Origin of the sequence: Bradyrhizobium sp. SZCCHNR3119, assembly GCF_032487775.1 — a bacterium.
In the GTDB taxonomy this organism is placed as follows: Bacteria; Pseudomonadota; Alphaproteobacteria; order Rhizobiales; family Xanthobacteraceae; genus Bradyrhizobium.
On the sequence record NZ_JAUEUV010000001.1, the window covers coordinates 5,869,250 to 5,926,920 of the forward strand.

The window sequence follows — 57,671 nt, forward strand, 5'->3', positions numbered from 1 at the left end:
GCGCGATCAGCAGGTGAAGGTGCAGGGGTATCGGATCGAGCTGTCCGAGATCGAGCAGGCGCTGCTCGAACGTCCCGGGGTGCGGGCCGCTGTGGTCGTGATGGTCGGGGAGCGGTTCGGCGCAAAGCGCCTCGTCGCTTATGTTGTTTCACCGCCGGAATTCGACGTTGAGGCACTGCGGGATCAGCTGGCGGATCGCATTCCCGACTACATGATCCCCAGCGTTTTCGTCCGCATGGACAGGCTCCCGCTTTCGTCGAACGGAAAGGTCGACCGCATGGCGCTTCCTCAAGTCCTTCCATCACCGTCCGCCGGCAAGGGGACCGAGGCTCCGAGCGACGAGATTGAACGCTTCATCTCCGGTGTATGGGCCGAAGTGCTCGTCATCGAGAGCCCCGGCCTTCATGATAATTTCTTCGAGATTGGCGGCCAGTCGATCTCGCTGATGCGGATCCGAAGAATTCTCCAGACCAAGTTCGAGCGCGATGTTCCGGCCGCGATCTTCTTCGAGCGGCCGACGATCGCGACGCTCGCACAGTTCTTCCGCAACGCCGACGCCGGCGGCAATCTCGACCGGAGCCAGTTCCGCGGTGAAAACCGCAGGAGACGACTCGCGCGGCGGGGATCTGACCAGTTGCCGACCCAGTCGGTCGCCGACGAGCATGAGGACAGCTGGCAGGTCCTGACGCGGATCTATCAGACGCTCCACTCCTGGCGGGCTCACGTCGAACGCGACCCGATTGTCCCGTCGCTGCAGTCGGAGGTCGCGCGCGGGGAGTTCAAGAGCCGGCGGCCGGGAATTCGTTCGGGGGGCGTCCTGTCCTCGGTCGCGCTGTCCGGCGGAGGTCCGGATGATGCGGTGCTGCGGCGCCGCAGCAGCGCGCGCGACTTCGAGGATGCGCCGGTCGATGCCGCCGCGCTCGCGGACCTCTTGTGTCATCTTCGCAGCAGGGGCACGGCGGACAAGGTCAAATATCGGTACGCCTCCGCGGGCGGGCTGTATCCCGTACAGCTCTATGTCGCCGTTCACCGGTTGACCGAGGCCAGAGGCGTCGAGGGGATCGCAAACGGAAGCTACTACTACAACCCCGATCGCCATGCCCTGGAGCTGATCAGTCCGGATGAACCGTCGGCATCAGAGTTGCACCTTCCGATTAATCGCCCGGTGTTCAAGCGAGCGTCGTTTTCGCTGTTCCTGATCTGCGACCAGGATGCGATCGCTCCGGTTTATGGCGGTGAGAGCCTCCGGTTTGCGTTCCTTGAAGCAGGGATGATGTGCCAGCTGCTCGACGATGCCGCGCCTGACTGCGGCATCGGCCTAGCTCATCTGGGAGGAGTCGATTTCGCCCCCTATCGACCGCAGTTCCAGCTCGGCCCGCAGCACGTCCTTCTCCATGCCTATCTTGGAGGAGCGCACAAGAAGGTGTTTGTCGAGGCTTAGATATTTGGGTCGATTGACGGGATCGGCCGGGGAAAATGGGAGAAGAGGATGGTGGACGCCCACGAACACAGCATCGCCGTGATCGGCATGGCTGGAAGATTTCCCGGCGCGCCCGATCTCACGACCTATTGGTCGAACCTGACGCAGGGGATCGAGTCGATCAGGCAGGTGTCGGAGAAGGATCTCAAGGAAGCCGGCCTGAGTGCGGACAGGGTCGCCGATCCCAACTACGTCAGGGCATTCCCCGCGATCGAGGGAGCAACGCTGTTCGATGCCCGCTACTTCAACATCAGTGCGAAGGAGGTCGAATATATCGATCCCCAGCACCGGATCTTCCTCGAATGCGCCGTGCATGCCCTGGAGGATGCCGGGTGCGATCCGAAGCGCTACGACGGCAATATCGGCGTGTTCGGCGGCGTCAATCCGAACGCCTATCAGTTTCTCGCGCTTCGCAACCGGCTGCTGTCGGGAGCCCATGGATCCGTCGAGGACATCTTCGAGTCGCTCGAGACCGATCTGATGTTCTTCCTCGGGGGCGACAAGGACTATTTGTCGACCCGCGTCTCATACAAGCTCGATTTGCGGGGACCGAGTCTGAGTGTGCAGACCGCATGCTCCACCTCGCTCGTCGCCGTCCATCTGGCCTGTCAGAGCCTGCTCTCGGGAGAGTGCGAGGCGGCGCTCGCAGGCGGCGTTTCGGCCACGCCGGGCAGCTTCATGAAGCTCGGCTATATGGTGTCTCCTGGCATGACGTCGGCGGACGGGCATTGCCGGCCGTTTGACCATCGTGCCAACGGCACCGTGTTTGGCGACGGCGTCGGCATCGTCGTGTTGAAGCGGCTGGATCGTGCACTGGCCGATGGCGACAATATCAGGGCCATCATCCGTGGATCGGCCATCAACAATGATGGCTCGTCGAAGGTGGGATTTGCGGCGCCGAGTCTGGAAGGTCAGGCGTCGGTCGTCGTGGAGGCGCATGCGGTCGCGGGCGTGCCCGCGTCGGCGATCAGCTATGTCGAGGCTCATGGCACCGGGACGTCGCTCGGAGACCCGATCGAAGTCGCTTCGCTCACCCGTGCGTTCCGCAATTCGAGCGCGAACACCGGCTTCTGCGGTCTCGGCTCGGTCAAGTCCAACCTGGGACATCTCAACACGGCAGCCGGCGTTGCCGGGCTCATCAAGGTCATCCTGGCGCTCGAGAACGAATGCTTGCCCCCGAGCATCAACTACGAGGCGCCGAACCCGCAGATCGATTTCGAGCAGACGCCGTTTTTCGTGGTCAACTCGCTGCGAGACTGGCCGCGCTCCGAGAAGCCGCGGCTGGCCGGGGTCAACGCCTTCGGGATCGGCGGCACCAATGCGCATCTCGTCGTCGAGGAGGCGCCGCTCCGGCGGCCGATCTCGTCCCGCAAGACCTGGCACGTGCTGCCCATATCGGCAAAGAGCGAGCAGGCGCTGACGCGTCTTGCGGATCGCCTGCAGGACCACATGTCGGCAGAGCCGGAGGTCGAGATTGCCGACGTCGCGCACACGCTCGCCACGGGACGTCCGCTGCACAGGATCCGAAGGGCCATCGTGTGCCAGGACCGCGTCTCGGCCGTCGACGCCTTGCGTTCGTCATCGGCACGCGCGGTGGCCTCCAGCGACAACTGCCCGGCGTACTTCATGTTTCCGGGGCAGGGCACGCAGCGGCTGGACATGGGGCGGGCGCTCTATCTTGAGGAGCCGGCCTACCGCTCGGCGTTCGACGACTGCGCCAACGGTCTGAAGCGGCACATCGAGACGGATCTGCGCGAAATCGTATTTCTGCGCAATGGGGCCAGTGATGACGCCGTTGCAAGGTTGACGTCGACCGAGTTCGCACAGCCGGCCATTTTCTCGGTCAGCTATGCGATGGCGGCGCTGTGGCGCTCGCGCGGGGTCGAGCCGGCCGGCATGATCGGGCACAGCGTCGGGGAGTTTGCCGCGGCCTGCATCGCCGGGGTGTTGACGCTTGAGGATGCGCTGAAGGCCGTCGCGCTGCGCGGGCGCCTGATGCAGCAGCAGCCCGCTGGAAAGATGCTCGTCGTGCCGATGGCGTTCGACGAGGTCCTGCCGCTGTTGGGAGACGATGTTTCGGTCGCCGCGATCAATGCGCCGGGGGCCGTTGTCGTGTCGGGGCCTGCAGCTGCGATCGCCGAGCTCGAGGCCAAGCTGCGTGAGCGGGCCGTCATGTGCTCGGCGCTCCACACCTCGCATGCGTTCCATTCGGCCATGATGAGCGGAGCGGTGAAGCCGCTCGTCGAGGTCATGAGCGGGATCACGCTCCGTGCGCCGAGGATTCCCTACGTGTCCAATGTCAGCGGAACGTGGATCACGGCGGAGCAGGCGACCAATCCCGCATATTGGGGAGAGCAACTGCGAGCGCCCGTGCGGTTTTCTGAAGGCGTGCGGACGATCCTGGACAACAAACCGGGCGCGCTGATCGAGGTCGGACCCGGCCGTGCGCTCTGGAGCCTGGCGCGCCAGAACCTGCGCGAGTCCGACGGTGCCGCGATCCTGAGCTCGATGCCGAGTCCGGATGATCTCGCCGGAGAGGTGAGATCTCTCAACCAGGCGCTCGGCGAGGCCTGGATGTCGGGATGCGCGATCCACTGGGACGCGCAATATCGCGATGAACGACGGGTCAAGGTGTCGTTGCCGAACTACCCATTCGAAGGTGAGGAGATCCTGCACAGGATCACTCTGGGGTCTGACCGGCCAGCGCGTGCGGACGTCCGGCGGCCGGCCGAACCGCGATCCCAGGCGCCTGATTTCATCCTGGCCCCGTATTGGCGATCCACGAGCGCGGCAGGGCGTTCGGCAGCCGACGTTCAGCTCGACGGCCAGAACTGGCTGGTGCTGGCCGGCGCCAACGGGCTGAGCGGCGCGGTGGTCGACCATCTGAACCGGCGCGGAGCAAACGTCGTGGTCGTCAGGCGCGGCCGCGACTTCGGTGTTTCTGGCAACGAGGTATCCCTGTCGGGCGTCACCCCGGACCAATTCGCGAAGCTGTTCGGCGAACTCGAAGGGCGGTCGTTCGCGCCAGAACGTGTTGTCTATCTCTGGTCCCTCGATGCGCCGCGTATCGACCTCGACAATATCGACCCGGTCCTCGACACGGATTTCTTCGGCTTGATGTATCTGGTTCAGTGGATCGACCGGACCCAGTCGGGACGACGGACGCGTATCGCGATCGCCGCAACGCGAAGCGTCGACGTGGTCGGTGGTGAGATCGTCGATCCCACTGCGGCGATCCTGCGTGGGCCTTGGCTGGTTGCTCCGATCGAGCACAAATACATCTCCTGTCTCTACTTCGACCTTCCGGAGAGCTGCAGGTTGCCGGGAGACCAGGACGAGGATCTCGTTGGCAGGTTGGTCGGAGATGTCGCGGCCGACGACACGCCGACGCTGCTTGCCTACCGACAGGATCGGACGTGGACCACCGCGTTCGAAAAGATCGCGCTGAAGGCGCCGGACCAGGTCAAGCCCATCATTCGCCCAGGCGGCGCATATCTGATCACGGGAGGGCTGGGCGACCTCGGCCTCGCGGTGGCGTCTGCGCTCGCGGAGATGGGGGCCGGCAGCCTCGTCCTGACCGGCCGCACGAGATTGCCGCCGCGCGCGGAGTGGGACAACTGTCTGGCAAGTCCTGACGGCGACTCGCGGGTGGAGCAGATCCTGGCCCGCATCCGTCAGATCGAGGCGAAGGGGGCAGTCGTCATCGTCGGGACGGCGGATGTCGCCGATCGCAATGCCATGCGCGCCGTCGTTGACGACGCGCGCAGGGCGTGCGGCCAGATCAATGGCGTGTTCCACGCGGCCGGCCTGCCTGGCCGCGACATCATCGTCTCGCGAACGAGGGAGGACGCGCTCACCGTGCTGTTGCCCAAGATCGCAGGGACGCTGATCCTTGACGAGCTGCTCCGCGACGAGCCGCTGGATTTCGTCGTGCTGTTCTCGTCGCTCAGTGCCGTGGCCGGCGGAGTCGGCATGGTCGACTATGTGGCCGGCAATGCGTTCCTGGACGCATTCGCCGTCAGCCGCCGTGCCGCGAAGCGCCCGCCGAAGATCGTGTCGATCGACTGGGACATCTGGAGCGAGATCGGGATCGCGGCCCGCCTGGCGCAGGACTTCAAGGGCTCGGGCAGTCTTCGTTTGCGCGACGGCCTCGCGACCGACGAGGCGATCGACGCCTTGATGCGGATCCTGCAAAGCGGCCTGTCCCAGGTCGTTGTGTCGAAAAATCTCAGCAGGAAGCTCGGTCATTTGTCGGCTGAGGGAGCAATGAGCGGGCCCGCGGAAGAGCCGGCCCGCGATGCCCCTGATGGCGGTCGGAAGGAGACAGGGCAGCGCCGCGTGCGGCCGGACATCAGCGCCAGATTCATGGAGCCGAGCAACGAGATCGAGCAAGTGATCGCTGAATTCTGGGCGACCGCCTTGAACCTCGACCGCGTCGGCACCGAGGACGATTTCTTCGAACTCGGCGGCGACTCGCTGCTGGCGATGCAGATGATCCCGAAGCTCATCAGCCGATTCCAGATCGAGCTGATGCCCCGAGACCTGTTCGAGGGCGGTACGGTCGCAGGCATCGCACGGGTCATCGAGAACAAGCTGATCGACGAGATCGACGCCCTCGAGGACGCATAGTCGGCGCCGGCTTCGACCGGCCTGACAAACTGTTTGACCGACGAGCTGTTGTTCTTGGAGAGTGGTCATGGAGACGATGGATCCTGCGACGCGCCGCAAGCGATTGTCGGCGCGCCAGCAGATGCTTCTCGAAGAGCGTATCAAGGGAGCGAGAGGCGCGGCTGCGCCGATCCCGGTGAGGCGCGCCGCTGCTGGCTCTCCCGTGTCCTACGCTCAGGAGTCCCTCTGGTTCCTGGACCTGCTCGGATTTGCCGGCGCCGCCTACAACCTGCCGTTCGAGGTTCGGCTGGAAGGGGTGCTGGATACGGCCGTGCTCGAGCGGAGTCTGTTGGAGATTGTGCGGCGTCACGAGGTTCTGCGGAGCCGCCTGGACGTGAAGGACGACCAGCCGGTTCTGGTGGTTGATTCCCCCGGCGGCTTCCGGTTGGAACGGATCGACATCTCCGCCCTCCCGCCGGAGCTCAGGGAGGCGGAGATCATGCGCCTCGCCGATGAGGAGCTTGCGCGGCCGTTCGATCTCCGGCGCGGGCCGCTGTTTCGGGCAAAGTTGGTTCGCGTCGATGATGCCGACCATGTCGTGCTCGTGACCATGCATCATGTCGTCTGCGATGGCTGGTCGATTGCGCTTCTCATTGATGAGGTCAGCGCGCTGTACGAGGCCTATAGCCAGGGCCACGCATCGCCGCTGCCCGAGCTGCCGATCCAGTACGGTGATTACGCGATCTGGCAACGTGAGGCGGCGCAGGACCGCGTCCTGGACAAGCAGGTCGGCTATTGGAAGGAGAGGCTCGCGGGCGCACCTGTCGCACTGGATCTGCCGGTCGACCGTGTCCGGCCCAAGATGGCGAGCTTCAACGCCGGCACGATCAACGTCGCGTTATCGGCGGGCCTGTCGCGTCAGCTGTTCGAGCTCGCGCGGCGCGAAGGGGCGACGCTGTACATGCTGCTTCTCGCCGCCTATCAGGTCCTGCTGCAGCGCTATAGCGGGCAGGACGACATCGTCGTGGGTTCGCCAACGGCCGGGCGATCCCGCGCTGAATTCCAGGGAATGATCGGTCTGTTCGTCAATACAATCGTATTGAGGACGGATTTGTCGGGTGATCCGCCGTTTCTGGAGCTGCTGAAGCGCGTCAAGCAGGTGGCGATCGGGGCCTATGCGCATCAGGATGTGCCGTTCGAACGGCTGGTGAAGGAGCTGAACCCCGTCCGCGATCTCAACCGTTCCGCGATGTTTCAGACGGTGTTCTCACTGGAGAACCTGCCGCAGAGGCTGCTGACATTCGCCGGCATCAGGGCGCGGTGGATCCGCAGCAACATGCCGAGAGCCAAGCATGAGCTCGCTGTCTACTTTTACGAGCGCGGCGACCGGCTCGAGGGGCATGTCGAGTATGCCAAGGACCTGTTCGAAGCAACGACGATCGAGCGGCTCGTCGAGCATTTTCAGGTGCTGCTCGAGGCTGTGGTGGCGCGGCCCGAGGCACGTTTGTCGGATTTGCCCCTGCTTGGCGAGGACGAGCGCCATCGGCTGATCGTGGAATGGAACGCGACGACGTCAGCATATCCGGCCGACAAATGCTTGCATGAGTTGTTCCGGATCCAGGCGAGCCGGACGCCGGAGACGACGGCGGTCGTGTGTGGCGATGCATCGCTGAGCTATCGCGAGCTGGACCGTCGTTCGAACCAGCTGGCGCACCATCTGCGCCGGCTCGGGGTCGGGCCCGAAATGGTCGTTGGGCTCGGCCTCGAACGCAGCGTCGAGATGACCGTCGCGCTGCTCGGGATTCTCAAGGCGGGCGGGGCCTATCTGCCGCTTGATCTGAGTTATCCGGATGACCGGCTGGACGTCATGCTGGACGATGCAGCCGCCACAGTCGTGGCGACACGGTCGGCATTCGCGGCGCGGTTTGCGAGAGAAGGCCGTCGGGTGGTTGCTGTCGACGCCGACCTTGCGGATGCCGACGATCTGCTCGACCGCTCCCCGTGCAGCGGCGTGCAGCCGGGCAACATGGCCTATCTGCTCTATACGTCCGGATCGACCGGTCGACCGAAAGGAGTCGTCCTCGAGCATCGACATGTGACGAATTACGTGTCGGCGGTCGTGGAGGCCGCGGGGCTGGCAGAGACATCCAGCTACATGATGCTGCAGCCATTGACCGTCGATTCCTCGGTAACGGTGCTGTACCCATCGCTGCTGAGCGGCGGAACGCTGCATCTCGTCGGCTATGAGGAGACGCTGGACGCGCAATATCTGTCGAACTACGTCAGGAAGAGCCCGATCGATTGTCTCAAGATCGCGCCTCCGCATCTGCATTCGCTGCTGGACGCCGCAGGGAGCAGCGAGTTGCTGCCAAGGAAGGTTCTGATCGTCGGCGGCGACGTCAGTCGGTGGGAATGGGTCGAGAGACTCAGAGCCGCGGCGCCCGGCTGCCGGATCTTCAATCACTACGGGCCGACAGAGACGACGGTCGGGGTCACCGTCCAGAGTGTCGATGGCTGTATCCAGCGCGGCACCACCGAGTGCGTTCCGATTGGGCGGCCGCTCGCCAACACCCAGTCCTTCATTTTGGACGGGAATCTCGATCCGGCTCCGATCGGAGTGGTTGGCGACCTGTATATTGGTGGCGCCCAAGTGGCGCGCGGATATCTCGGTCGCGCGGACCTGACGGCCAGCAGCTTCATTCCAGATCCGTTTTCCGATTCCGGGCGCAGGCTGTATCGCACCGGCGATCGCGCCCGTTTTCTTTCAGACGGAAGCATCGAGTTCCTCGGGCGGGGTGACGATCAGGTCAAGATCCGAGGTTACCGCATCGAGCCTGAGGAGGTCACCGCGGCGCTGCTGACGCATCCCGCGGTTCGGCAGGCCGTCACGGTGGCGCGCGCCCTTGGCCACGAGAAGACCCTGATCGGCTACGTGGTGCTGCATGATGGAGGCCGCGCGGATGGCGCCGAGCTCCGCCGGCATCTCTCCGTTCGGCTGCCTCCGCACATGGTACCCTCGGCCATTGTGCAGCTCGAGCAATTGCCGCGAACGGCACACGGCAAGCTCGACCGCCGCGCATTGCCGATGCCGGACCTGCAACGCCTCACCGAATCCTATTCGGCGCCTCGCAACCCGGCCGAGGAAATGCTGGCGGCGATCTGGTGCGAGGTCTTGAGACGCGATCGGATCGGGATCGACGAGAACTTCTTCGAGCTCGGCGGGCATTCGCTGCTGGCAACGCGCGTGATGGCCCGGCTGCGGGATGCGCTGCAGGTCGAGTTGCCGCTGCGCGCATTGTTCGAAGCGCCGACGATCAGGGATCTGGCAGCACGGATCGAGGCGGAGCAGCTCGGCGGAGCGGTAGCCGTGTTGCCGCCGTTGCTCCGGCTCCCGGACCGCCCGGACCGGCCGGCGATGTCCTATGCGCAGGAGCGGCTGTGGTTCCTGGACCAGCTTGGTCTGGTGGGAGCAGCCTACAACATGCCGTTCGCGCTCAGACTCGAGGGTGAGCTCGATGTAGTCGCGTTGGAGCGGAGTCTGTCGGAGCTGGTGCGGCGCCACGAGGCGTTGCGGACGCATTTCGAGGCACTGGATGGGCAGGGCGTGCAGGTGATCGACGCTGCTGGCTCGTTTTGTCTTGCCAAGCGGGACCTGTCGGGGCTTGGCGTCGACGCACAGCAGGCCGAGGTTCGCCGCCTGGTGCAGGACGAAGTCTCGCATCGCTTCGCGCTGACGCGCAGGCCGTTGTTCCGGGCGACGCTGATCCGTCTCGGAGCCAGCGACCACGTGCTGCTGACGACGATGCATCACATCGTGTCGGATGGCTGGTCGATCGGCGTTCTGACGCGCGAGGTGGCGGCGTTGTATCAGGCATTCAGCCTCGGCGATCCATCGCCGCTGGCGGAGCTTCCGGTCCAGTATGCGGACTATGCGTTGTGGCAGCGGAGCTGGTTGCAGGGAGAGGTGTTGCAGCAGCAGATCGGCTATTGGAAGCGCCAGCTGCAGGGAGCGTCGCCCGCCTTGGACTTGCCGGCCGACCGGCCGCGGGCGGCGGTCGCCAGCTTCGCCGGTGGTGCGGTTGACTTCGCGCTCCCAGGCGAGCTGTCGGGAAAGCTCGCGGCGCTCGCGCGTCGCGAAGGCGTGACGCTGTATATGCTCTTGCTGGCCGCGTATCAGCTGTTGCTGAAGCGCTACAGCGGTCAGGATGACATTGTGGTCGGCACGCCGATCGCCGGCCGCCGGCGTCCCGAGCTGGAAGGGCTGATCGGATTCTTCGTTAACACGCTGGCAATGCGGACGGACCTGTCGGGGGATCCGATCTTCGTGCAGCTGTTGAAGCGCGTGAGGGATGTGGCGCTGGGCGCCTATGCGCATCAGGATCTGCCGTTTGAGAAGCTCGTCGAGGAGTTGCAGCCGGCGCGGGATCTTAGCCGTCAACCGGTGTTTCAGGTCTGCTTCAGCCTGCAGAACACGCCGCGTGAAGCCGTCGAGCTGCCTGCATTGACGCTTCGAATGCTCAGCGGTGAGCACCGGACTTCGTTGTTCGACCTGACGCTGTTCATGCGCGAGACCGACGCGGGGCTGATCGGGACGTTCGAATATGCATCGGATCTGTTCGACCGCACGACGATCGAGCGGCTGGCGGACCACTTCGCGCGACTGCTGGAAGGCATCGTGGCGACGCCGGACGCACGCCTATCGGCGCTGCCGTTGTTGAGCGAGGTAGAGCATCATCGGCTGGTTGTGGAATGGAATGCGACCGCGGCGAATGATCCTTCGGACAAGTGCCTGCATCAGCTGTTCGAAGCGCAGGCGGGGCGAACACCTGATGCGATTGCTCTCGTCGACGACGATCGACAGCTGAGCTATGCGGAGCTCGACCGCCGCGCGAACCGTCTGGCGCACCATCTGCGTCATCTCGGGGTGGGACCGGAGTTGGTGGTCGGGCTGTGTATCGGGCGCAGCCTCGAAATGATGATCGCGCTGCTGGGCATCCTCAAGGCGGGCGGCGCCTATCTCCCGCTGGATCCGTCCTATCCGGCCGACCGGCTGGCCTACATGCTGAACGATGCGAAAGCGCCGCTCGTGGTCACCATGGCGCATCTGGTGCCGCACTTGCCCGCCCACTCCGGCTCCATGTTGCGGATCGATGCGGATTGGGAGGATATCGCGCGTCAGCCCGCGACCCCGCCGGAGACCAGCGCCGTTCCTGCGAACCTTGCCTACGTCATTTACACCTCGGGCTCCACAGGTCGGCCAAAGGGGGTGTGCGGACTGCACGAAGGGATGGTGAACCGGATCGTGGCGCAGGAAGGCATCGCGGCGTTCGACGACGATGATGTCTGCTGCCAGAAGACCTCGATCGGCTTTGTGGACTCGATCTTCGAAAGCCTCGGACCGCTCTGCCGAGGTCTTCGCCTGGTCATCGCGCGCGACGCTGCAGGCCGGCGGCCGACGGAGCTCGTCGCGATGATGGCCGGACAAGGGGTGACGCGCGTCGTGATGGTGCCGTCCTTGGCGTTCGCGCTTGTGTCCGATGCGGCGACAAGAGCCCAACTATCGGGCTTGCGAAGCTGCACGCTGAGCGGGGAGGCCCTGAGCAGGGACCTGATGGTCCGCCTGACGGAGGCGTTGCCGGACTGCCGCTTCGTCAACATCTACGGCTCGTCCGAAGTCTCCGCCGATGCGTCGTCCTATGTCGTCGGGACGCCGATGCCTGCGGCCATTCCCATCGGCCGACCGATTCTGAACATGAAGGTCTTTGTCCTCGATCCCGATCTTCGTCCCGTCCCTATCGGCGTCGCCGGGGAATTATATGTAGGGGGCTTCGGTGTTGCGCGGGGCTATCTCGGCCGCCCTGATCTCACAGCGGAACGGTTCGTGCCGAATCCGTTCGGCGACGGCGAGCGATTGTACCAGACCGGCGATCGCGTGCGGTGGTGCGCCGATGGCAATCTGGAATTCCTCGGCCGGTCGGACCATCAGGTCAAGATCCGCGGCTTCCGGATCGAGCTCGGCGAGGTCGAGGCGGCGCTGCTCGCCGATGAATCCGTTGCGCAGGCTGCAGTGGTCGCGCACGAGGAGGAGGGCGACAAGCGCCTGGTCGCCTATGTTGTCGGAGCGGAGAATGGCGGGCAACTCGATGCCGACAAGCTTCGCAATCATCTGAAGCGGAGCCTGCCCGACTACATGGTCCCGTCGTCCTTCATGGCGATGGAGACCTTCCCGTTGACGCCGACCGGCAAGCTCGACCGCCGTGCCTTGCCGGCCCCGGGACCGCGCGCCTCGTCACGCCCCTATGTTGCGCCCCGTACGCCGGTCGAGGAGACGCTCGCGGCGATCTGGTGCGACATCCTAAAGCTGGATCGGATCGGAATCGACGACAACTTCTTCGAGCTTGGCGGGCATTCGCTGCTGGCGATGCGGATGATGGCGCGGCTGCGCGAAGCGCTCGCGATTGAGGTGCCGCTCCGCGCGCTGTTCGAAGCGCCCACTCTCGCTCGGCTGGCCGATTGGATCGATACGGTCCGTTGGGCCGCCCAGCCTCGGGCAGCCGATAGCGCGCAACGCTCGGAGGATCGTGACGAAGAGGTGGGGATCGTATGAGCACGGTCCAGGCTCTCCTGACGTCGCTGCGCAAGAACGGCGTGAGCATCTGGCTCGACAACGGGCAGCTCAAATACCGGGCGCCTGCCGGCGGCTTGTCGCAGGCCGAGCTGGCAGAACTCCGCGCGAACAAGGAAGGCGTGATCAGCTTCCTGACCTACGCACATCGCGCCGCGGCCAGCCGGCCAAAGCTGGCGGCCAGAGAGCCGTCGGATCGCGTGGCGATGTCGTATGCGCAGGAACGCTTGTGGTTCCTGGATCAGCTCGGGCTTGTGGGATCGGCCTACAACATGCCCTTCGCGCTCCGTCTGGATGGCGAACTTGACGCTGCCGCGCTGGAGCAGAGCCTGGCGGAGGTTGTGCGACGGCACGAGGCATTACGGACGCATATCGAGCTGGTGGACGGGCAGGGCGTGCAGGTGATCGATGCGGCCGCCTCGTTCCGTCTTGAGCTGCTGGATCTGTCGCACCTTGGCGTCAACACTCAGGAAGCTGAGATTCGACGTCTGGCAAAGGAGGAGGCCTCGTACCGCTTCGAGCTGACACGCGGCCCCGTGTTCAGGGCAAGGCTGATTCGGCTCGGAGCCAGGGATTACGTGGTGCTGGCGACGATGCATCACATCGTCTCGGATGGCTGGTCGATCGGCGTCCTCACGCGCGAGGTGGCGGCGATCTACGAGGCGTTCAGCCAGGGCAAATCATCGCCGCTGCCGGAGCTACCGGTCCAGTATGCCGACTACGCGCTCTGGCAGCGGGCCTGGCTGCAGGGCGACGCGCTGGAGCGTCAGCTTGCATATTGGAAGGAACGGCTGAAGGGAGCGCCAGCGGCGCTCGAGTTGCCGACAGACCGTCCGCGTCCGTCGGTGGCGAGCTTTGCCGGCGGCATGGTGCCGTTCACCCTGTCTCGCGAGCTGTCGGATGGACTGACGGCGCTGTCGCGTCGTTCGGGCGCGACGCTCTACATGGTACTGTTGGCCGCGTATCAGCTCCTGTTGTCGCGCTACAGTGGCCAGACCGACATCGTCGTGGGCTCGCCGATCGCCGGACGCATCGACCGCCAGCTGGAGGGGCTGATCGGGTTCTTCGTCAACACGCTCGCGATGCGCACCGACCTGTCGGATGATCCGAGCTTCATGGAGCTGCTGGCGCGGGTGAAGGAGATGGCGCTCGGCGCCTTTGCCCATCAGGACCTCCCGTTCGAGAGACTGGTGGAGGAGCTGCAGCCGGTCCGCGACCTGAGCCGGCAGCCGGTGTTCCAGGTGAGCTTCAGCCTGCAGAACGTGCCGCAGGAAGCGATCGAGCTCTCGGCGCTGACGTTTCGTCCGCTCGCAGGCGAGCAGCGGACGTCGGTGTTCGATCTGTCCTTGTTCGTCTGGGAGACCGACGGCCGCCTGCAGGGCCGTCTGGAATATGCGCTCGATCTGTTCGATCGTGGGACGGTCGAGCGGTTTGCGCACCATCTCGAGGTGCTGCTGGAAGGAATCGTCGCGGCGCCGGAGCGCCGGCTGTCATCATTGCCGGTGTTGAGCGCCGCTGATCGTCGCGTTCTGCTGGAGGATTGGGCGGGCCAGGCGACGTCCTATCCCGAGAACTGTCTGCACGAGCTGTTCATGGCGCAGGCCGCGCGTACGCCGGACGCGGTCGCGGTGGGGTTCGAGGGCGAGCAGCTGAGCTACCGCGAGCTGGACGCACGTTCGAACCAGCTGGCGCATCATCTGCGCTGCCTCGGCGTGGGCCCCGGGGTCGTGGTCGGACTTTGCGTCGAGCGCAGCCTGGAGCTGGTGGTGGCGCTGCTCGGAATCCTGAAGGCCGGCGGCGCCTATCTGCCGCTCGACCCGGGCTATCCATTGCAACGGCTGAGCTACATGCTGCACGACGCGGGCGCGCCGGTCATCGTGACCCAGCGGCATCTGGCCGGCGTGCTGCCCGCTCATGCAGCGCGCGTGGTGGAGCTCGATACGGAAGCAGCTGCTATCGCGGCCTGGCCGCAGCAGGCGCCGGTCGACACCAGCCGGCCAGCCAACCTCGCTTACGTCATCTACACCTCGGGCTCGACCGGACGGCCCAAGGGCGTCGCCGTCACCCATTCCAATATCGTTCGATTGGTCAAGAATGCGAACTATGTGAGCGTCGGGGTTGACGACGTATTCCTGCATCTGGCGCCGCTCGCCTTCGATGCCTCGACATTCGAAATCTGGATGCCGTTGTTAAACGGAGCGAGGCTCATCGTCTACCCGGCGGGATTTGTCGAGGTCGCGACGCTGAAGCGGGTGATCGCGGAATCCCGTGTCACGGTTCTCTGGCTGACGGCGGGACTGTTCCACACCGTCATCGAGCACGACATCGAGCTCGTCAGACCGCTGCGCTATCTGCTGGCGGGCGGAGACGTGCTCTCGCCGTCTCATGTCCAACGCGTCCTCGACGAGATGCCCGATTGCCAGCTCGTCAATGGCTACGGGCCCACGGAAGGCACCACCTTCAGCGCCTGTTTTGCGGTCGCGCCGCGGCCTGGACTGGCCGTCAACGTGCCGATCGGGCGGCCGATCTCGAATACCCAGCTGTACGTTCTGGATGACCAGGGTGAGCTCGTGCCCGCGGGCGTCGCCGGTGAGCTGTACATTGGCGGGGCAGGGCTCGCGCGCGGCTATTTCGGCCGCGCCGACCTGACGGCGGAGCGGTTCGTGCCGAGCCCGTTCGGCTGTGGCGAGCGGCTGTACCGCACGGGCGACCTGGCCCGGTGGCTTAAGGATGGCGTGCTCGAATATCTGGGGCGACGCGATCAACAGGTGAAGATCCGCGGCTTCCGCATCGAGCTTGGCGAGATCGAGGCGGCGCTGACCGAGCATGCCGGCGTTTCGCAGGCGGTCGTCGCCGCCCAGGCCGATAGCCGAGGCGGCAAGCGGCTGGTGGCCTATGTCGTGGGACATGCGGAGGTTGCCACGGAAGATCTGCGAGCCCATCTTGCGCGCCGTCTTCCCGACTACATGATGCCCTCGGCCTATGTCCAGCTCGCTACTCTGCCGTTGACGGCGAACGGCAAGCTGGATCGCGAGGCGCTGCCCGTACCGGAAACGGCAGCATTTCCGCATGACCGCTACGAAGCTCCGCGAGGCGAGACGGAGGAGCGGCTGGCGCAGATCTGGTGCGAGCTGCTGAAGGTCGCGCGTGTCGGCCGCCACGATGACTTCTTCGCGCTCGGCGGCCACTCGCTGCTGGCGATCACGCTGATCGAGCGGATGCGTCGAGCGGGCCTCGTTGCGGATATCCGGGCCGTGTTCAGTGCGTCTGACCTCGCCGGACTAGCGGCCGCCGCCAGCAGCGAGGTGCCATCTGTCGAGGTGCCCGCCAATCTAGTTCCCGAGGGCTGCACTGCGATCACGCCGGCGATGCTGCCGCTGGTGAAGCTGAGCCAGAGCGAGATCGACCTGATTGCCTCGGCTGTCGACGGCGGCATGGCCAACATTCAGGACATCTATCCTCTCGCGCCGCTGCAGGAGGGCGTCCTCTTCCATCACATGATGGATGCGGAGCATGATGCGTATCTGCTGTCGAGCGTGCTGGCGTTCGACACGCGGTCGCGGCTCGACGGCTTCGTCGCGGCATTGGACGCCGTCATCAGTCGGCACGACATTCTGCGAACGTCCGTGATGTGGGAGCAATTGCCGCAGCCGGTGCAGGTGGTGTGGCGGCGCGTGCGGCTTGCGGTCGAAGACGTGGTCCTCGATGAGCCGGGCGGCGATGCGGCTCTGCAGCTGCGGTCCCGCTTCGGACGCAGCCAACGACTCGATGTACGGCATGCGCCGCTCTTGCGGGGCTGTGTCGCCCACGACGGGCAGCATGGACGCTGGTTGCTGCTGCTGACCTATCATCATCTGGTCATGGATCATACGACCCTGGAGGTGCTCACGTATGAGGTTCATGCCCATCTGATGGGCCGGCAGGCGGAGCTGCCTGCGCCGGTGCCGTTCCGCAACTTCATCGGGCAGGCGCTGCACGGCGTCAGCACGGCGGAGCACGAGACGTTCTTCCGCGAGCTGTTGGCGGACGTGACCGAGCCATCAGCACCGTTCGGCCTCGTCAATGTGCAGGGAGACGGTACGGACATCGAGGACGCGCGTCATGCGCTTCCCGCCGCCCTGTCGGCACGACTGCGCGGCCACGCGCGTGAGCTCGGGGTGAGTGCTGCAAGCCTGTTTCACCTGGCGTGGGGGCTTGTGGTGTCGCGGACGTCGGGAGGGCGTGATGCGGTGTTTGGGACTGTGTTGTTCGGACGTTTGCACGGGATGTCCGGAGCGGATCGGACGGCGGGGATGTTCATCAACACGCTCCCGGTGCGGATTGCGATCGGAGAGAAGAGCGCAGCCGCGAGCGTTCGCGATGTCCATGCGCTGTTGGGGCGGCTCCTCCGTCACGAGCATGCTTCGCTCGCACTCGCGCAGCGCTGCTGCGGCATCAAAGGTTCCGGCCCACTGTTCACGTCACTGCTGAACTACCGCTACAGCGGCGGCGTGGCCAACGACCCGGCGTGGGACGGAATCGAGCTGTTGTGGGGAGAGGAACGCACGAACTATCCCGTGATGCTGTCGGTCGATGACGCCGGAGACGGCTTTGGCCTGACGGCGCAGACGATGAGGTCGATAGGAGCGGCCCCGCTGTGCAGGATGATGGAGACGGCGCTGACAGAGCTTGCGGATGCGTTGGCACAGCATCCGGAAAGGCCGATGAGACGGCTCGAGGTGCTGAGCGCCGCGGATCGTCGCCTTCTGCTGGAGGATTGGGCGGGCAAGGCTAAGGCCTATCCTGAGCGCTGTCTGCACGAGCTGTTCGCGGCGCAGGCTGCGCGTACGCCGGACGCCGTGGCGGTGGCGTTCGAGGGCGAGCAACTGAGCTACTGCGAGCTGGACGCACACGCGAACCAGCTGGCGCATCATCTGCGCGGGCTCGGCGTGGGGCCCGAGGTCGTCGTGGGGCTTTGCGTCGAGCGCAGCCTGGAGCTGGTGGTGGCGCTGCTGGGAATCCTGAAGGCCGGCGGAGCCTATCTGCCGCTCGACCCCGGCTACCCGGCGGATCGGCTGAGCTACATGCTGCATGACGCGGGCGCGCCGGTCATCGTGACGCAGCGGCACCTGGCCGGCGTGCTGCCCGCTCATGCAGGGCGGGTGGTGGAGCTCGATGCGGATGCGGCTGCTATCGCGGCTTGGCCGCAGCAGGCGCCGGTCGACACCAGCCGGCCGGCCAACCTCGCTTACGTCATCTACACCTCGGGCTCGACCGGACGGCCCAAGGGCGTGATGGTGGCGCATGCGGGGCTGATCAATTTCCTGACGGACATGGCCGTGCGTCCTGGCATCGACGCATCGGACGTCGTGGCGGCGGTGACGCCGATCTCGTTCGACATCGCAGGACTGGAGATCTACCTGCCGCTGCTCGCAGGGGCGCGCGTGGTGGTGCTGCCCCGCGAGCTCAGCGCCGACGGAGAACGCCTGCGCGAGCGGCTTGCCGTGATTGGGGCGACGATGCTGCAGGCGACCCCTGCGACGTGGCGCTTGTTGACCGACGCCGGCTGGCGACCGTCCGCTTCGCTGAAGGTGCTTTGTGGCGGCGAGGCATTGCCACCTGATCTGGCGTCGCGACTCGCGGACGGATCATCCGCGAGCTGGAATCTCTACGGTCCGACGGAGACGACGGTCTGGTCGAGCTTGAGCCGGATCACGACCGAGCGCCGGATCGGCATCGGGCATGCGATCGCGAACACGCAGCTTCATGTCCTCGATGGTCATGGCGAGCTGGTGCCCGTCGGTGTCGCGGGTGAGCTGTATATCGGTGGTGCAGGACTGGCACGGGGCTATTTCGGCCGCGCCGCCCTGACAGCAGAGCGGTTCGTGCCGAGCCCCTTCGGGGATGGCGAGCGGCTGTACCGGACGGGTGATCTCGTGCGCTGGCGAGCGGATGGCGAACTGGACTATCTCGGGCGGCTGGATCACCAGGTGAAGATCCGCGGCTTCCGGATTGAGCTTGGGGAGATCGAGGCGGCGCTCCTTGCGCACGCCGGCGTGTCGCAGGCGGTGGTGACGGCCCAGGAGAACGGTAGCGGTGGCACGCGGCTCGTGGCCTATGTGGTGGGAGAGGCGGCGGTGCGCGCAGAAGATCTGCGCGCGCAGCTGTCGCGGCGTCTTCCCGATTACATGGTCCCGTCGGCCTATGTGCAGCTGGCGGCTCTGCCGCAGACGCCGAACGGCAAGCTCGACCGCAAGGCGCTGCCTGCGCCGGGATCGGCAGCGTTTGGGCATCGCGCCTTCATTGCGCCGCTGGGCGAGGTCGAGGAGCGGCTGGCGCAGATCTGGTGCGAGCTGCTGAAGCTGGACCGTATTGGCCGGCATGACGACTTCTTTGCATTGGGTGGCCACTCGCTGCTGGCGATGCGGGCGCTTTCCCGGCTGCGCGACGAGTTCGTGATCGATCTCCCGCTACGGGCCATGTTCGATGCGCCGCGACTGAGCGATCTGGCGGGACGGATCGAGAGCGCGTTGCGCAGTGGCGCCGGAGTGGCGCTGCCGCCGCTGCAGGTTCAGCCGCGTCCGGAGCGGCTGGTGCTGTCCTACGCGCAGGAGCGATTGTGGTTCCTGGATCAGCTCGGGCTGGTGGGAGCGGCCTACAATCTGCCGTTTGCCGTGCGGCTCGAGGGGACCCTGGACACCATCGCGCTGGAGCGGAGCTTTGCCGAAGTGGTCCGGCGTCACGAGGCGATGCGGACGCACTTTGAGACGGAGCAAGGGCAGGCGGTGCAGATCATCGACGCCCCCTCGGTGTTCAGGCTCGGCCGAGACGATTTATCGGAACTCGAAGACGATGAGGTGCGCCGGCTCAGGATCGATCGTCTGCTCCGCGATGCGGCCGTGCAGCCGTTCGATCTGTCGCGGGGACCGCTGTTCCGGGCACGGTTGATCCGGCTGGGGCCGCAGGACCATGTGGTGCTGGTGACGATGCATCACATCGTGTCGGACGGCTGGTCGATCGGCGTGCTGGTCCGAGAGCTCGCAGCGCTGTACGAGGCCTATCGCACCAACGCTGCGCCGCCGCTGGCTGATCCCCAGGTGCAGTATGCGGACTATGCGCTGTGGCAGCGGGCCTGGCTGCAGGGCGAGGCGCTGGAGCGCCAGCTTGCCTATTGGAAGACGCGGCTGACGGGAGCGCCGGCAGCGCTGGAGCTGCCGACCAACCGTGCGCGTCCCGCGGTCGCGAGCTTTGCCGGCGGAATGGTGCCGTTCACGCTGTCGCGTGCGCTGTCGGACGGGCTCAAGGCGCTGTCGAGCCGTTCGGGCGCGACGCTCTACATGGTGCTGCTGGCCGCGCATCAGGTTCTGTTGTCGCGCTACAGCGGCCAGACCGACATCGTCGTGGGCTCGCCGATCGCCGGGCGCGTCGACCGCCAGCTGGAGGGACTGATTGGGTTCTTCGTCAACACGCTCGCGATGCGCACCGACCTGTCCGGGAATCCGAGCTTCATCGAGCTGCTCGGGCGGGTGAAGGAGGTGGCGCTCGGGGCCTATGCGCACCAGGATCTTCCGTTCGAGAAGCTGGTCGAGGAGTTGCAGCCGGTCCGCGACCTGAGCCGCCAGCCGGTGTTTCAGGTCAGCTTCAGCCTGCAGAATACGCCGCAGGACGCGATCGAGCTGCCGGTACTGACGCTTCGGCTGCTGGGCAGCGAGCACCGCACGTCGCTGTTCGATCTGACGCTGTTCATGCGCGAGACCGAGGCCGGCTTGGTCGGGACGTTTGAATATGCGTCGGATCTGTTCGACCGCGCGACCATCGAACGGCTGGCGGAACATTTCGAAATCCTGCTGGGTGGCATCGTGTCGACCCCGGAAGCCCGCTTGTCGGAGCTTCCGCTGCTGAGCGAGGCGGAGCGTCATCAGCTGATCATCGACTGGAATGCGACGAAGGCCGACTATCCGGCGGACAAATGCCTGCACGAGCTGTTTGCCGAGCAGGCCGCACGGACACCTGACGGCCTCGCCGTGGTGTTCGAGGGCCAGCAGCTGAGCTACCAGGAGCTGGACATACGTTCCAACCAGCTTGCGCACCATTTGCGTCGGCTTGGCGTGGGGCCTGAGGTCGTGGTGGGGCTGTGCGTCGAGCGCAGCCTGGAGATGGTGGTGGCCTTGCTCGGAATCCTGAAGGCGGGCGGGGCGTATCTGCCGCTCGACCCGGGCTATCCGGCGGAACGGTTGAGCTACATGATGCAGAACGCGGGCGCGCCCGTCATCGTGACGCAGCAGCGTCTTGCCGCGTCGCTTCCCGCGCATGCCGGCCGCGTGGTGGAGATCGACGCGGCATGGTCCGCCATTGCGGCCGAGCCGCAGCAGGCTCCTGTCGACAGCAGCCGTCCTGGCAATCTCGCTTATGTCATCTACACCTCGGGATCCACGGGGCGGCCCAAGGGGGTCGCCAACACGCATGGCGGCATCGTCAACCGGCTGGTGTGGATGCAGGCGGCCTACCGGCTCGGCCCCGGCGACCGCGTTCTGCAGAAGACGCCGTTTTCGTTCGACGTGTCAGTGTGGGAGTTCTTCTGGCCGCTGATCGAGGGCGTGCCGCTCGTCGTGGCCCGGCCCGAGGGTCATCAGGATCCCTCCTATCTCGCGGCCCTGATCCAGCGTGAGGCGGTGACCATCGCGCACTTCGTCCCGTCGATGCTGCAGGTGTTCCTGGAGACCGAGGATGTCTCCCGCTGTGTCAGCCTGCGTGCCGTGATGTGCAGCGGCGAGGCGCTCGGGGGAGAGCTGAAGACGCGGTTCCTGCGGCGTTCGCGCAGCGAGCTGCACAATCTCTACGGACCGACCGAAGCTGCGGTGGATGTGAGCGCGTTCGCGTGCCGCCTGGGGGCGGATGCGGTCAGCGTGCCGATCGGCCGTCCGATCTCGAACATGCAGCTCCATGTTCTGGATGATCACGGTGCGCTCGTGCCCGTCGGCGTCGCCGGCGAGTTGTATATCGGCGGCGTGGGACTTGCTCGCGGCTATTTCGGCCGTGCCGATCTGACGGCGGAGCGCTTCGTTCCGAGCCCGTTCGGAGATGGCGAGCGGTTGTACCGGACGGGAGATCTCGTCCGGTGTCGCACGGACGGCGAACTGGAATATCTGGGTCGCCTGGATCATCAGGTGAAGATCCGCGGCTTCAGAATCGAGCTCGGCGAGATCGAGGCTGCGCTCGCCGAGCATGCCGACGTGTCGCAGGCGGTGGTGACGGCGCCGGCTGACGGCAGCGGCGACAGGCGGCTCGTTGCCTATGTCGTCGGTGACGAGAAGACCATCGACCCGGTGGCGTTGAGCGCGCATCTCAAGCGACGGGTTCCAGACTACATGGTGCCTGCAGCCTCGGCCTTCGTCATTCTGGATCAGCTTCCGCTCTCGCCGAACGGGAAGCTCGACCGCGACGCGCTGCCGCAACCGCAACGGCGGCACAGCGCCGGTGAAGCTGCTCCACGCACGGCCGCCGAGGAAATTCTCGCGAAGCTGTGGTCGGACCTGCTCGGACTACACGGCGTCGGCGTGCATGACGATTTCTTTGAGCTCGGCGGCCATTCGCTGCTGGCGATGCGCTTGATCGCGCAAGTCCGACATGCGCTCGGCGTCGATCTGCCGGTGCGCCTCCTGTTCGAGGAGAAGCCGACGATTGGGGTGATGGCCGCCCACATCGCCGTCGCGCGGGCGGCGAAACAAGGGTTCGAGATGCAGGGATCGGGCAGGCGCGACTACTCCTGCATCATTCCGATACAGTTGAGCGAGCAGGGGACGCCGATCATCTGTGTTCATCCCATCGGGGGAGGCATCCTGTGCTATCGCGACCTCGCGAAGTCGCTGGGGCCCGGCTATTCCGTCTACGGCATCAAGGCGCTTGGTCTTCATGGCGAGCAGGATCCGCTGGTCTCGATCGACCAGATGGCGGATCACCATGTCGCCCGCATGCTTGAGATACAGCAGACGGGACCGTTCAACCTCGTCGGCTGGTCCGCCGGCGGGCTGATCGCCTTTGCCATCGCCAGGAAGCTGAACGAGCTCGGACATCAGGTCGGGGTGCTGGCGCTGATCGATACCGTTCCGCCGAGCTCCACCGGAGAGTGGCGGCACAACAGGCGCCAGGTCGAACGCACCGAGTGGCTCACATTCATGGGCGTGTTGGAAATTCCGCCACAGCGCGGGCTGACGTCGCGATGGCATTCGTTCTGGCGGCTCTCCGATGCTGCCAAGGCCGATTATGTGCTGCGTCTGGCCAAGCGCCACAGGTCGCTGTCCAGCGAAATGACGGACGCAGAGTTCGCGCATGTGGTCTCCGTGTTCCAGGCCAATCTGCATGCTCTCCAGCAGCACGTGGTGTCGCCCTATGTCGGGAAGCTGTTGCTGTTCCAGCCGGACGGAGATCCGGTCAGGACGCCGGATCACTTCGCCAGGGCTGAGGAATTCTGGCGATCCAAGTCGCTGAACGGCTTTGACGTGCATTACGTCCCAGGCAATCACGGCTCCATGATCCAGCATCCGGCCTCGGACCACATCGCGGCTCGCTTGCGGGCCGAGCTCGAGAGAGCCCAGCCCGTCTCCGAGAGATTGGCCGTCGAGCCGGTCTAGGTCATCCTCATGCAGAACAATCTCGTCTCTTTCCTACTTCGCCTAGTGCCCGGGCCTATCGCTGTCGCCTCGGGGTGCAGCATTGTCGCGGCTGCCACGACCGTCGCGCTGTTTGCCTACGTCTTTGCGCATGTTCGCCTCCAGGCGCCGGCTGCTCTGCCCGAGGTCATCTCATTCGCGGCCCTCGCATCGGCATCGGTCGTCAGCCGTCTCGCCGCCGCGAGAGCTTCGGTCCGTGTTGGCAGCGCAGTCATTCTGCGGCTTCGAAAGACGTTGGTCTCGGCGATTCTGAATACGCGCTACCGCCAGCTCGAGATGATCGGAGCCGGAAGGCTGAAAGCGGTCGTCGCCGCCGACGTCCAGACGATTGCGACGGCGGCTCCCATCCTCGTCAACATGGTGACGAACCTCGCGATGGTCGCGAGCCTCCTGGTCTACATGTGCTGGCTCTCGCCGGTGGGAGCAGGCGTGATCGTCGGCGCGGCGATGATTGGCGTGCCGCTGTACTGGGCCGTGGTCGAGCGGTCGACCAGATTGAGCTATCAGGCCTGGCTGGCGTGGGAGCGCCTCGACAAGGTGCTGGGGGGCCTGATCGCAGGACTGAAACAGCTGAAATTGAGCGCGGTCCGAACGTCCAGTTACCTGTCCGAGGACATCGATGGGCGTCAGACCGAGTTTCTCCGCTTTCGCGAGCAGGCGACATGGGCCGGCGCCATCGCGATGAATGTTGGGCAGGCCGTGTTTCTGCTGGTGATCGGAATCCTCTTGTTTCAGCATTCTCCGGACGCCCGGCATGTCGAGTTCTTCTTTGCTGCGATCTACCTGATCGGCCCGTTGGATGCCGCCATCGGGTCGTTCGCGTCGCTCGGACATGTCAATGCGGTGTTTCGCAGGATTCAAGATCTCGGCGTGGTGCTTGCGTCATCATCAGCCGTTGACCCCGAAGCGGGAGAGAGCGGCGCGGGTGATGTCCCGTGGCGGCAGGTTAGCTTCGAGGGCGTCTGTTATTCCTACGGCGAGCCCGGGCCCGCCGATGCATTTGCATTCGGGCCGGTGGATCTCGTGCTGAAACGCCGAGAGATCGTCTTCATCAAGGGCGGAAACGGCAGCGGCAAGAGCACCTTTGCGCGGCTGCTCGCCGGCCTGTACGAGCCGTCGAGCGGCGTGATCCTCTTGGACGGTCGGCCGATCGATGATCGGAGCCGCGAGCTCTATCGCCAGATCTACAGCTGCCTGTTCGAGGATGCGCATGCGTTCGAGCGCATTCCCGGAAACGAGACCTGCGATGATCGCGCGCGCGGCTTGCTTGAGGAATGGTCGATCGACCGCAAGGTCATGACGGAGCACGCCAGGTTCTTGAACACACAGGATCTGTCGCGTGGTCAGAAGGGGCGGCTGCTGCTCGTATCTGCCTTGATGGAAGATCGCGACATCTACATCTTTGACGAATGGGCTGCAGATCAGGACGCGAGATCGCGGGAGCAGTTTTATCTCTCGCTCCTGCCGGCGTTGAAGCGCGACGGGAAGCTCGTTATCGTGTTGACGCATGACGAGTCATTCGACGCCGTCGCTGATCGCATCGTCAGGTTCCATGATGGAAGGATCGCAGCCGATATGTCGGCCATAACTGGATATGAAGGGTTGTCGCGTGCAGGCGTCGTCTAGCCGATCTGTGTTGCGCTATGCCAGCGCGCGACCCGGTTGCCCGAAGTTGCTGTGCTTTCCCTACGCCGGCGGCGTGGCCGCGGGCTATCGCGATTGGGCCGTGGCGCTGTCGCCGCATGTCGATGTCGTGGCCGTCGAATATCCCGGCAGGGGATTTCGCCGGCGCGAGCAGCTCTCGCGCCGGATTGCCGATCTCGTCCAGGGGATCATTCCCGAGATCGTGGCGGAAATGACCGGGCCGATCATTCTGTTCGGCCACAGCATGGGGGCTCTGGTCGCGTTCGAGGTGTTGCGCGTCTTGTCTCCCAGGCGGCCCGTGATCGCCGCCGTGATGTCCGGTTGTCGGCCGCCCGTCCTGCGCGGCTCCGAGCCGGAGATCCACGCTCTGCCCGACGAGGAGTTCATCGAGGAGTTGCGCAAGCTCGACGGTACGCCGGAGGAGCTGCTCGCTGACCGGGACCTGATGGAGCTCGCGATGCCGGTATTGCGCGCCGATTTCGAGGCAGTTGCGACATATGACGCGCCGAAGGCGTTCAAACTATCCTGTCCGCTGCTAGTCTATGGTGGCGAGAGCGACAACAGTGTCGGTCTCGACGAGCTGGAAGGATGGCGGGAGCACGCCGCCGTCTCCTGCGCCGTCAGGGCGTTTCCGGGTAACCATTTCTTCGTCCGCTCTGCGGAGCAGGACGTGTTGAGCACGCTACGACGTGACATCCGTTCACTCACCGCGGTGTGAGAGCTATCGGAATAGAGGCGCGGCGCAGCTTGCGTCGACGGCTGACTGTAACCCGTGGTTTCCGTCCCGCTCTCATTCGATAGTAGCTGGCACCAGTTCAGAAGTTGGGCATTGCCGTGCAAGCGATAGCAGCCGATAGTTGTCAAAAGGAGCTTGGCCTGATCGTGCAAAATATTCCTGTGGAATCAAGACGCAGAAAAATCGTCGGTGCCACCATCGGCATCCTGAAGCAGCGCCGCGAAATAAGATCAAAGTATCAATGATTTAGTTGCGTGTTAAACAATCGAGTGGGAGTAGGGTGGTTCGCCTCGGCCGTACGCTGCAAGTAGCAGGTACCGATCAGCGTGCGGCTGCAGATGGTTTGGCGATCCGCAGGCCATCTTCCAGTGTCACGCCGTTTGCAGGTTGATCCGTCAGGATTGCCACAGGGAACAACAGCCTTGCGCCCTTGTCAGATCGCAACGGTGCCAATTGTTGTGTGCGCGATGCCGCAGCGGTGGCGCTCCCACATGGCGCCATAAAGACTTTCGAGAGCCGCTGTATAGGCGGCCACGTCGAAAAGCGGCGTCGTCATGCGGTTGCGTCGGAGCTTGGCTTTGCACGCATGCAGCAGGCCCGGCTGTGTCGCGAACGCCAAGGCGGCTGAAAAATACTCGTCCTCGTTTCGGGCTATCAGCTCCGGCATCCCGATCGCATGCAAGAGGCTTCCGGCCACTCGGGACGGAAAGGTCTCGCCGGCGCATGTGATGATCGGGACGCCGCACCACAATGCATCACTTGCCGTCGTATGAGCGCCAAACGGTGAGGTATCGAGAACGAGGTCGGCATTCTGCAGACGGCTCAGGTGATCACTCTGAGTCATGTGGGGAGCAAAGACGAGACGATCAGGGATGATCCCGCGTCGCAAGGCTTCTCCCCGAAGATTGCCTTGCGCGCGCTCGTCGGCAAGGAGCCACAACACGCTGTCGGGGGCTGCATTGAGCAAGCGGCACCATAAGTCAAAGCGCGGCGGTGTGATCTTGTAGGCCTGATTGAAGCAGCAGAACACAAAACCCGTCTTCGGCAAGCCAAGCTCTGCGCGCTCAGGCCGACGGCCGATGGTGCTTTTTCGGCCATGCGGCTGATATGAGTGTGGCATATAGGCGAAGGCTTCCGAATAGGCAGAGGCAATCTCCATCGGCGTCATGAACGGGTCGGTGATGATGTAGTCGCACGTGTCCCCGCCCATCGTCCCGGGATATCCGAGATAGTTCACCTGAACAGGTGCAGGATGCAGCATCATGATGCCTGTCCGAGCGCCCCGCGTGTATCCCTTCAGGTCGACAAGGATATCGATTCCTGCGCTGTGTATGGTGCGCGCGGCGTCCGTGTCGCTCATCGCCGTCACGTCATGAAAAGCGTCGAAACTGCTGCAGAGGCGTTGACGCATTCCTCCGCCGTCGTCGACGCCGAATGAATAGGCATGCACCTCGAAGCGGTTGTGGTCATGCGCCTCGAGCGTCTCGATGAGCAACCGCGATGTGGCATGGTCGTGGAAGTCGTTCGAGAGATAGGCGACGCGTATCTTATCGCGAGGAGCGATGGGAAACCGGAAAGCAAGCCTGTCGCGTTCAGGACGACGTGCGGCGATCCGATCGCGCACCCAAAGATCTGAACACACGCGCTGCTCGTGCGCGCTTATTCCGGGAAGGGAGAGGAGCAGGAACGGCGGCACCTCACCCCCTTGGTCTCGCGCCAGCACGGCTCGCATTTGCGACTGGGACTGATCGAACTCGTCCCACTCGCACATGTCTTGGCTGCGGCCTGAATATCTCGTCAAATTGCCTCCCATCCTGGTTCAGGCTGTCGGTTGCGTTTGCTGCCGTCGTGGCAAACCGGCCAGACGACGTTCAGGTTGGGGCCAATCCGACATTCGTGCGAGGCGTTGTGTCAGGGAGCCGACGGGATCAGATACTCGGGATGCGCCAGCCCGTCGCCTATGGTGCAATAGACGTCAAAGCAAATGGTGGGCCACGACGCGCAGCCTTCGGCCGCGCTGCCGTCGGGATGATTTTGAAGGTCTACCGACCGGTGCAGCGCACGGCCGGGCGCGCGCGGTTGCGGTCGTAGGCAGGATGGGTTGAGCCGGCGGCGAAACCCCTCGATTGATTGGTTCGGTCAGGATGGGTTTCGCTGACGGCGGTCAGCCGGTCGCTGCCTGCAGGGAGCGGTTGTGCTCGGCCTTGCTATAGGGGCGCCCTGCAATGTCGTCCGCGAACATTGCAGATCATCCCCGTCGGCCCGCACCCATCATGCGCCATTTGGTGGAGCTGAAGAATGTCTGGAACCCCATTGGAGAAGAGCGCACCACCAACTGAACGCCTCGCCCGACGCGGCCGAAAGTGTGAGGGCAGGCAGAATGACAATGCAAACCGTGATGCAGGGAGAGACCATGCTCAAGACCCTCGATCCGCTGCTCAATGCCGACGTGCTCTATGCGCTGCGCGCGATGGGGCATGGCGACCGGCTGGTGATCTGCGACACCAATTTTCCGGCCGACGCGATCGCGCGCCAGACCGTGTTTGGCGAACTGCTGCGCATCGACAATGTGAGCGCGGCCCGGGCCGTCCAGGCGGTGCTGTCGGTGCTGCCGCTCGACACCTTCGTCAACGATGCCGCGGTCAGGATGGAGGTAGTCGGCCAGCCCGAGGTGGTGCCGCCGGTGCAGCAGGAGGTCCAGGCCGTGATCGATCGCGCCGAAGGAAAATCCTGGCCGCTGGTCGGCGTCGAGCGCCACGCGTTCTATGAGAAGGCGAAGGCCGCCTATTGCGTGATCGCGACAGGCGAGCGCCGGTTCTACGGCTGCTTCATTTTCAGCAAGGGCGTCGTCGCGCCGGACGCGTCGTGAGCATACTCCTGGCCGCGCTGCACATGGGTGATGCGCGTCGTGTTCTCTTGGCATAGCCCGGGCGAGCGCCCGCCGAGGCCCAACGGGCGTCGGCGGGAGCGACCCCGGAGGCGAGGCCGGCGCGCATGTCGCTACGCTCATGGCGGCCTACGGGACTGGCTCGCGCTCTGTAAGCGGTTGAGCGCCGAGAGCGGTCATTGACCGGCCGCGGCAGCGAGCCATGCCCTTCTGCCCTTACATGTTTCCATGGCCCGCTCGTAGGCGTCGCGTGCGCTGGTGCGGGCCATATAGGCCTGCTCCGCCTCGCCGAGGGCGATGCCCCCAAATCTTCGGGCCAGCTCCAGGGCATAGGTCACCGAAATGTCGGCCGCCGTAAACGCCTCGCCGGCGAGATAGGGCGAGCGCGCAAGCTGCCGCCTCACCAGCCGCAGCCGGCTCTCGAACATCTCCAGCGCTTGGCCGGCGCTCCAGTTGTTCCGCTCGGCCTCGGGGGCGAAATTGCGGGCGCCGCCGACGAAGTAAGCGCCCATCGCGAGGCCGGCTTCTCCCAGGTGCAGGAACTGCTGATAGGTGGGGAAGGTGGGATCGTGCGGGTCCGGGGCGAGCGACGTCGGCCCGTGGCGGGTCATCAGGTACTCCATGATCGCAATCGACTCGACCATGGTGACATCGCCGTCCTGGATGGCCGGGATGAATCCGGCGGGGTTGACGGCCAGGAACTCCGCGTCGTTCTCGACGCCGGCAAGGTCCACCGGCCTCAGTCGGTAGGCGAGCCCCATTTCCTCCAGCAGCCAGACGACCCGGAACCCTCTCCCTTCGCCGAAGACGGTGATCATGTTCGCGGTTCCCTGGGTGGAGCGGCTCAATTCAATCGCTCAAAGTTCGCGCGAGCGCAACCGGATCGACGGCACCAAGTCCGTCTCCGCGCTGCAGCCTGTCGACCAGTGTTTGCCTTGTGTCACGGTCCAATCAACCGCATCTCGCGCCAACAGAGGGGCCTGTTCGGGCGGAGCGCCTGGACGCGCGGGTGAGTGCCGCGCACCAGAGCCTGATCAAGCGTTCAGCTGCCTTGCAGGGGCGAAGCGCAACGGATTTCGTGCTGGCCAGCGTACAGGACGCGGGGGGGCGACAATGAGGAGCATAACCAGCTCAGGCTCTCGATGCGCGACAGCGAAGCGATGCGTGGCTGAACGCGAGGCTATCGTGAGTGAACAGGCGCCTGACGTGAGGCCGATTACGCCGCGCCATTTCGGATCGAAGCGCTCGGGGCGCATCACGACCAAAAATGGGGTCGCAGCGACGTAGCGCGCTCGGCGGCGTGATCCAGCCGGACGGCGCGCGGATGAATCGGGACTCCATGGCCGTGACAATGGGGAGAGAGGCAAGGCCGGCACCGGCACGCGCGTTCGTCCGGCGCCGAGATTTGGAAGGGCTCTTGCGTTGTCTGCCTGACTTGCGCCGAGTTTTTCGGCTGATAGTCAAAGCAGGCATTCCTCATCGTCCCAAATGGTTTGGATGAGGCGATCGATCGTTCAACCCGGCCTGGAGAGCCGTCGTCATGAAGAAGTTCATATTGTTCATCTGTCTCGCTCTGCCGAGTGCGTCCGCCGCCGAAGTCGGACGGAAGGAGTTGATTTTCGCAGGCGTCAACGACTGCCTGAAAGAATCCGTGAGCGCGGGGGGCCTGGAAGACGGCGGTGACGCCATCATTCTAGCCTGCAAAGGCGATAAGGCACGCGTCCTGTTCAATATGCTCGGCGGGAAGATCCAATCCGAGGTCGTGCAGGACAAGAACGGAAAATTTGAGAACAGACCCTTCGGCAATAACGCCTGCTATCGCCGGGTTGAAGATGCCGGCGGCAAAACCTCTGACGAGTTCCGCTGTGATCTGGTCGTCGTCACAGGAGATGTCTTCAAGAACTAGCGAGAGCCGAGCGACCTGGGCACACGTGCTTGGCTCGCGCGGCATGTCGTTGCGCTTGAGCGGTATCGTCCGCGCTCTTGCCCTGACGGCAGATCTCCGCACATGCGTCATGCGTGAATTGCCCGTCGTGCCAGTTTGTCGCATGTCGCTCGGCTTGTGTCGTCGGGCAAATCAAGTTCACATTCTCCCGCGTCTCGGCTCGAGAAGAGGGACGTTTCGCGATCGTCACGAACGTCGAGCCTGGGATGCGGTGGGCGCGTCGGTTTGCAGCATGATCTTTTCATGCGGACGAACGGATCGATGCGACAGTGAAATCGCGTGGTCCTGGTCTCCCGGTGCTGAGACCAAGTCGGCGACGATGCTTCGCATCGCGCCGGCGACGGGGGCAAACAAGCCGGTCCCCGAGGAGATCGCGTATAATCTGTTCAAACCATTGCGCAGGGAAGGCCGGTTGTTGGGCTGACCTGTGGTTCTGCCGCGTGCTTTTTTGCTGCACGCGGACCGCGGGTATCAGCCGATACCCGGTCTTCCCTGCGCCTCTTCTTCAAGGAGAAGAGGGGACCATCGAGCAAAGCTCGGGCGCAAGCCGCCGCGAGATCGCGACGTCGCGCCTTGGCTATTCGGTCAATTGGCTGTCTGACAAGTTGGATCAGTCGACCAAGCGCAGGCCGTCTCAGGCGCTCGCAGCATGGTCATTGATGACCGTCAAAAAGGCCTCGCCATAACGCGCGAGCTTGACGGCGCCGGCGCCGGGGATCGCGGCAAACTCGGCGACCGATCGCGGCCGCCGCGCGGCCATCTCGGCCAGTGTCTTGTCATGGAAGATGACATAGGGCGGCACGTTCTGCGCCTTGGCCAACTCCATCCGTTTGACGCGCAGCTTCTCGAACAGGTCGCGGTCGGCGGCAGGAAACGTTTGTGCCGTCTGGCGATCTCGCGATGCCCGGTCGCGCTTGGCTTTCTTGAGGACACGCAAGCTCAGGGGCGGCTTGTCCCGCAGGAACTGACGGCCTTCGGGCGAGATCGACAGGCCGCCATGGCCTGAGACGTCCACCGTGATGAGCCCATGTGCGACGAGCTGACGGACGATGGAGCGCCAGGCGTTGCGGTCGTGCTCCTTGCCGATCCCGAAGGTGGAGAGCTTGTCATGGCCCAGCCGCTCGATGCGCTCGTCGGTCTCGCCGAGCAGGACCGCGACGACATGGGCCTGTCCGAAGCGCTCGCCGGTGCGGTGGACGCAGGACAGCAGCTTCTGCGCGGCGATGGTGCCGTCGAAGGTCGCGGGCGGATCGAGACAGACATCGCAATTGCCGCAGGGCTCGCAGTCGTCACCGAAATAGCGCAGCAGAACCTGCCGGCGGCATTGGCAGGATTCGGCGAAGCCGAGCAGCGCATCGAGCTTGCGGCGCTCGGTGCGCTTGCGGGCATCTGATGCCTCCGACTCGTCGATGAAGCGGCGGCGCAGCGCGATGTCGTCGGCGCCGTAGAGCATCAGGGTCTCGGAGGGCAGGCCGTCGCGGCCGGCGCGGCCGGTCTCCTGATAGTAGGCTTCGATGCTGGAAGGCAGGTCGACATGCAGCACGAAGCGGACGTCGGGCTTGTCGATGCCCATGCCGAAGGCGATGGTGGCGACCATGATCAGCCCCTGCTCGAGCTGGAAGCGGCGCTGGTTGGCTTCCCGCGCCTTCATCTCCATGCCGGCGTGATAGGGCAGCGCGGTGAAGCCATGGTCGGTCAGGGCGGCGGCGACGTCCTCCGTCTTGCGCTTGGACAGGCAATAGACGATGCCGCTCTCGCCTTTGCGGGACTCCAGGAAGCGCAGCGTCTGCTGCATCGTGCTGGTCTTCTCGGCCGCGCCATAACGGATGTTCGGCCGGTCGAAGCCGGAGACGAAGCTGTTCTCGACGCCGATGTTCAGGTGCTCGACGATCTCCGCCCGGGTCGGCGCGTCCGCCGTCGCGGTGAGCGCGATGCGCGGCACAGCGGGGAAGCGCTCAGCGAGACAGCTCAGCGCGCGGTATTCGGGCCGGAAATCATGGCCCCATTGCGAGACGCAATGGGCCTCGTCGATGGCGATCAGAGACAGCTGCGCGGATGTCAGCCGGTTCAGGTTCTCCGGCTTCAGCAGCGTTTCCGGGGCCATGTAGAGCAGGTCCAGTTCGCCCCGCTCGATGTCCTGCCAGAGCAGATCCTTCTCCGCGCCCCAGAGCCGGGAATTGAGCGCCGCCGCCTTCACGCCGGCCTGCCGGAGCGCCGTCACCTGGTCTTCCATCAGCGCGATGAGAGGAGAGATGACGAGCCCGATGCCCGGACGCGCCAGCGCCGGGATCTGGTAGCACAGCGACTTGCCGCCGCCGGTCGGCATCAGGACGAAGGCGTGACGGCCCGCTGTCACATGGTCGATGATGTCCCGCTGCCGCCCGCGGAAGCTGTCATAGCCGAAGACGGTCTTGAGGATGGAGAGGGGATCGGCCGCCATGAACAGCTGAGCTCATCGCATCGTCGCAAGCCGCAGCGCCAGCGCGCAGGCCCGCTCGTATTCGTTGCGATCGATCCATTCGTCCGTTGTGTGCGGCTCGTTCTGCCCGGTGCCGAAGGTCACGGTGGGAACGCCGTGGCGGACCATCCAGTTCGCATCCAGCCCGCCATTGCCGGCGCGGATGGCCGGGGTGCCGCCGACGTCGGACACCGCCGCGACGGCGCGCTTGACGACGGGCAGGCTCTCCTTCATGCGGAACGGATAGTAGTCGGTCTCGGCTTTGAACTTGACACGGCCCGACTTGCCGTCGCTGTTGGTGACGCGCTTGGCGGCGTTCTCGAACGCGGTCTTGTAGGCCTTGGTGATCTCCTTGCAGAACTTCGCATCGTGGCTGCGGCTCTCGCCGCGCACATGGATGTAGTCGGTGACGACGTTGGTGGCGTCGCCTGCAGGGCGGCCTTCGCCGCCGGTGACGGGGCCGACATTGCTGGTGCCGGCCTTCGCGCTTTGCCCCTTGCCCTTCACCACCTTGCCGAACCAGCCGCCAGCCTTCACCTCGGCCAGCGCGAGCGCCAGGATCATGGTCGCGCTGATGCCGCGCTCCGGCGCGACGCCGGCATGCGAGGCGCGGCCGAAGATCTCGACCTGCCAGCGGTCCGCGCCGACGGCGCCGATGGTGACGCCGGAGGCGGAGCTGCCGTCGAAGTTGAAGGCCATCACCGGAGCGCCGAGGTCGTCGGTCTTGACGTGGCGCGCGCCCCACAGCCCGGTCTCCTCGCGCACGCAGAACAACAGCGTGATCGGCGGATGATCGAGCTTCTGCTTGGCAAGCTCAGCCGCCAGCGTCACGAGGATGCCGCAGCCGCAACGGTTGTCGCCGCCGAGCGCGGTCTTAGCCTCGTTGACGATCTTGCGGCCGGCGATCTTCGGTTTGGCGCCGGCGCACAGCGGCACCGTGTCCATGTGGGTCATGAACATGATGCGCGGCTGGTTGTGCATGGTGCCGCGTCCCGGCAGGTCGACGATGAGGTTGCCGGTCTCGGTCGGCAGGGGAATGCGGCTGTTGGCGTCGTCGAACCGGATCGCCTTGGCTGGCACGCCGCTCTCCTTCAGCGCCGCGGCGAGTTCGCGCCCGATCGCCGCCTCCTTTCCGCTCACACCCTCGACACTGAGGAAACGCATGAGACGGTCGGTGGCGGCCTGGGTGTCGACGGACATGAGGAATTCCTTGTGAATCGCGATGCGAGCGAAGCATCGGCCGCCGCGCTCCGTTTCGCAAGGGGGCCCGCCTTTGTCCCTGGGGCGGATGCTGACTCGGACCGGAACGGAGGGCAATTGCCCATATCCATCGCGTCCAAATCGCCTGTGGCGCCACTCCGTCGCAGGATGGTTCACATGTCTCGGCGTCTCGGTCAGCAAGCGGGGCGCTTCGAGATCGTCACCAACGCCGCGCTAACGACAGTCCGCCGCGTAGATTGCGCGGCTGAGATCGGCGGAGAAGCGGCCACCGTTCGACATACCCTCGAGCGCGGTGTTGGTGAAGGCGACAAGTGTCAGGCGTTTGGCGGGATCGACGAACCAGCTGTGGCCATAGGCGCCGCCCCAACGCCATGTGCCGGGCGTCTCGGCCACGCCCGCCGCTCGCGGCTCGCGCAGCACCGAGAATCCGAGGCCGTAGCCCCAGCCCGGCGAGCCTTCGATTTCGAGCTCCGTGATGTGGTCGTGCGCCATTTCCGCCGCACATTCGGCTGGCATCAGCGCTCCGCTGCCCTGGCGCAGGGTTTCAAGGAGGTCCATCGTATCCCGCGCACTCCCGACCTTGCCGGCGCCGCCGGACGGAAAAGCCGTTGCGTCGAAGGCGCGCGACGGGTCCATTCGGATGCCGGGAAGACCAGGAAGGAACGGCACCAAGTCCGGTTCGCGCATGCGACGCGGGCGCGGGCAATCGTCGGCATAAGCTGTGGCGAGCCGGGCGGTATCGGCAACCGAAAAGCCGGTGTCCTTGAGCGCGAGCGGGTCGGTCACGAGCCGGCGCACGGCTTGCGGAAGAGCCAATGCCGTCGCGGCTTCGATCAGCGCGCCCGTGACGTCGAGGCCGAGCGAATAGGAGCGGCGCGTTCCCGGACGAAACAGGAGCGGCACATCGGTGAGCCGGCGCAGATTTTCCGCAAGTGTCATGCCGGCCCGATCCATGCCATCCGAGACGCCAGCCCGATGCAGCGGGCCGTTCTCTGGCTCCAGGAAACCGTAGCCAAGGCCAGCGGTGTGCGTGAGGAGGTGGCGCAGAATCCATTGTTTCTGCTTCCTTGTCGATTGTCCCGCCGAGAGCGTACCAAGCGCCATGCCTGTCGGAAATCCATACAGTATCGATGCCCGGCGGTCGACGTGACGCTTCCGCCCGGAATTTGGAGAAGACTTCCAATATGCGATCGGCCAGAACGCGGCGGCCGTCGGGCGGAGCCCTCAACGATTATCCGCACGAGGTTTGGTCATGCGCATCAGCAGGATTGCGGTGAGAACGGCCGTCGCGAGGTTGTCGAGCATGGCGCGGACAAAGGCGGCGGCGTAAAGGCCAGCCTGTTCGGCACCAACCGACGCATTCGCCAAGACCGAGCTGAACAGGTGCTAAGGCACAGGAGAGCGGAGAATGAGGACCTTCGTTCTGGTTCACGGTGCCTGGCACGGCGGATGGTGCTGGCAGCGCGTCGTGCCTCTGCTCGAGCGGGCGGGGCATGTGGTCTCGGCGCCGACGCTGGCTGGGCTCGCCGAGCGGGCGCCGCTACTCTCACGCGACATCACCCTCGAAACGCATGTCGCCGAGATCGTCGACCATGTTCTCAATCTCGGACGCACGAACGTCACGCTGGTCGGCCATTCCTACGGTGGCTTTCCGGCGACAGCTGCCGCGTATCGCCTGAGCGACCTCGTCTTCCATCTTGTGCTGCTCGATGCCTTCTTGCCGGACGATGGAGAAATCCTGCTCGACCATGCACCGCATCTGATCGAGTCCTATCGCGCTTCCGCCATGGCAGATCCTGGCTGGCATATTCCACCCTTGCCGGCAGCCGTCTTCGGGATCAGGAAAGAGGATCAGCCGTGGGTCGATAGCCTCCTGACGCCGCAACCGGTCGGCAGCTATTTCGAGCCCGCCATGATGCGCGGAACGCTTCCCATAGCCCGCAAGACCTATATCCGCTGCACTCAGGCGAACGGCGATCTTCTTGAAAAATCTGTATCTCGGGTACGGGAAAGGGACGGCTGGCGCTATCTCGAGCTTGACGCGAGCCATGATGCGATGATCACGCACGCGCAATTGCTGGCTGACGCACTGATGTCCTAATTGGCCAGGTCGTGCATGACGCTCATGCCGACCGGATATAGCCCTTTAGCTCGGCGTGCAGCGCCGCTATGGCGCTCTGCACGCGGGTCGAGGATCTGAGGTCGGGGTGCGTGACCAGCCAGACCTCCATTCTGTGGTCGAGCTTGGGAAGCACGCGGACGAGCGTGGGCTCTCGCGCGGCGAGCGGCACCTGCATGACGCCGACGCCCAAGCCAGCGCGCAGGGCTGCGATCTGCGCCACATCGCTGTCGGTCGCCAGAACGAGGCTCTGGTGCAGGCGCGTCTGGTCGATCTTCAGCGCATCCGCCAAGGTGCGGCGACGGTCCTGACCGATGAAGTTCGGCGCAGCGAGCAGTTGCTCGAATGAGGAGGGCGCGCCGTGCTCGGCGAGCCAGTTTCGATGGGCATAGAGGCCCACCTTGATCGTGCCGACACGCCGGGCGACGAGGCTGCCCTGCCGGGGCCGCACCATGCGCACGGCGAGGTCGGCGTCCCGCCGAAGGATATCCGTCTCGCTGTCCGACAGGATCAGTTCGAACGTCAGACCCGGGTGAAGGGCGCGGATGCGCGCCAGCATCGACGGCAGTACCTCGGTGCCCATGACCTCGCTCGCGGATATGCGCACCGTGCCGTCCGCGCTGCCCGCGCGCTCGCTCGCGAGGCGCGCAATGGCGCCGATCGAGGCTTCGATCCGGCTGACTTCCGGCACCATCCGTTCGGCAAGCCCGGTCAGGATCAGACCGCGGGTCGAGCGCGTGAACAGCCGGCTGCCGAGTTGTTGCTCGAGTTCTTCCAGATGGCGGCGCGCCGTCGGATGCGTGATGCCGAGCGTCCGCGCCGCCGCCGACAGGCTGCCGCTCCGGGCAATCTCCAGGAAGGTACGGTAAAGGCCCCAGTCCATGTCAGCCTGATAAAATTTCGTACAGCTAATGAACCAAATCAATCAATTTCGTTCAAGAGGGGGACGGGGGATGGTGCGGCCATCACCACCAAAGGCGCTCCAATGTCCCGACAGACTCTGACCAACCCGTCCCCCGATATGGTCGGCTCCGCTCACCCCGACGTCGCGGTGCGGACGCCGACCGGGAGCGTCCTGGTGCTGCTGCGTCTTGAGAATCTCGCGCTGGCGATTTCGGCCGTGCTGGCTTTTCGCGCGCTCGGCGGAGGATGGGGACTGTTTGCCGTTCTGTTCCTGCTGCCCGATCTCGCCATGCTCGGCTATCTCGCGGGATCATCGATGGGCGCACGCTGCTATAATCTCGTCCACACCTATGTCGCGCCTGCCTTGCTTGCCGCCGTGGTGACTGCCTTGGCCTCCGCCCTGGGGCGGATGACGGATCACACACTGTGGCTGGAGGTCGCGCTGATCTGGTGCGCCCATATCGGCGTCGACCGGGCGCTCGGCTTCGGGCTGAAATATCCGAGCAGCTTTTCCGACACCCATCTCGGTCGACTCGGTCGGCCCGGCTGAGCGCGCCCAGGGGCTTGGCTTGTCCACTTTGGATGCCACCCGCTCGTTATCGATCCGGATTGATGAGATCACCGCTGAGTGACGCCAGCACGAAGTCAGCGCGCTCTGACGTCGACATCTTCGGCAGCTCGATCACGTCGTATCCCAAAGCCGGAACGACCTCCATCAGGCGATGATACTCCGCTCTCGCTGCATCGAGGCCGTGCTTACGGTCGGCGTCGGTCGTATAGATTTCCGGCCAGGGCGGAGCCATGAACACGCGATGGTGATAACGATGCTGCATGCAAAGGGGACGCAGGGTCGGCTCGCCGTTCAGCGCCTCCAGCGCAGAGCTGCATCCACAAGACCGCGATCGAAAAACACCCATCCGTCATGAGAGCTCATCGCGATCCTGTCGGCCAACGCTATGTCGATCGCGCGTCGCAGAAACGCGGCCAGATCCACCCAAGGGAGACTCTTTCCCTCGCTCGCCATTTCCTCGGCTATGATGCGACGGCCGGGCTCCTCGACCACGGCATGACCGCGCGCGCTCAGTTCAGCCAACAGCGTCGATTTTCCACCACCCGAACAGCCGGAGATCAATACGAGGCGATTGTTCAAATAGATCTCCTTGTTGCGCTTCATCGCGGCGACGACTGGCGAAAAGCGAAACGGCCCCATTTCAAGCATGGACAGAGCAAGCCTGCCGTCATAGGCGATGGAGCATGAATTCTTGGGTGGGCAATGGAAGCTTCTGCGCGAGCCGACGGCATCGTATCGCTTGTTCCCGTCACTTCGGGAAATCTACACGAGGTGAACGCCATTTTCGATGAGCTTACTGCTTATTCTCAACGTGTCGATGGCGTTTCGAGACGCAATGATGCGGCCGACACATTCATGACGGCGGTTCCGCCGGGGCATGCGCTCAAGGACAAGCATGCATTCGTGGCAAAGCGTGGAGGCGCGGCGCTCGGGCTTCTGGATATGATCGATGGCTACCCGTCATCTGGAACGGTGTTCATCGGCCTCCTTGCTGTCCGAGAAAGCGCGCAGGGCTCAGGGATCGGCCGAGCCCTGTATCGAGAGGCGGAGCGGTTCGCCCGCGATAATCTCGGGGCCCGAAACATGCGGCTCGCGGTGGTCGAAACCAACCCGGTCATCGGCTTCTGGACGAAGATGGGCTTCCATCCAACCGGAGAGGTCAAGCCTTTCAGCGGCGAAGCCAATACCTCGCGGGCCATCCTGATGGAGAAGGAATTCGGCCCAACCGTCTCGTCGTCAGCCTTGTAAGTTGTCCGATTCATTCAGAGAGTATAGGCGCCGACTGGCACTCCGCAGCATTTGAGGCACGCGTCAAACCCGATCAGCCACAGCCGAGATTTGGATGATATCGGTATGCGTCCGCCGAACGGACGCGTTTCTGAGCCTGCCGTGCAGCATCCTGCGTGACGGCGTTCGTGTCTTTCACTTGCTTGATCGATCGGTTCGTTGCCTTTCACTGTTCGCTTCAAAAAGATGATCCCCTGCGGCGCCGCGTGCGCGTCGTCACCTGCCGGTCGCTTGTTCGGCCGCGAGTTGATCGACCACGGTGAAGACCGCGCCGGTCCAGTATTCACCGGCTGCGACGTCGGAGATGGAGCGTTCGGCCGCGACGATCGCGGCGTGGCCGCCGAACAGAAGGAAGCTCTCCACATCCTTCAGCGAGGCGAAGGCCAGCACCGTCACGCCGTCGATGCGGCTGGTGGCCGGATGGAAGAAGGGCAGGCCCGCCGTCTCAGGGCCGATGGCGTGGAGCTGGACGTAGCGCTTGACCAGACGACGGGTGTCGGATTGCGCGATCACCGCCGGCGCAAGTTCATCGAGCCAGCGGCGCTGGAATGTTTCGCGGTCGAGCTCATCGCGGCGGCGATGCGTCTTCACCAAAACGATGGCGTCATCGCCGGTCGCGTTGGGAAGGATCACGTGCTGGCGTGCAAGGAGGGGGGCGAGGTCGCGGAAGATCGCTCGATCCTCCGGGAGAATTTTGCGCCGGACGCGCTCCGAGCCGAGCATTGCGCCGAGATCATCGAGGTTCGCGAAGGTGAGATAGGCGACGCCGTCCCATGGCGGGCGGCGATAGGGTTCGACATGGCCGATGATGGTATCGAAGAGTTGGCCATTGTCATCGAGCGGCGGCCGGTATGGCGGCGGGCTCAAGCTGGTCGGTCCCGGCGCCAGACGGTGGATCTGGTCGTACCGGAGCAGTCGCTCGATGGTCTTTTGGTCCGCGGCGTCGTCGGGGTGCAGGAAGCGCACGCCATGCACCTTGCGCCAATACTCGCCCCAGCTCTCGAAATTGAGGTTCGGATCAGGCTCGAAGGCGTCGGCGTCGACGGCATGGCCGTCCGCGCGGCTGCGCTGATCGGGCGGCGTGGAATCGGCGCGCGAGAGGAACGAGAACAACACCGTCAATGGCGCGGCGGTCATGGGGCGGTCTCCTTGGAGAGAAGGGGAATGGCGGGCGGAAGCAGCGAGCGCAGCAGCGCCAGGAGGCCGGCGGCCGCGCCGGTGAGGCAGACACCGCTCCAGCCGGCGATGCTCCAGGCCCATCCGCCGGCGGCCGCGCCGAGGGACATGCCGATCATGGCGGCGGTCATCAGGAGTCCGTTCAGCCGGCTGCGCGCGGCGGGATCGATCGAGGTGACGATGGTCTGATGCGAGACCAGCCCCGCCATGACACCGAGATCGAACAGCACGGCGCCGGCGATCAACGCGGCCATCGACCGTGGCTCGATGAGCATCAGTGCAAAAGCCGTGGCGACCAGCAGGCATCCGGCGCGGATCGCGGCCATCGGGCCCCGACGATCGGCGAGGCCACCGAACAGCGGCGCGCCGAAAGCCCCGGCCGCGCCGGCCAGTCCAAAGGCGCCGGCCACGCTCGCGCCGAGGCTAAAGGGCGGCTCGGCCAGCATCAGCGCAAGCGTCGACCAGAACGCGCCGAGCGTGGATGCCAGCAGCGCCTGGGTCGCAAGCGCCTTGCGCAAGACGCTCTGGCGGACGACCAGCGTCAGCAGGCTGGCGAGCAGGCTGCCATACGTCCCGCTGACCATCGCCGGTTGGTGCGGCAGGACGCGCCAGACGGCGAGGCCGACCAGCGCGACCAGGACGGCTGCGATCTCGTAGATCGCCTGCCAACCGAGGAGATCGCCGATGGCACCGCCGACGGTGCGCGACAGCAGGATGCCGCAGAGCAGGCCAGTGGTCACGAGGCCGATCGTGCGTCCGCGTGTCTCCGCACTGGCAAGATGTGCTGACACGGGGATGAAGTCCTGGCCGACGCTGCCGAGCACGCCAAGCGCGACGCTCGCGGCAATGAGAACGGCAAGGTGCGAAGCCGCAGCGGTCGTCAACAGCGCCAGCACGAGCAGGACGGATTTGGCGAGGATGAGCCGCTTGCGATCGACCAGATCGCCGAGCGGGGCCAACAGCGCCATTCCCGCCGCATAGCCTGCCTGAGATATTGCCGGGATGAGACTTGCCTGTTCGGGCGCAAGGCCGAACGCAGCCTGAACCTCCGGGACGATCGGCTGGATGAAGTAGACATTGGCAACCCCGACGCCGGCGCCGATGGCCATCAGCCAGATGAGAGCGGGCGTGATTGTTTGCCCTGGCTCCTTGCGTCTTTCGCTTCGGGCCGGCTCTGGCATGGCAATAACGCTCTCTCTCCGGGCGGTCAGTCGCGTCCGGGACAGCTCTATTGACGATCCGGATGGAGAAAAACTGGGCGATATGGCAATCTCAGTTGACCAGATTTCGTCAATTGAGCTGCGATGATCTCGACCGAGCATTTCAAGGGCATCACGGCATTCGTGCAGGCCGCCGACGCCGGCGGCTTCACGCTGGCGGCCGAAAGGCTCGGCCTTTCCAAATCCGGGATTGCCAAGAGCGTGGCGCGGCTCGAGGAGCGGCTTGGTGTCCGGTTGTTCAACCGGACGACGCGACGTTTCGCCCTGACGGTCGAAGGCCAGGCCTTCTACGAGACCTGTGTACGCGTGCTGGCCGAGCTGGACGACGCGCAGGCGGCCATGACCGCCCATCGCCTGCGACCGCGCGGGCGCCTGCGTGTCGATCTGCCGGTCGTGTTCGGTCGGCGCTGGGTCGTGCCCGTTCTCATCGACATCGGGGCGCGCTATCCTGAACTTTCACTCGAAGTCTCGCTCACCGATCGCAGGATCGATCCCTTTGAGGAGGGCATCGATCTGGTGATCCGCATCGGCGATCTTGAAGACAGCGCGACGCTCGTCGCAAGGCGGCTCGGCGTCCAGCAATCCGTGCTCTGCGCGAGCCCTGCTTATCTGGAGGCGCACGGAGGTCCGGCGTCGCTCGACGATCTCGAGGCGCATTCCTGTATCGTCTTCGGCCGAGGCGGGCAGACCTTGCCGTGGTGGTTCCTGAACGGAAGGGGCGAGCCGTTGGCGAAGACGGTCGCCGGACGGCTCTCGTTCAATCATAGCGATGCGATCTGCGACGCCGCTCTGGCGGGCCAGGGCATTGCGCTGCTTTCGACCTGGCTGATTGCCGACCATCTCCGGGAGGGTCGACTGGTCCACGTGCTTCCGGAGACCGCGACCCGCGGCTTTCCGATTCATGCGCTTTGGCCTCACACACGCCAGATGAGCCCGAAAGTCCGCGTCGTCGTCGATGAACTGGTCGAGCGCTTCCTGCCAGAGCCGCCCTGGGATCGCCTCTGAGAGTCTCGCCAGTATTGCAGTTCGAAAGATGATGGCTTCTGCCTCCGTCAGCCGACGATTGGCGGATTGAGGCGGGCGAAGCCCTCCTGCGTCCGATAAGGGAAATAGGGATACGGCGGCATGACCGCGCTCGCCACATCGAGCCGAGCGATTTGATCGGGCGACAGCTTCCAGCCCACGGCGCCCAGATTCTGTCGGAGCTGGGCTTCGTTGCGTGCGCCGATGATGATCGATGAAACCGTCGGGCGCTGGATCAGCCAATTGAGTGCAATCTGCGGCACGGCCTTGCCGGTCTCTCCGGCCAATTCATCGAGAACTTCAATGACGCGATAGAGGCGCTCGTCATCGACCGGCGGCCCGAAGCGAGCCGTTTCGTGCAGCCGGCTTTCCGGCGGCAGTGGCGTGCCGCGCCTGATCTTGCCCGTAAGCCGACCCCAGCCGAGCGGACTCCAGACCAGCGCACCCAGTCCCTGATCGGTGCCGAGTGGCATCAGGTCCCATTCATAGTCGCGGCCGACCAGCGAGTAATAGACCTGATGGGCGACATAACGCGGCCAGCCTTGGGCGTCGGCCAAGGCCAGCGACTTCATGATTTGCCAGCCCGGGAAATTCGAGACGCCGACATAGCGGATCTTGCCCGCGCGAACGAGCGCGTCGAGCGTCGCCAGCACCTCCGCCAGCGGCGTGGCGGCGTCGAAGGCATGGAGTTGCAGCAGGTCGATATAATCCGTGCCGAGCCGCTTCAGCGCATCGTCGACCGAACGAACCAGACGGAGCCGCGACGTACCGGCATCGTTGGGCCCGTCGCCCATGGGCAAGCCGGTCTTGGTGGAAATCAGCACGGCGTCGCGTCGCCCTTTGATTGCCGCCCCGAGCACTTCTTCGGACGCGCCATTGGAATAGACATCAGCCGTGTCGAACAGGTTGACACCGGCCTCGAGGCAGATATCGACGAGGCGGCGCGCTTCTGCGGCATCGCTCGTGCCCCAATTGCTGAACAATGGTCCGGTGCCCGCAAACGTGCCCGTGCCGAAGCTCAGAACCGGGACCTTGAGCCCGGAGTGACCGAGGGCGCGATAGTCCATGGCGATTCCTTTCATCGATTGCGGATGTGAGCGACTTCAGCAGGTCACGCGCTTGGCGGAGCGTTCGCCGCTCACCGCGACCCAGGCGATGACGATTGCGACGAGCGGAAACAGCGACGCCCATAGCGGCACGGCGGAAAGATTGCCTTGGTCGATGACGACACCACCCGCCCAGGCGCCCATGGCATTGCCGAGATTGAAGGCGGCGATGTTGAACGAGGAGGCGAGGCTCTGGCCCGCGCCTTTGGCCTTCGACAACACCCACATCTGCAACGGCGCCACCGTTGCGAATGCCGCGGCGCCCAACAGGCCGGTGAGGGCAACGGCGGCAGCGGGCGAACGCAGGCCCGGCGCCATCAGCACCAGCACGGCGCCGAGTGCCGCGAGAGTCGCGAAGACAGTCGGAACGAGGCTGCGGTCCGCCAGCCGGCCGCCGACGAGATTGCCGATGACGAGTCCGCCGCCGAACACCAGGAGGATCGGCGACACCGCGTTCTCGGAGAATCCGCTGATCCGCGTCAGCATCGGCGCGATATAGGTGAAGACCGCGAAGACGCCGGCGTAGCCGAGGACGGTTGTCGCAAGCCCTAGGAGCACGGGCAGGCGCAGAATGGCGGCGAGATCCGCGCGCCAGTCGCCCGCATCCGCAGGCCGCTTATCCTTGGGCACAAGCAGGGCGATGATCGCGAAGGCCTCCAGCCCGACCAGCGCCACGGCCCAGAACGTCGCGCGCCAACCGAGATGCTGGCCGATCCAGGTGCCGAGCGGCACGCCGAGGATGGTGGCGATGGTCAGGCCGGTGAACATCACGGCTATGGCGGAGGCCTTGCGATCTTCTGATACGAGGCCGGTCGCCACGACCGATCCGACGCCGAAGAAGGTGCCGTGCGCGAACGCAGTCAGGACGCGCGCCGCCATGAGGACACCGTAGCTCGGCGCGAGGGCGCAAGCCGCGTTGCCGACAACGAAGATCGCCATCAGGGCGAGCAGCACGGTCTTGCGCGGCCAGCGAGCCGTGACAACGGTCAGCACCGGGGCGCCGACGACGACACCGAGCGCATAGCCGGAGATGAGCAGGCCGGCCGCGGCGATCGTGACGCCGAAATCGGCGCTGACCTCCAACAGCAGTCCCATGATGACGAATTCGGTGACGCCGATGCCGAAGGCTCCGGCCGTGAGGGCATAAAGAGCCAACGGCATGATCTGTCCTGCGATGGTGAATGTCGAAGCAGGACATAGATGTTGGACGCGTCATGATATAGAATGCCGAAAGGCATATCATTTGTGAATTGAACGACCAGTGGCGCGCTCAGAAGTCAATCGCTCCGGTGAAATGGAGGTGTTCGTCCGGGTGGTCGAACAGGGCGGCTTCTCGGCCGCCGCGCGTGCCTGCCGCATGACGCCATCGGCGGTGAGCAAGCTCGTCGCGCGGCTGGAGACGCGGCTCGGCGCGCGCCTCGTCAACCGCTCCACGCGTGCCTTCCAGCTCACGCCGGAAGGCTGCGCCTTCTATGAGCGGGCGAGCCGTATCTTGGCTGATATCGAGGACGCCGAGCGGAGCGCGGGCGCGGGAGAGCAGCCGGTCGGCCGCATCCGTCTCAACACCAGCGCGTCCTATGCCGCCTACATCCTCGCGCCCATCCTGCCGGCATTCCTGGAGCGCTATCCGGACGTGACGCTCGATCTCGTCGAGACCGATCTGGTTGTCGACCTCCTGGCGGAGCGGACGGACGTGGCGGTCCGCGCCGGTCCGCTGAAGAGCTCGCGCCTGGTCGCCCGCAAGCTCGGCGACACCGCGATGATGATCGTCGGCACTCCCACCTATCTCGGGCGTTTCGGCGAGCCGAAGACGATCGAGGATCTCGACGCACACAACCGTCTTGGCTTCGGCTATGTCCGCAGCGTCGACGGCTGGCCGTTGCGGAAGAACGGCGAAACGATCGTCGTGCCCGTTGTGGGGCGCGTGCAGGCCAGCGATGGTGAAGCCTTGCATCGGTTGGTCCTCGGCGGCAGCGGGCTGGCCCGTCTTGCCGCTTTCACCGTGCGCGACGACATCGCGGCCGGCCGGCTCGTGCCCGTGCTGGAGCATCTCAACCCCGGCGACCGCGAAATCTTCCACGCCATCCATATCGGCCAGGGCGGGCCGCTGCCCTCGCGCGTCCGGGCGCTGCTCGATTTCCTCGCGGAGCGGGGCAGGGTCTCGTAGATCGGCTCTTGTCGGGTCTCGCAATCGCCGACGCTCTTCGGGCCTGCAGATCATCACTTGCCAATGACATAAGTGTATGCTTATGTATTGGCATGATCGAGAACGACATCTTCCGCGCTCTGGCCGATCCGACCCGCCGCGCGATCTTCGAGAAGCTGGCTGCCGGCAGCATGAACGCCAGCGCGTTGCGCGAAGGGATTGAGATCAGCCAGCCGGCCATGTCTCAGCATCTCTCGGTTCTTCGCAATGCCAGGCTCGTCAGGGAACAGCGCCAGGGGCGTTTCGTGAACTATGAAGTCGATCCCGACGGACTGTCTCTCATCGCGCAATGGCTGGCGAAATATCGCGCCTACTGGCCCGCACGCATCGAAGCTCTCAAGGTCTTGCTGAAGGATATGGACCAATGACCCACGGAATGGCCGACGAGCGGACGAGTGGCATTGAGCTCGAGTATCAGCTCGACGCGCCAACGGAAAAGGTGTGGCGCGCGATCAGCCTCGCGGAATTTCGTGAGAACTGGTTGCCCCGAGAGGCACTCGCCGATCCCGAGGCGACCTCGGTGACGCCAGGCGAGGAAGTCAGTTATCGGATGCGCGACGACGCGCCGCCGTTTCTGGAAAGCACGGTGACATTTCGGATCGCCCCGAACGGGAACGGCGGAACGTGCCTGCGCATCATCCATGAACTCGATCACGCCCGGCGCGAGCGGATGACAAGGGCGGCAGCAAACAACAACAGCCCGATGCTCATGCTCGCCGCCTGAACCGGCGAGCTTCCCGACACATTCCAAAAAGCGGAGTTCGCCGATGCGCGAAGCGATGCAACTCGTCCCCATGGTCGTCGAGCAGTCCAGCAGAGGGGAGCGGTCGTTCGACATCTATTCGCGTCTGCTGCGCGAACGGATCATCTTCCTGAATGGGGAGGTGAATGACACCGTCTCCGCTCTGGTCTGCGCCCAGTTGTTGTTCCTGGAAGCCGAAAATCCCAAGAGGCCGATCAACCTCTATATCAATTCGCCGGGCGGCGTCGTGACCAGCGGCTTCGCGATGTATGACACCATGCGTTACATCCGCGCGCCCGTGCACACGCTCTGCATGGGGACGGCCCGTTCGATGGGATCATTTCTCCTGATGGCCGGCGAGCCCGGCGAGCGCGCGGCCCTGCCCAACGCCAGCATCCTGATCCACCAGCCGTCGGGCGGCTTCCAGGGACAGGCGTCGGACATCCTCATCCATGCCGAAGAAACCGAAAAGACGAAGCGCCGCATGACACGGCTCTATTCGGAGCACTGCAAGCGCTCCTACGAAGAGTTCGAGCGTGCGATGGATCGCGACTGCTTCATGACGGCCGAAGAAGCCCTGGCGTGGGGCCTCATCGATCGCATACTGGAGTTTCGGGCCGACGAGCCGGGCGCATCCGGCTCTGCGTGGACGCCGTAGCGGGACCACGATCATGCCTCGTCTTGCAGGCAGAGCGCCGGTTCAGGTCATTTCAAAACGGCGAGCGCCGGCTCGATCAAGGCTTGTAGCTCCGCCCGCGTCGCGCCATCCCGCGCCTGGAAGGAGATGGCCTGCAGAATGCCGTGATAGAATGCTGCGAGCTGCGCGACATCCGTATCCATCGGCAGCTCTCCTTCGTGCAGACCCCGTTCGAGGCGGGTCGCGATCAACTTGACCGTCTTGCGGCGAGCGCGCAACAGATGCTTGCGCGCCGCCCGGTTGTCCGGCAGGCAATTGACGACACCGAGGATCAGCAGACATCCTCCTGGCTTGGTGGATAGGGCGACGTCGATGCTGCCCGCCAGCATGGATCGAATACCGCCGCGGACGGTGGCTGCGTCTTCGAGCGCTCGCATGGGCACCGAACCCACTGTTGCGACGTAGAGATCAACGGCTTCTCGAAACGCCATCTCCTTGGTGCCGAAGGCTGCATAGAAGCTTGGCGGCGTTATGCCGATCGCGGCGGTCAGGTCCGTGAGTTGTGCCCCATCGTAGCCCTTGATCCAAAACACCTCCATCGCCCTTTCGAGGGCGAGATCGCGATCGAAGCTGCGGGGACGGCCACGCGGTGCCATCAAATTCCTTTCTGTAGTGACATTTATATAAATCAATTGACCCTCTCGGGCAAGCACGATAGCCATTTCCATAATTATGACTATAGAAATGGATGCCGAGCCGTGAACGGGGTGAGAGATCGTAATCCAGATTCGAGCCGGGATCGTTTGCCGGAACCTGCGGGAATGCCACTGGTCGTCTATCTCCTCGGGCTGACGATCTTCGCGCTCACTACCTCGGAGTTCATGGTTGCAGGTATGTCGCCGGCCCTGTCGGCGGCTTTTGCCGCTTCTGTGGCCGAGATCGGCTATCTGGTCTCGCTCTATGCGCTCAGTATGGCAATCGGCGGTCCGCTCGTGATAGCGTTGCTGCTCCGCCTCAAGGCGCCGAACAAGCCGGCACTTCTGCTTCTGCTCGGTCTCTATGTCGCGGGCGGGGTCGTCGCGGCGCTCGCACCGGATTACGGCGTCATGGCAATCGCGCGGATCGTGACCGGTGCGGCCAGTTCCGCCTGCTTCGGCGTGGCACTGGCGATTGCCGCGGAGTTGGTCGCCCCTCAGGCGCGAGGCCGCGCTGCATCCATCGTGCTGGGCGGGCTCATGCTCGCGCCCGTGCTCGGTCTGCCCGCGACTACGGCGATCGAGCAGGGGCTCGGATGGCGGGCGAGCTTTTGGAGCATCGCGGTCCTCGCCATGTTGTCGACCGTCCTTGTCGCCGCCTTCGTGCCGGACTTGAAGAGCCGCGCGGAAGTTGGTCTCAGCGTGGAGCTCGACGCGTTGAGGAAGACACGCCTATGGGCGGCCTATACGACGAGCGGCCTGATCATCGGCGCGACCTTCGCCGCTTTCAGCTACGCCGTACCGCTCTTCATCGACAAAGCGAGACTCTCACCGGCAACCATGCCGGTGCTGCTGGCAGCCTACGGCGGAGCGAACGTCTTCGGCAATCTTGTCGTTGGGCGTTTCGCTGACCGGTATACGATCCCGATCCTGTTCGGTGGATTGATTGCGCTCGCGCTGGCCCTTCTTGTCTTCGCCGTCTTTGCCACCAACAGCTACGTCGCTGTCCTGGCGTTTCTGGCTGTTGGCGTTGCCGGGGTGCCGATGAATCCTGCGATGGTCGCTCGTGTGATGCGGATCGCGCATCCGGGTCCACTGGTGAACACAGTCCATACTTCGGCCATCACCGCCGGCCTCGCCTTCGGCGCATGGGCGGGGGGCGTCGGGATCGATGCAGGCTATGGCCTCACCGCGCCGCTATGGGTCGGCCTTGCGCTCGCCCTGTTGGGTCTGTTGAGCCTTGCTCCCTCGCGCATGATCGACGGACGCATCAAGTGAGATCTGTGACGGAACGTTGACGTGGCGCAATCATCGATGCGAGCAGCTTCCGGCTCTCGCTCAATTCTACGATCTGGCGGTCCAGTTCGCCAATTTTCTCAGCGATTTTGTCCCTGAGAGTTTGGCAAGGTTCTCTGCCTTCTTCGGGCAAGGCGCAAGGCAATAGCTGGCCGATTGTCTTGAGCTTGAAACCTGCGCCATTCAGCACAACGATCCGCCTGACCTTCGAAACATCGTTCTCCGAATAGTCGCGATAGCCGGCTGCCGTCCGTCCTGGGCGCAGCAGACCTTCGCTCTCGTAGTAGCGCAGCATTCGCTCGCTCACGTCGGCTCTGGATGCGAGTTGCCCGATCTTCATGACTCCTCCTTGACTCTGACAGTACTGTCAAGGTGTAGCGTGCCGGTCACCAGAGAGGAAGGTGTCCGATGTTGAAACTGATCGGCTGTGTGAAGCGTCGCCCGGAACTGAGCCGCGAGGAGTTCGATCGCCACTGGCGCGTGAACCACGCGGCGCTCATCCGCCAATATCAGGGTGTGCTCGGCATCCGGCGCTATGTGCAAACCATCCCCTTGGACAATCCCGCGGCGCAATCGGCCATCCAAAGCGGGCGGGAGACAGAGCCGGTTGATTTCGACGGTTGCGCCGAATTGTGGTGGGACGATTTGGTGTCGCATCTTGCAGCAAGGAAGACGCCGGAAGGGACGAAAGCGCTGCATTTGTTGATCGAGGATGAAAAGCGTTTCGTCGACCTTAGCCGCTCCCAATTTTGGTACGCAACGGAGCGTCTCATCGTGCCGCAGTGACGGGCTTGGTGTTGTGGCGGCGGGGATTGCGTTGCTCGACCGAGCCCTGACGGTTGCGCGAACCGCGGAGCCAGGCAGATTCACGAACGGTCGACCGCCTTGATCAAGCGCGCGAGCTTGGTCGCGGTCTGTTCGTCCTTGAGCGGCGTATAGACGACGAGCTTCATGTCCGGTTGGTCGGTGACGGCGAGGCTCGTGTACTCGAAGACCATCCGCTTGGCCTTGGGATGATCGATGCGCTTCAGGCCGCCGATTGGTCTCAACACTTCGTGCTTCGGCCACCAGGCGCGAAACTCGGCGCTCTTGTCGCTGAGGATCGCGATCAGCCGTTCGAAATCCGGATCGCCTGCGTAACGCACGCTGTCGGCCCGGAACATGGCGAGCGAGGCCGGCGCCAGCGTCTCCCAATCGACGACCTTCCGGCGATGGTCCGGATTGGCGAAGACCATGTGCATGATGTTGCGTTCGTCGCCCGCAAGCCGCCCGTAGTCGCCGAAGACGGCGACGGCGGCCCGGTTCCAGGCAAGGATATCCCAGCGGCGGCCCAGCACATAGGCTGGTTGAGCAGCCATGCTTTCGAGCATGCGCAGAATTGGTTCGGGAACGACTTCCGATCCTGAGCGGCGGATTTCGGGGGCGGGTCGATCGCTGAGGAGAAAGAGGTGCTGTCGTTCGGCCGGATCGAGCTTCAGCGCCTTGGGGGCGTTGTTGTTTGAAGTCAATAGCGAGCTTGCCGACAAGGGTTTTTTCGTCACGTCGGCGGATGAGATGATCAAATGGGCACGAACGGGTTCGATCTATTGGGTGACCTTCGGGCTTGCTTGCTGTGCAATCGAGATGATGCAGGTCATGATGCCGCGCTACGATCTTGAGCGGTTCGGTTGTTTCCCGCGCGCTTCGCCCCGGCAAAGCGATCTGATGATCGTCGCCGGCACGCTTACGAACAAGATGGCGCCAGCACTGCGCAAGGTCTACGACCAGATGCCCGAACCGCGCTATGTGATCTCGATGGGCTCATGCGCCAATGGCGGCGGCTACTATCATTATTCGTACTCCGTGGTGCGGGGCTGCGACCGTATTGTGCCCATCGACATCCACGTGCCCGGTTGTCCGCCGACGGCGGAAGCGCTGCTCTATGGGGTGATGCTGCTCCAGAAAAAGATTCGGCGTGCCGGCACGATCGAGCGTTGAGTGTTCGCCTGCCGAATTCACACCGCACCGGCGCTGCAATCCGGCTTCTGCTATGCGCGGCCTGCGTCGAACGCGGCGGCCAGCGTACGCAGTGCGGCGCGCGATTTGGGGTCGGTAAGCGTCGAGTGCAGCACGATCTCGGACGAAGGAAGGCGCGGCAGCTTCAAGCGCTCGCCGACTTCGACGGTACCGGGCGGGGCAAGGCGCCAGGAGAAGACAGCCATGGCGAGCCCGGCGGAGACGGCCGCCGTGACCGCCGAGGAGCCGCCGCCGAGAAACACTTCGGTCCAGGCGATGCCGGCTTCGTCCAGGGCGCGGGTCGCGACATCGCGCACGCCACACGACGGCGACAGCGCCGCAAGCCGCAGCGGCTCGCCCTGCCGATGCTCGAAATTCGGCGTGGCGAACCAGCCGAAATGCTCCGGCCCGAGCACCTTGCCGTCACGCCGGTCGTCTTCGCGCCGGATGATGCAGGCGTCCAGCTCTCCGCGGTCGAAGGCATCGAGAAGCGTGCGCGAATTTTCGAGACGGACCTCGATGCGCAGCCCTGGATCATGCGCGTTGAGTTGCGCCAGCAGCGTCGGAAGCTCGGGACCTGCGACATGCGCGGCAATGCCGAGCCCGAAACGGCGCGGAGACGTGGCCGACAGCGCCGACAGCGCGGCTTCATGCGCGGCAAGGAAGTCGCGAGCCCGAGCGAGGAATGCGGCGCCTTGTGCCGATAGGCGGACGTGGCGCGGGGTGCGCTCGATCAGCCGTTGGCCGATGCGCTCTTCCAGACGCCGCAATTTGACGCTGATCGCGCCCTGCGTGGTGCCCAGGGATTCCGCCGCTCGCGTGAAGCTCTGAAGGTCGGCAATCGCCACGAAGGCCTGGACGGAATCGACATCGAGGGAGGTCATCTCCATCATCCGATTTTGTTGTTTCTGAAATATCCAGCCATATCATTTTTATATCGTCAAGCTTCGCCTACGATCCGGCCCATCAACAACAGTTCACTCGCAGGACTGCCCCGACACTCCGGCCTCTGTCGCCGCGCGTGATCGGCAGTTCATGGCGCGCCGAATAGTCGCGGCGCTGAAAGGCCTGATCGATGACCTATGCCTCGTCTCGGCGAGACAACCTTGCCTTGGCCACCGTTTGCCTCTCGTCCATGATGTTCGGGCTCGAGATATCGAGTGTTCCGGCCATCCTGCCGACGCTGGAGAAAGTCTTCCGCGCCGATTTTCAGCAGCTCCAGTGGACGATGAATGCGTACACCATCGCCGTGGCGACGGTGCTGATGGCGGCCGGCACTCTGGCCGATCGATACGGCCGCAAGCGTCTGCTCGTCCTGACCATTGTTGTCTTCGGCGCGACCTCGCTGCTCTGTGGCGTTGCGCCCGACATGACGGTTTTCATCGTCGGCCGGGCGCTGCAGGGGGCGAGCGGCGGCGCAATGCTGATCTGCCAGGTCGCGGTGCTGTCGGAGCAGTTCAATGGGGCCAAGGAGCGCGCCTGGGCTTTTGGATGGTGGGGCATCGTGTTCGGCTCGGGTCTCGGCTTCGGACCGGTGATCGGAAGCGGGATTGCGGCGCTGATGGGCTGGGCCTGGGTGTTCCTGCTTCACGGCCTGCTCGCCGCGCTGACGGCCGCTCTGGCGCTGGCCGGAGTTCGGGAATCGAAGGATCCGGACGCCCAGCGCCTCGATCTCGCCGGCATCGTGACCCTGTCAGTCGCCGTCTTCTGCCTGGCTTACTTCATCACCGAGGGAGGAGAACTCGGTTTCACCAGCCCGATGGCACTCGCAATCATCGGCACCGCCGGCGTGAGCCTGATCGCATTCATCGTCGCCGAGCGCATCACGCCGCATCCGATGTTCGATTTCTCGGTATTCCGGGTCCGGCCCTTTTCCGGAGCCCTGTTCGGATCGATGGGCATGAACTTCAGCTTCTGGCCGTTCATGATCTATCTGCCGATCTGGTTTCAGGCGGGGCTCGGACTGGATGGCCTGACGGCCGGCCTTGCGCTGCTCGCCTACACCTTGCCGACGCTGGTGGTGCCGCCCTTTGCCGAACGCCTTTCGCTTCGTCACGGCCCGGGCATCGTCATCCCCGCAGGGCTGTTCGCGATCGGGCTCGGCTTTCTCATCATGCGGATCGGAACAGGTGGTGGTGTGGCGGCCTTGCCGATCACGCTGATCGGCGCGCTGGCGGCCGGAATCGGTCTCGGCGCGACCAACACGCCCGTCACCAACACGACCACCGGATCGGTGTCGAGCGACAGGGCCGGCATGGCCTCAGGGATCGATATGAGCGCGCGGATGATCTCGCTCGCCATCAACATCGCGCTGATGGGCTTCGTGCTGGTCGATGGTGTCCTCTACAGCCTGAAAGGCGCCGCATCGGGCTCGTTCGAGGCAGCACAGCTCCGGCACCTTGCCGAACAGATTGCCGCCGGGACTGCGGCCGGTCTTCACGATGCAGTCCCGGGCTTGCCGGATGCGATCAGCCGTACCGCGATGGCTGCGGGCTTCGGCGATGTGATGCTCTACGGCGCCATCGGCGTCTGGGTGCTGGCCGCACTCAGCTTCCTGACCTTCGGAAGGAGGAGGGAGGTCTATGATCCGGTATGAAGCTGGAGACCATACAAGGGCCCGGCAATCCGGCTTCTACTATGCGCGTGCCGTCTCACTCATGCGACGACAGACTTCGACGAACAAGCTGCTTGCCCGCGACAGCGGCCGGGCCGGCGATGCGACGAGACCGAAATCGCGGTGCAGGGCTGGAACGAGCTTGCCGATCCGCAGGCCTTGCCGTCGTTCCGGCAGGGTCGATTCCGGCACCAGGCTGACGCCGGCGCCCTCGCGCACCAGCGCAATCGCACTCGCCCAGTCGCGCACCTCGATCCGCACATCCTTGAGCGACAGGCCGGCCGCCGCGGCGAGCGAGCGGGCGTTGGTATGGCACCCGCCGGTGGCGAGGACGAACGGCGCGGCGGCCAGCTCGGCGAGCGACAACGACGATCGTCGCGCCAAGGGATGGGCCGCCGGCAGAATCGGGATCCATGCGTCCCGCCCGAGCGGAACGGCATTCCTGTCTGGAGACGGATTGAGAACGACGCCGAGATCGACCGCCCCCGTCGCCAACCAGCTTTCCACTTCGGTATCATCGGTTTCGAGCGATACCAATTCGATGCCGGGATGGAGCGCGCGGAAGCGCCGAAGCAGCGGCGGAAGCACAGTCGCGAAGACGCTGGGAAATCCGGCCAGGCGTATGGCGCCGCTGTCCTCATCGGTCAGGGCCATCGCCTCCTTTTCGATCGCTTCCAGATGGCTGAGCGCGGCGCGCGCGTGCTCGAGTGTGCGCTCTCCGAAGGCGGTCAATTCAACGCCCCGCGGCCGGCGGACGAGGAGTTTGACGCCGAGACTTTCTTCCAGCGCGGCAAGCGCCTGGCTCATCCCCGATTGGGTGACGCCCAGCCTGTCGGCGGCCGCTGTGAAGCTGCCGGCTTCGGCGACGGCGATCAGGCTCTGGAGCTGGGTCAGATTCATAGTAGCTCTGCTTATACCAGAAAAATATCCGAGTAATTTTCATTATTCCATAGTGGCTGCCAAAAGGGGGCCGATGCATCCGCTCAACGAGGCCCACACGATGAAGCTCTATTTCGCGCCCGACACCTGCTCGCTCTCGCCGCACATCGTGCTCCAGGAGCTCGGCTTGCCTTACGATCTCGTGCGCGTGAACAACCGGACAAAACGCACCGCGGAAGGAGGGGACTTCCTCGCCATCAATCCGAAGGGCTATGTCGCGGCGCTCGAACTCGATACCGGCGAGGTGCTGACCGAAGGACCGGCCATCGTCCAATATCTGGCGGATTTGAAGCCAAAGGCGGGACTTGCGCCGGCTGCCGGCACGCTGGCGCGGGTTCGGCTCCAGGAATGGCTCAACTTCATCACCAGCGAAATCCACGCCGGATCGAGCCCGTTGTTCAACCGGGTGTTGCCCGAGGAGGTGCAGGCGATCTTCCGGCAGCGGCTGTTCCGTCGCTTCGATTTGATCGAGGCGGACCTCGCGTCACGAGACTATCTGATGGGGGAGCGCTTCACGGTCGCCGATGCCTATCTCTTCACGGTGCTTGGCTGGATGCAGGGCTTTTCGATCGATCTCGCGTCTTGGCCGGCGATCGCAGGCTACATGCAGCGGATCGGCGCGCGGGCATCCGTCCGGGAAGCGATCGCGCGGGAAGCTCGTATTGCGCCGGTCGAATGACCAGCGCATCACCCGGTTTCGAAGTTGCATCATGTCGCGGCGCATTCGTTCGCGAATTTCGGAATCGAAGCGCCCGAATCCGTATCCGCCTTGGAATCTGACGCGGGCAGAGGATTGAGTTGCCGGCGTTGTCATGTTAGTGGGAGAAAATGGACAGCCGTTGTGCACCCTATCTGTCGATTATTCCCACCAATCACTGATTGGTGGGTGCGCGCTTCATTTGTCCTTTGCAAGCAACCCGCCCTAGAGGCGGGTTTTCTGTATTCCGTCTCCGGGCAATTAAGGAGACGACGATGTCAGATCATCCACTGAAGCAACTGATCAAGGCCGCCGACAAGGCTATCACGGCAAAGGACTTCGACAGCTTGATGGAGTTCTATGCCGATGATGCGACGCTGGTCGTGAAGCCCGGCCTGAATGCTTCAGGCAAGGATCAGATACGGAAAGCATTCGTGGCCATTGCTGCCCATTTCAAGAACCAATTGAAGGTCAGGCAGGGCCGGATGGAGGTCATCGAAGGCGCGGATACCGCCCTCGTCATCATGGAGACTCTCCTCGATACGGGAGACGGGAATGAGCCGATCGTTCGGCGCGCAACTTATATCTTCCGCAAGTCGGAGACTGGCGGGTGGCTGTGTGCCGTAGACAACTCATATGGCACATCGATACTTGACGCCTGAAGGCTCGGGCGCGGGCGTTGCGCCGAAGGTCGACGTCAATGGCGTCACGTCGGCGCGAGCATGAATTCTACCCTCTGACATCGATGTCAGGGGGGGAAGGCCGTCCGATCAATGTGAACCTGCTCGGGCCCCAGTGCCAACCGGATGCTGCGTCCGGGAGCTGACGGCAATGCGGTTCCAGACATTGATGGTTCCGATGGCGATCGTCAGCTTGGCAATGTCGGTTTCCGGGAAGACCGCGCGAACGGCTTCATAGGCGGCGTCGGGAATGCCCGACTGTGCGGCCAGGGTCACGCTCTCGGTCCATTCGAGCACCGCCCGGTCGCGCGTGTCGAAGAACGGCGACTCGCGCCAGACGGCGACCAGATGCAACAGTTGCGAATCCATCCCGTCGGCCAGGGCGTCCTTTACATGAAGATCGACGCAATAGGCGCAGCCGTTGATCTGGGAGGCGCGGAGCTTGAGAAGGTGCAAAGCGCGCTTGTCGAGCCCGGACTTGCTCACGGCGCCGTCGAGCGCGCGGACGGCCTGATAGAGATCGGGTGTCAATGCTGCGATGTTCATTCTGGGATGCATGGAAGCCTCCGGCGCGGGAAGGGGTTGGCGATGAATCATAGATAATATATATCCATGATTAGAGCGCGATCCAAGCGCGTTTTGGGAGGTGGCGATGCGGCGCATGAGCGACGGCGTGGAGGCGGCGCTGCACTGTGCCCTGGTGCTGGCCGGATTGCCGGAAGGGAAGGTGCTACCGGGCAAGAGCCTCGCCGAGTTGCACGGTGTTTCGGAAACCTATCTTCTCAAGCACTTGCGGGCGCTCACCGCCGCCGCGGTCATCGATGCCCTGCCGGGCCCGCGCGGCGGCTATCGGCTGGCGCGCGATCCCAAGCGCATCACCTTGCTCGACATCGTCGAAGCGATCGATGGGCGCGAGCCTGCCTTCGTCTGTCGGGAGATCCGGCGACGCGGTCCCGGCAAGGCGAAGGACCCCTGCGTCTACAAGGCGGACTGCTTCATCAAGACCCGGATGATCGCGGCCGAGGAGGCGTGGCGGGGTGCCTTGCACCGGCAAACCCTCGCCGATCTCGTCGCCGACGGAAGCCGATTGATCGACGCGCACAACAAGAAGGCGGTGGCGACCTATGTCGAAAAGGCGCAGCGCTGAGCGATGACGATGGCGCCAATGGTGGCGCCGTCAGGTCGATGACGATAGGGCAGGGACGCTGGAGACGGTTAGAAGAATGGGCCAGCGATTGCTGCGCCCTTGCCGGTCAGGGCCATGGGCGTGACATCAAAGCTAGCGGGGACGATTGAATCGGAATAGGGGGACATTTGTCCGAGCCTAGGCTCGCGCGCAATCGCGCGTGTCTGGCCCGTCGGCCTGCGGCCACCTCGATACGTGGCTGCCTGCGCGCAGTGACCTCGACCGAGAGCACGAGGGCGGACCTCCATCCCTTCGAGACGAAGGTTTGCGGCCTTGCCATTGACGTGAATAGCTCGCAGAGGACGAATACGAAGACCGGTCGTCTG

40 protein-coding genes and 3 pseudogenes (1 of these 43 cut by a window edge) are annotated in these 57,671 nt (G+C 64.5%); 25 read left to right on the forward strand and 18 right to left on the reverse strand.

What is annotated here, in order from left to right; translation table 11 throughout:
* From QX034_RS27030 to QX034_RS27060, 7 genes are all read left to right on the forward strand, one after another.
* Nucleotides 1-1,441 carry the 3' portion of a non-ribosomal peptide synthetase gene (locus tag QX034_RS27030; RefSeq protein ID WP_315705399.1) on the forward strand. It extends 6,911 nt beyond the left edge of the window, so the window shows 1,441 of its 8,352 coding nt (coding positions 6,912-8,352); the start codon falls outside the window, past its left edge; its stop codon occupies nucleotides 1,439-1,441.
* Nucleotides 1,442-1,489: 48 nt separating this feature from the next.
* Nucleotides 1,490-6,109 (forward strand): polyketide synthase, encoded by a 4,620-nt coding sequence (locus QX034_RS27035; protein ID WP_315705400.1) that lies wholly within the window; start codon nucleotides 1,490-1,492, stop codon nucleotides 6,107-6,109.
* A gap of 67 nt (nucleotides 6,110-6,176) precedes the next feature.
* On the forward strand, nucleotides 6,177-12,695 hold the full coding sequence (locus QX034_RS27040) for a non-ribosomal peptide synthetase (protein WP_315705401.1): 6,519 nt from the start codon (nucleotides 6,177-6,179) through the stop codon (nucleotides 12,693-12,695).
* Nucleotides 12,692-23,323: a non-ribosomal peptide synthetase gene (locus QX034_RS27045; RefSeq protein ID WP_315705402.1), complete on the forward strand. Its 10,632-nt coding sequence runs from the start codon at nucleotides 12,692-12,694 to the stop codon at nucleotides 23,321-23,323. Before QX034_RS27040 ends, QX034_RS27045 begins: the two co-directional genes overlap by 4 nt.
* 9 nt (nucleotides 23,324-23,332) lie before the next feature.
* On the forward strand, nucleotides 23,333-24,988 hold the full coding sequence (locus QX034_RS27050) for a cyclic peptide export ABC transporter (protein WP_315705403.1): 1,656 nt from the start codon (nucleotides 23,333-23,335) through the stop codon (nucleotides 24,986-24,988).
* A 10-nt stretch (nucleotides 24,989-24,998) separates the two neighbouring features.
* The gene (locus tag QX034_RS27055) at nucleotides 24,999-25,724 is read left to right on the forward strand and encodes a thioesterase II family protein (RefSeq protein ID WP_315705404.1); all 726 of its coding nucleotides are present in this window, start codon (nucleotides 24,999-25,001) and stop codon (nucleotides 25,722-25,724) included.
* 104 nt (nucleotides 25,725-25,828) lie between these two features.
* Nucleotides 25,829-25,987 (forward strand): hypothetical protein, encoded by a 159-nt coding sequence (locus QX034_RS27060; protein WP_315728667.1) that lies wholly within the window; start codon nucleotides 25,829-25,831, stop codon nucleotides 25,985-25,987.
* Nucleotides 25,988-26,175: 188 nt separating this feature from the next.
* On the opposite strand, the gene QX034_RS27065 is transcribed toward QX034_RS27060, so the two are convergent.
* Entirely contained in the window at nucleotides 26,176-27,513 is a 1,338-nt protein-coding gene (locus QX034_RS27065) for a UDP-N-acetylglucosamine-peptide N-acetylglucosaminyltransferase (RefSeq protein ID WP_315705405.1), read from the reverse strand.
* Between the two features lie 642 nt (nucleotides 27,514-28,155).
* Between QX034_RS27065 and QX034_RS27070 the strand changes: the two genes are divergently transcribed.
* Nucleotides 28,156-28,611, forward strand: coding sequence for an RbsD/FucU family protein (locus QX034_RS27070; protein ID WP_315705481.1), 456 nt, complete (start codon nucleotides 28,156-28,158; stop codon nucleotides 28,609-28,611).
* Nucleotides 28,612-28,805: 194 nt separating this feature from the next.
* Here QX034_RS27070 and QX034_RS27075 read toward each other — a convergent pair whose 3' ends face one another.
* Nucleotides 28,806-29,447 (reverse strand): glutathione S-transferase family protein, encoded by a 642-nt coding sequence (locus QX034_RS27075; protein WP_315705406.1) that lies wholly within the window; start codon nucleotides 29,445-29,447, stop codon nucleotides 28,806-28,808.
* Between the two features lie 191 nt (nucleotides 29,448-29,638).
* Between QX034_RS27075 and QX034_RS27080 the strand changes: the two genes are divergently transcribed.
* Both QX034_RS27080 and QX034_RS27085 read left to right on the forward strand, forming a co-directional pair.
* Nucleotides 29,639-29,746 carry a DUF1778 domain-containing protein gene (locus tag QX034_RS27080; protein WP_315705407.1) on the forward strand — a complete coding sequence of 36 codons (108 nt, stop codon included), beginning with the start codon at nucleotides 29,639-29,641 and terminating at the stop codon, nucleotides 29,744-29,746.
* A gap of 423 nt (nucleotides 29,747-30,169) precedes the next feature.
* Nucleotides 30,170-30,535, forward strand: coding sequence for a hypothetical protein (locus QX034_RS27085; protein ID WP_315705408.1), 366 nt, complete (start codon nucleotides 30,170-30,172; stop codon nucleotides 30,533-30,535).
* A 673-nt stretch (nucleotides 30,536-31,208) separates the two neighbouring features.
* On the opposite strand, the gene recQ is transcribed toward QX034_RS27085, so the two are convergent.
* The 4 genes from recQ to QX034_RS27105 all read right to left on the reverse strand — a co-directional run bounded on the left by recQ (nucleotide 31,209) and on the right by QX034_RS27105 (nucleotide 35,621).
* The gene (gene recQ / locus QX034_RS27090; protein WP_315705409.1) at nucleotides 31,209-33,014 is read right to left on the reverse strand and encodes a DNA helicase RecQ; all 1,806 of its coding nucleotides are present in this window, start codon (nucleotides 33,012-33,014) and stop codon (nucleotides 31,209-31,211) included.
* 12 nt (nucleotides 33,015-33,026) lie between these two features.
* Nucleotides 33,027-34,232: a M20/M25/M40 family metallo-hydrolase gene (locus tag QX034_RS27095; RefSeq protein ID WP_315705410.1), complete on the reverse strand. Its 1,206-nt coding sequence runs from the start codon at nucleotides 34,230-34,232 to the stop codon at nucleotides 33,027-33,029.
* Between the two features lie 234 nt (nucleotides 34,233-34,466).
* Nucleotides 34,467-35,357 (reverse strand): serine hydrolase domain-containing protein, encoded by an 891-nt coding sequence (locus tag QX034_RS27100; protein WP_315705411.1) that lies wholly within the window; start codon nucleotides 35,355-35,357, stop codon nucleotides 34,467-34,469.
* A 120-nt stretch (nucleotides 35,358-35,477) separates the two neighbouring features.
* Nucleotides 35,478-35,621 (reverse strand): hypothetical protein, encoded by a 144-nt coding sequence (locus QX034_RS27105; RefSeq protein ID WP_315705412.1) that lies wholly within the window; start codon nucleotides 35,619-35,621, stop codon nucleotides 35,478-35,480.
* 40 nt (nucleotides 35,622-35,661) lie between these two features.
* Between QX034_RS27105 and QX034_RS27110 the strand changes: the two genes are divergently transcribed.
* Nucleotides 35,662-36,354, forward strand: coding sequence for an alpha/beta hydrolase family protein (locus QX034_RS27110; protein WP_315705413.1), 693 nt, complete (start codon nucleotides 35,662-35,664; stop codon nucleotides 36,352-36,354).
* 22 nt (nucleotides 36,355-36,376) lie between these two features.
* Here QX034_RS27110 and QX034_RS27115 read toward each other — a convergent pair whose 3' ends face one another.
* A complete protein-coding gene (locus tag QX034_RS27115) occupies nucleotides 36,377-37,255 on the reverse strand; it encodes a LysR family transcriptional regulator (protein WP_315705414.1) in 879 nt (292 codons plus the stop codon).
* Nucleotides 37,256-37,357: 102 nt separating this feature from the next.
* Between QX034_RS27115 and QX034_RS27120 the strand changes: the two genes are divergently transcribed.
* A complete protein-coding gene (locus QX034_RS27120; RefSeq protein ID WP_315705415.1) occupies nucleotides 37,358-37,825 on the forward strand; it encodes a DUF4260 domain-containing protein in 468 nt (155 codons plus the stop codon).
* 46 nt (nucleotides 37,826-37,871) lie between these two features.
* Here QX034_RS27120 and QX034_RS27125 read toward each other — a convergent pair.
* A pseudogene (locus QX034_RS27125) lies at nucleotides 37,872-38,449 on the reverse strand (AAA family ATPase).
* Nucleotides 38,450-38,617: 168 nt separating this feature from the next.
* Between QX034_RS27125 and QX034_RS27130 the strand changes: the two are divergent.
* Entirely contained in the window at nucleotides 38,618-39,094 is a 477-nt protein-coding gene (locus QX034_RS27130; RefSeq protein WP_315705416.1) for a GNAT family N-acetyltransferase, read from the forward strand.
* A 255-nt stretch (nucleotides 39,095-39,349) separates the two neighbouring features.
* On the opposite strand, the gene QX034_RS27135 is transcribed toward QX034_RS27130, so the two are convergent.
* Together QX034_RS27135 and QX034_RS27140 are read right to left on the reverse strand one after the other, a co-directional pair.
* Nucleotides 39,350-40,270: a hypothetical protein gene (locus QX034_RS27135; protein ID WP_315705417.1), complete on the reverse strand. Its 921-nt coding sequence runs from the start codon at nucleotides 40,268-40,270 to the stop codon at nucleotides 39,350-39,352.
* Nucleotides 40,267-41,418 (reverse strand): MFS transporter, encoded by a 1,152-nt coding sequence (locus QX034_RS27140; protein WP_315705418.1) that lies wholly within the window; start codon nucleotides 41,416-41,418, stop codon nucleotides 40,267-40,269. Before QX034_RS27140 ends, QX034_RS27135 begins: the two co-directional genes overlap by 4 nt.
* Nucleotides 41,419-41,613: 195 nt before the next feature.
* Between QX034_RS27140 and QX034_RS27145 the strand changes: the two genes are divergently transcribed.
* A complete protein-coding gene (locus QX034_RS27145) occupies nucleotides 41,614-42,534 on the forward strand; it encodes a LysR family transcriptional regulator (protein ID WP_315705419.1) in 921 nt (306 codons plus the stop codon).
* A gap of 47 nt (nucleotides 42,535-42,581) precedes the next feature.
* On the opposite strand, the gene QX034_RS27150 is transcribed toward QX034_RS27145, so the two are convergent.
* Nucleotides 42,582-43,619: an aldo/keto reductase gene (locus QX034_RS27150; RefSeq protein WP_315705420.1), complete on the reverse strand. Its 1,038-nt coding sequence runs from the start codon at nucleotides 43,617-43,619 to the stop codon at nucleotides 42,582-42,584.
* A 36-nt stretch (nucleotides 43,620-43,655) separates the two neighbouring features.
* Nucleotides 43,656-44,819, reverse strand: coding sequence for an MFS transporter (locus QX034_RS27155; RefSeq protein ID WP_315705421.1), 1,164 nt, complete (start codon nucleotides 44,817-44,819; stop codon nucleotides 43,656-43,658).
* A 100-nt stretch (nucleotides 44,820-44,919) separates the two neighbouring features.
* On the opposite strand from QX034_RS27155, the gene QX034_RS27160 reads away from it, so the two are divergent.
* The 4 genes from QX034_RS27160 (at nucleotide 44,920) to QX034_RS27175 (ending at nucleotide 47,264) form a co-directional block, all read left to right on the forward strand.
* On the forward strand, nucleotides 44,920-45,825 hold the full coding sequence (locus QX034_RS27160) for a LysR family transcriptional regulator (RefSeq protein WP_315705422.1): 906 nt from the start codon (nucleotides 44,920-44,922) through the stop codon (nucleotides 45,823-45,825).
* Nucleotides 45,826-45,917: 92 nt separating this feature from the next.
* The gene (locus tag QX034_RS27165; RefSeq protein ID WP_315705423.1) at nucleotides 45,918-46,232 is read left to right on the forward strand and encodes a metalloregulator ArsR/SmtB family transcription factor; all 315 of its coding nucleotides are present in this window, start codon (nucleotides 45,918-45,920) and stop codon (nucleotides 46,230-46,232) included.
* Complete coding sequence (locus QX034_RS27170; RefSeq protein WP_315705424.1) at nucleotides 46,229-46,588, forward strand: hypothetical protein; 360 nt, start codon at nucleotides 46,229-46,231, stop codon at nucleotides 46,586-46,588. Before QX034_RS27165 ends, QX034_RS27170 begins: the two co-directional genes overlap by 4 nt.
* A 43-nt stretch (nucleotides 46,589-46,631) precedes the next feature.
* The gene (locus QX034_RS27175; RefSeq protein WP_315705425.1) at nucleotides 46,632-47,264 is read left to right on the forward strand and encodes an ATP-dependent Clp protease proteolytic subunit; all 633 of its coding nucleotides are present in this window, start codon (nucleotides 46,632-46,634) and stop codon (nucleotides 47,262-47,264) included.
* 47 nt (nucleotides 47,265-47,311) lie between these two features.
* Here QX034_RS27175 and QX034_RS27180 read toward each other — a convergent pair whose 3' ends face one another.
* Nucleotides 47,312-47,965 carry a TetR/AcrR family transcriptional regulator gene (locus QX034_RS27180; RefSeq protein WP_315705426.1) on the reverse strand — a complete coding sequence of 218 codons (654 nt, stop codon included), beginning with the start codon at nucleotides 47,963-47,965 and terminating at the stop codon, nucleotides 47,312-47,314.
* A 99-nt stretch (nucleotides 47,966-48,064) separates the two neighbouring features.
* On the opposite strand from QX034_RS27180, the gene QX034_RS27185 reads away from it, so the two are divergent.
* Nucleotides 48,065-49,216, forward strand: a complete 1,152-nt coding sequence (locus QX034_RS27185; protein ID WP_315729484.1) for an MFS transporter — start codon at nucleotides 48,065-48,067, stop codon at nucleotides 49,214-49,216.
* Here the strand turns inward: QX034_RS27185 and QX034_RS27190 are convergent.
* Nucleotides 49,209-49,574 (reverse strand): MerR family transcriptional regulator, encoded by a 366-nt coding sequence (locus QX034_RS27190; protein WP_315705428.1) that lies wholly within the window; start codon nucleotides 49,572-49,574, stop codon nucleotides 49,209-49,211. The two genes, QX034_RS27185 and QX034_RS27190, sit on opposite strands and share 8 nt — an antisense overlap.
* Before the next feature lie 68 nt (nucleotides 49,575-49,642).
* Here QX034_RS27190 and QX034_RS27195 point away from each other — a divergent pair, with 68 nt between their 5' ends.
* On the forward strand, nucleotides 49,643-50,020 hold the full coding sequence (locus QX034_RS27195; RefSeq protein ID WP_315705429.1) for an EthD domain-containing protein: 378 nt from the start codon (nucleotides 49,643-49,645) through the stop codon (nucleotides 50,018-50,020).
* A gap of 80 nt (nucleotides 50,021-50,100) precedes the next feature.
* On the opposite strand, the pseudogene QX034_RS27200 reads toward QX034_RS27195, so the two are convergent.
* Nucleotides 50,101-50,730, reverse strand: a pseudogene (locus QX034_RS27200) (transcriptional regulator); the annotation flags it as partial.
* Nucleotides 50,731-50,734: 4 nt separating this feature from the next.
* On the opposite strand from QX034_RS27200, the pseudogene QX034_RS27205 reads away from it, so the two are divergent.
* Nucleotides 50,735-51,211, forward strand: a pseudogene (locus QX034_RS27205) (NuoB/complex I 20 kDa subunit family protein); the annotation flags it as partial.
* Between the two features lie 50 nt (nucleotides 51,212-51,261).
* Here QX034_RS27205 and QX034_RS27210 read toward each other — a convergent pair.
* Nucleotides 51,262-52,113, reverse strand: a complete 852-nt coding sequence (locus tag QX034_RS27210; protein ID WP_315705430.1) for a LysR family transcriptional regulator — start codon at nucleotides 52,111-52,113, stop codon at nucleotides 51,262-51,264.
* Between the two features lie 191 nt (nucleotides 52,114-52,304).
* On the opposite strand from QX034_RS27210, the gene QX034_RS27215 reads away from it, so the two are divergent.
* Entirely contained in the window at nucleotides 52,305-53,825 is a 1,521-nt protein-coding gene (locus tag QX034_RS27215; RefSeq protein WP_315705431.1) for an MFS transporter, read from the forward strand.
* 39 nt (nucleotides 53,826-53,864) lie between these two features.
* Here QX034_RS27215 and QX034_RS27220 read toward each other — a convergent pair whose 3' ends face one another.
* A complete protein-coding gene (locus tag QX034_RS27220) occupies nucleotides 53,865-54,743 on the reverse strand; it encodes a LysR family transcriptional regulator (protein ID WP_315705432.1) in 879 nt (292 codons plus the stop codon).
* Between the two features lie 100 nt (nucleotides 54,744-54,843).
* On the opposite strand from QX034_RS27220, the gene gstA reads away from it, so the two are divergent.
* On the forward strand, nucleotides 54,844-55,461 hold the full coding sequence (gene gstA / locus QX034_RS27225) for a glutathione transferase GstA (protein WP_315705483.1): 618 nt from the start codon (nucleotides 54,844-54,846) through the stop codon (nucleotides 55,459-55,461).
* Nucleotides 55,462-55,754: 293 nt separating this feature from the next.
* Nucleotides 55,755-56,141: an SgcJ/EcaC family oxidoreductase gene (locus QX034_RS27230; RefSeq protein WP_315705433.1), complete on the forward strand. Its 387-nt coding sequence runs from the start codon at nucleotides 55,755-55,757 to the stop codon at nucleotides 56,139-56,141.
* Between the two features lie 108 nt (nucleotides 56,142-56,249).
* Here the strand turns inward: QX034_RS27230 and QX034_RS27235 are convergent, their stop codons facing one another.
* Nucleotides 56,250-56,717, reverse strand: a complete 468-nt coding sequence (locus QX034_RS27235; RefSeq protein WP_315705484.1) for a carboxymuconolactone decarboxylase family protein — start codon at nucleotides 56,715-56,717, stop codon at nucleotides 56,250-56,252.
* 94 nt (nucleotides 56,718-56,811) lie between these two features.
* Here QX034_RS27235 and QX034_RS27240 point away from each other — a divergent pair, with 94 nt between their 5' ends.
* The gene (locus tag QX034_RS27240) at nucleotides 56,812-57,306 is read left to right on the forward strand and encodes an Rrf2 family transcriptional regulator (RefSeq protein WP_315705434.1); all 495 of its coding nucleotides are present in this window, start codon (nucleotides 56,812-56,814) and stop codon (nucleotides 57,304-57,306) included.
* Nucleotides 57,307-57,671: the final 365 nt, after the last annotated feature.

Excerpts from the sequence above, each read along its gene's own strand:
- QX034_RS27035 (WP_315705400.1), top strand. The coding sequence starts at position 1,490 with ATGGTGGACGCCCACGAACACAGCATCGCCGTGATCGGCATGGCTGGA.
- QX034_RS27040 (WP_315705401.1), top strand. The coding sequence starts at position 6,177 with ATGGAGACGATGGATCCTGCGACGCGCCGCAAGCGATTGTCGGCGCGC.
- QX034_RS27045 (WP_315705402.1), top strand. The coding sequence starts at position 12,692 with ATGAGCACGGTCCAGGCTCTCCTGACGTCGCTGCGCAAGAACGGCGTG.
- QX034_RS27050 (WP_315705403.1), top strand. The coding sequence starts at position 23,333 with ATGCAGAACAATCTCGTCTCTTTCCTACTTCGCCTAGTGCCCGGGCCT.
- QX034_RS27065 (WP_315705405.1), bottom strand. The coding sequence starts at position 27,513 with ATGTGCGAGTGGGACGAGTTCGATCAGTCCCAGTCGCAAATGCGAGCC.
- QX034_RS27070 (WP_315705481.1), top strand. The coding sequence starts at position 28,156 with ATGCTCAAGACCCTCGATCCGCTGCTCAATGCCGACGTGCTCTATGCG.
- QX034_RS27075 (WP_315705406.1), bottom strand. The coding sequence starts at position 29,447 with ATGATCACCGTCTTCGGCGAAGGGAGAGGGTTCCGGGTCGTCTGGCTG.
- QX034_RS27085 (WP_315705408.1), top strand. The coding sequence starts at position 30,170 with ATGAAGAAGTTCATATTGTTCATCTGTCTCGCTCTGCCGAGTGCGTCC.
- recQ (WP_315705409.1), bottom strand. The coding sequence starts at position 33,014 with ATGGCGGCCGATCCCCTCTCCATCCTCAAGACCGTCTTCGGCTATGAC.
- QX034_RS27095 (WP_315705410.1), bottom strand. The coding sequence starts at position 34,232 with ATGTCCGTCGACACCCAGGCCGCCACCGACCGTCTCATGCGTTTCCTC.
- QX034_RS27100 (WP_315705411.1), bottom strand. The coding sequence starts at position 35,357 with ATGGCGCTTGGTACGCTCTCGGCGGGACAATCGACAAGGAAGCAGAAA.
- QX034_RS27110 (WP_315705413.1), top strand. The coding sequence starts at position 35,662 with ATGAGGACCTTCGTTCTGGTTCACGGTGCCTGGCACGGCGGATGGTGC.
- QX034_RS27115 (WP_315705414.1), bottom strand. The coding sequence starts at position 37,255 with ATGGACTGGGGCCTTTACCGTACCTTCCTGGAGATTGCCCGGAGCGGC.
- QX034_RS27120 (WP_315705415.1), top strand. The coding sequence starts at position 37,358 with ATGTCCCGACAGACTCTGACCAACCCGTCCCCCGATATGGTCGGCTCC.
- QX034_RS27135 (WP_315705417.1), bottom strand. The coding sequence starts at position 40,270 with ATGACCGCCGCGCCATTGACGGTGTTGTTCTCGTTCCTCTCGCGCGCC.
- QX034_RS27140 (WP_315705418.1), bottom strand. The coding sequence starts at position 41,418 with ATGGCCATCGGCGCCGGCGTCGGGGTTGCCAATGTCTACTTCATCCAG.
- QX034_RS27145 (WP_315705419.1), top strand. The coding sequence starts at position 41,614 with ATGATCTCGACCGAGCATTTCAAGGGCATCACGGCATTCGTGCAGGCC.
- QX034_RS27150 (WP_315705420.1), bottom strand. The coding sequence starts at position 43,619 with ATGGACTATCGCGCCCTCGGTCACTCCGGGCTCAAGGTCCCGGTTCTG.
- QX034_RS27155 (WP_315705421.1), bottom strand. The coding sequence starts at position 44,819 with ATGCCGTTGGCTCTTTATGCCCTCACGGCCGGAGCCTTCGGCATCGGC.
- QX034_RS27165 (WP_315705423.1), top strand. The coding sequence starts at position 45,918 with ATGATCGAGAACGACATCTTCCGCGCTCTGGCCGATCCGACCCGCCGC.
- QX034_RS27170 (WP_315705424.1), top strand. The coding sequence starts at position 46,229 with ATGACCCACGGAATGGCCGACGAGCGGACGAGTGGCATTGAGCTCGAG.
- QX034_RS27175 (WP_315705425.1), top strand. The coding sequence starts at position 46,632 with ATGCGCGAAGCGATGCAACTCGTCCCCATGGTCGTCGAGCAGTCCAGC.
- QX034_RS27180 (WP_315705426.1), bottom strand. The coding sequence starts at position 47,965 with ATGGCTATCGTGCTTGCCCGAGAGGGTCAATTGATTTATATAAATGTC.
- QX034_RS27185 (WP_315729484.1), top strand. The coding sequence starts at position 48,065 with ATGCCACTGGTCGTCTATCTCCTCGGGCTGACGATCTTCGCGCTCACT.
- QX034_RS27190 (WP_315705428.1), bottom strand. The coding sequence starts at position 49,574 with ATGAAGATCGGGCAACTCGCATCCAGAGCCGACGTGAGCGAGCGAATG.
- QX034_RS27195 (WP_315705429.1), top strand. The coding sequence starts at position 49,643 with ATGTTGAAACTGATCGGCTGTGTGAAGCGTCGCCCGGAACTGAGCCGC.
- QX034_RS27210 (WP_315705430.1), bottom strand. The coding sequence starts at position 52,113 with ATGACCTCCCTCGATGTCGATTCCGTCCAGGCCTTCGTGGCGATTGCC.
- QX034_RS27215 (WP_315705431.1), top strand. The coding sequence starts at position 52,305 with ATGACCTATGCCTCGTCTCGGCGAGACAACCTTGCCTTGGCCACCGTT.
- QX034_RS27220 (WP_315705432.1), bottom strand. The coding sequence starts at position 54,743 with ATGAATCTGACCCAGCTCCAGAGCCTGATCGCCGTCGCCGAAGCCGGC.
- gstA (WP_315705483.1), top strand. The coding sequence starts at position 54,844 with ATGAAGCTCTATTTCGCGCCCGACACCTGCTCGCTCTCGCCGCACATC.
- QX034_RS27230 (WP_315705433.1), top strand. The coding sequence starts at position 55,755 with ATGTCAGATCATCCACTGAAGCAACTGATCAAGGCCGCCGACAAGGCT.
- QX034_RS27235 (WP_315705484.1), bottom strand. The coding sequence starts at position 56,717 with ATGCATCCCAGAATGAACATCGCAGCATTGACACCCGATCTCTATCAG.
- QX034_RS27240 (WP_315705434.1), top strand. The coding sequence starts at position 56,812 with ATGCGGCGCATGAGCGACGGCGTGGAGGCGGCGCTGCACTGTGCCCTG.